Annotated in this window: 50 protein-coding genes and 1 pseudogene; 24 read left to right on the top strand and 27 right to left on the bottom strand. The window is 71.4% G+C overall.

The window, feature by feature from the left end; translation table 11 throughout:
• Positions 1 to 138 precede the first annotated feature (138 nt).
• Entirely contained in the window at positions 139 to 1,221 is a 1,083-nt protein-coding gene (locus ABZU52_RS18800) for a UDP-N-acetylmuramate dehydrogenase (protein ID WP_354972282.1), read from the bottom strand.
• A gap of 69 nt (positions 1,222 to 1,290) precedes the next feature.
• Between ABZU52_RS18800 and ABZU52_RS18795 the strand changes: the two genes are divergently transcribed.
• From ABZU52_RS18795 to ABZU52_RS18760, 8 genes are all read left to right on the top strand, one after another.
• Positions 1,291 to 2,049 (top strand): maleylpyruvate isomerase family mycothiol-dependent enzyme, encoded by a 759-nt coding sequence (locus tag ABZU52_RS18795; RefSeq protein ID WP_354972281.1) that lies wholly within the window; start codon positions 1,291 to 1,293, stop codon positions 2,047 to 2,049.
• Positions 2,050 to 2,249: 200 nt separating this feature from the next.
• Complete coding sequence (locus ABZU52_RS18790) at positions 2,250 to 3,548, top strand: extracellular solute-binding protein (RefSeq protein WP_354972280.1); 1,299 nt, start codon at positions 2,250 to 2,252, stop codon at positions 3,546 to 3,548.
• 70 nt (positions 3,549 to 3,618) lie between these two features.
• Positions 3,619 to 4,617 (top strand): sugar ABC transporter permease, encoded by a 999-nt coding sequence (locus ABZU52_RS18785; RefSeq protein WP_354972279.1) that lies wholly within the window; start codon positions 3,619 to 3,621, stop codon positions 4,615 to 4,617.
• On the top strand, positions 4,614 to 5,447 hold the full coding sequence (locus tag ABZU52_RS18780) for a carbohydrate ABC transporter permease (protein WP_354972278.1): 834 nt from the start codon (positions 4,614 to 4,616) through the stop codon (positions 5,445 to 5,447). Before ABZU52_RS18785 ends, ABZU52_RS18780 begins: the two co-directional genes overlap by 4 nt.
• The gene (locus tag ABZU52_RS18775) at positions 5,444 to 6,823 is read left to right on the top strand and encodes a GH1 family beta-glucosidase (protein WP_354972277.1); all 1,380 of its coding nucleotides are present in this window, start codon (positions 5,444 to 5,446) and stop codon (positions 6,821 to 6,823) included. Before ABZU52_RS18780 ends, ABZU52_RS18775 begins: the two co-directional genes overlap by 4 nt.
• Before the next feature lie 19 nt (positions 6,824 to 6,842).
• The gene (locus ABZU52_RS18770; RefSeq protein ID WP_354972276.1) at positions 6,843 to 7,850 is read left to right on the top strand and encodes a LacI family DNA-binding transcriptional regulator; all 1,008 of its coding nucleotides are present in this window, start codon (positions 6,843 to 6,845) and stop codon (positions 7,848 to 7,850) included.
• A 267-nt stretch (positions 7,851 to 8,117) separates the two neighbouring features.
• The gene (locus ABZU52_RS18765) at positions 8,118 to 8,531 is read left to right on the top strand and encodes a RidA family protein (protein ID WP_354972275.1); all 414 of its coding nucleotides are present in this window, start codon (positions 8,118 to 8,120) and stop codon (positions 8,529 to 8,531) included.
• Between the two features lies 1 nt (position 8,532).
• Positions 8,533 to 9,429: a GNAT family N-acetyltransferase gene (locus ABZU52_RS18760; RefSeq protein WP_354972274.1), complete on the top strand. Its 897-nt coding sequence runs from the start codon at positions 8,533 to 8,535 to the stop codon at positions 9,427 to 9,429.
• Between the two features lie 122 nt (positions 9,430 to 9,551).
• Here the strand turns inward: ABZU52_RS18760 and ABZU52_RS18755 are convergent, their stop codons facing one another.
• Positions 9,552 to 10,067 (bottom strand): O-acetyl-ADP-ribose deacetylase, encoded by a 516-nt coding sequence (locus tag ABZU52_RS18755; RefSeq protein ID WP_354972273.1) that lies wholly within the window; start codon positions 10,065 to 10,067, stop codon positions 9,552 to 9,554.
• A gap of 2 nt (positions 10,068 to 10,069) precedes the next feature.
• Positions 10,070 to 10,900, bottom strand: a complete 831-nt coding sequence (locus ABZU52_RS18750) for an EI24 domain-containing protein (RefSeq protein ID WP_354972272.1) — start codon at positions 10,898 to 10,900, stop codon at positions 10,070 to 10,072.
• A 200-nt stretch (positions 10,901 to 11,100) separates the two neighbouring features.
• On the opposite strand from ABZU52_RS18750, the pseudogene ABZU52_RS18745 reads away from it, so the two are divergent.
• Both ABZU52_RS18745 and ABZU52_RS18740 read left to right on the top strand, forming a co-directional pair.
• Positions 11,101 to 11,220 (top strand): annotated as a pseudogene (locus ABZU52_RS18745) (ABC transporter ATP-binding protein); the annotation flags it as partial.
• 89 nt (positions 11,221 to 11,309) lie between these two features.
• Positions 11,310 to 12,278 carry a YafY family protein gene (locus ABZU52_RS18740; RefSeq protein ID WP_354972271.1) on the top strand — a complete coding sequence of 323 codons (969 nt, stop codon included), beginning with the start codon at positions 11,310 to 11,312 and terminating at the stop codon, positions 12,276 to 12,278.
• Here the strand turns inward: ABZU52_RS18740 and ABZU52_RS18735 are convergent.
• The 6 genes from ABZU52_RS18735 to ABZU52_RS18710 form a co-directional block, all read right to left on the bottom strand.
• Positions 12,269 to 13,183: an SDR family oxidoreductase gene (locus tag ABZU52_RS18735; RefSeq protein WP_354972270.1), complete on the bottom strand. Its 915-nt coding sequence runs from the start codon at positions 13,181 to 13,183 to the stop codon at positions 12,269 to 12,271. The genes ABZU52_RS18740 and ABZU52_RS18735 overlap by 10 nt on opposite strands.
• A gap of 54 nt (positions 13,184 to 13,237) precedes the next feature.
• The gene (locus ABZU52_RS18730) at positions 13,238 to 13,975 is read right to left on the bottom strand and encodes an alanyl-tRNA editing protein (protein ID WP_354972269.1); all 738 of its coding nucleotides are present in this window, start codon (positions 13,973 to 13,975) and stop codon (positions 13,238 to 13,240) included.
• Between the two features lie 11 nt (positions 13,976 to 13,986).
• The gene (locus ABZU52_RS18725; RefSeq protein ID WP_354972268.1) at positions 13,987 to 14,874 is read right to left on the bottom strand and encodes an alpha/beta hydrolase; all 888 of its coding nucleotides are present in this window, start codon (positions 14,872 to 14,874) and stop codon (positions 13,987 to 13,989) included.
• Positions 14,871 to 15,185: a DUF2516 family protein gene (locus ABZU52_RS18720; protein ID WP_030327754.1), complete on the bottom strand. Its 315-nt coding sequence runs from the start codon at positions 15,183 to 15,185 to the stop codon at positions 14,871 to 14,873. The genes ABZU52_RS18725 and ABZU52_RS18720 overlap by 4 nt, the downstream gene beginning before the upstream one ends.
• Positions 15,186 to 15,256: 71 nt before the next feature.
• Complete coding sequence (locus ABZU52_RS18715) at positions 15,257 to 15,892, bottom strand: hypothetical protein (protein WP_354972267.1); 636 nt, start codon at positions 15,890 to 15,892, stop codon at positions 15,257 to 15,259.
• Positions 15,889 to 16,464: a helix-turn-helix transcriptional regulator gene (locus ABZU52_RS18710; RefSeq protein WP_354972266.1), complete on the bottom strand. Its 576-nt coding sequence runs from the start codon at positions 16,462 to 16,464 to the stop codon at positions 15,889 to 15,891. The genes ABZU52_RS18715 and ABZU52_RS18710 overlap by 4 nt, the downstream gene beginning before the upstream one ends.
• Positions 16,465 to 16,576: 112 nt before the next feature.
• On the opposite strand from ABZU52_RS18710, the gene ABZU52_RS18705 reads away from it, so the two are divergent.
• Positions 16,577 to 17,374, top strand: coding sequence for an alpha/beta hydrolase (locus ABZU52_RS18705; protein ID WP_354972265.1), 798 nt, complete (start codon positions 16,577 to 16,579; stop codon positions 17,372 to 17,374).
• A gap of 7 nt (positions 17,375 to 17,381) precedes the next feature.
• Here ABZU52_RS18705 and ABZU52_RS18700 read toward each other — a convergent pair whose 3' ends face one another.
• From ABZU52_RS18700 to ABZU52_RS18685, 4 genes are all read right to left on the bottom strand, one after another.
• The gene (locus tag ABZU52_RS18700) at positions 17,382 to 18,341 is read right to left on the bottom strand and encodes an asparaginase (RefSeq protein ID WP_354972264.1); all 960 of its coding nucleotides are present in this window, start codon (positions 18,339 to 18,341) and stop codon (positions 17,382 to 17,384) included.
• A 94-nt stretch (positions 18,342 to 18,435) separates the two neighbouring features.
• Positions 18,436 to 19,263, bottom strand: a complete 828-nt coding sequence (locus ABZU52_RS18695) for a 3-keto-5-aminohexanoate cleavage protein (protein WP_354972263.1) — start codon at positions 19,261 to 19,263, stop codon at positions 18,436 to 18,438.
• A 23-nt stretch (positions 19,264 to 19,286) separates the two neighbouring features.
• Positions 19,287 to 20,399, bottom strand: coding sequence for a folate-binding protein (locus ABZU52_RS18690; protein WP_354972262.1), 1,113 nt, complete (start codon positions 20,397 to 20,399; stop codon positions 19,287 to 19,289).
• Positions 20,396 to 20,824, bottom strand: a complete 429-nt coding sequence (locus ABZU52_RS18685; protein ID WP_354972261.1) for a Fur family transcriptional regulator — start codon at positions 20,822 to 20,824, stop codon at positions 20,396 to 20,398. Before ABZU52_RS18685 ends, ABZU52_RS18690 begins: the two co-directional genes overlap by 4 nt.
• 68 nt (positions 20,825 to 20,892) lie before the next feature.
• On the opposite strand from ABZU52_RS18685, the gene ABZU52_RS18680 reads away from it, so the two are divergent.
• A complete protein-coding gene (locus tag ABZU52_RS18680; RefSeq protein ID WP_354972260.1) occupies positions 20,893 to 21,771 on the top strand; it encodes an aminotransferase class IV in 879 nt (292 codons plus the stop codon).
• Between the two features lie 21 nt (positions 21,772 to 21,792).
• Here the strand turns inward: ABZU52_RS18680 and ABZU52_RS18675 are convergent, their stop codons facing one another.
• Positions 21,793 to 22,380 carry an FABP family protein gene (locus ABZU52_RS18675; protein WP_238660123.1) on the bottom strand — a complete coding sequence of 196 codons (588 nt, stop codon included), beginning with the start codon at positions 22,378 to 22,380 and terminating at the stop codon, positions 21,793 to 21,795.
• A 114-nt stretch (positions 22,381 to 22,494) separates the two neighbouring features.
• The gene (gene mtfM / locus ABZU52_RS18670; RefSeq protein ID WP_030327764.1) at positions 22,495 to 22,599 is read right to left on the bottom strand and encodes a small membrane protein MtfM; all 105 of its coding nucleotides are present in this window, start codon (positions 22,597 to 22,599) and stop codon (positions 22,495 to 22,497) included.
• 12 nt (positions 22,600 to 22,611) lie between these two features.
• Between mtfM and ABZU52_RS18665 the strand changes: the two genes are divergently transcribed.
• From ABZU52_RS18665 to ABZU52_RS18655, 3 genes are all read left to right on the top strand, one after another.
• Positions 22,612 to 22,986 (top strand): DsrE family protein, encoded by a 375-nt coding sequence (locus tag ABZU52_RS18665; RefSeq protein WP_112584197.1) that lies wholly within the window; start codon positions 22,612 to 22,614, stop codon positions 22,984 to 22,986.
• Positions 22,987 to 23,065: 79 nt separating this feature from the next.
• Positions 23,066 to 23,446 carry an SCP2 sterol-binding domain-containing protein gene (locus tag ABZU52_RS18660; protein ID WP_354972259.1) on the top strand — a complete coding sequence of 127 codons (381 nt, stop codon included), beginning with the start codon at positions 23,066 to 23,068 and terminating at the stop codon, positions 23,444 to 23,446.
• Positions 23,443 to 25,497: a glycogen debranching N-terminal domain-containing protein gene (locus ABZU52_RS18655; protein WP_354972258.1), complete on the top strand. Its 2,055-nt coding sequence runs from the start codon at positions 23,443 to 23,445 to the stop codon at positions 25,495 to 25,497. Before ABZU52_RS18660 ends, ABZU52_RS18655 begins: the two co-directional genes overlap by 4 nt.
• Before the next feature lie 20 nt (positions 25,498 to 25,517).
• On the opposite strand, the gene ABZU52_RS18650 is transcribed toward ABZU52_RS18655, so the two are convergent.
• The 7 genes from ABZU52_RS18650 to ABZU52_RS18620 form a co-directional block, all read right to left on the bottom strand.
• Positions 25,518 to 26,378 (bottom strand): hypothetical protein, encoded by an 861-nt coding sequence (locus ABZU52_RS18650; RefSeq protein WP_354972257.1) that lies wholly within the window; start codon positions 26,376 to 26,378, stop codon positions 25,518 to 25,520.
• Positions 26,379 to 26,448: 70 nt separating this feature from the next.
• Positions 26,449 to 26,907 (bottom strand): winged helix-turn-helix domain-containing protein, encoded by a 459-nt coding sequence (locus ABZU52_RS18645; RefSeq protein ID WP_354972284.1) that lies wholly within the window; start codon positions 26,905 to 26,907, stop codon positions 26,449 to 26,451.
• Between the two features lie 188 nt (positions 26,908 to 27,095).
• A complete protein-coding gene (locus ABZU52_RS18640) occupies positions 27,096 to 27,416 on the bottom strand; it encodes a DUF1416 domain-containing protein (RefSeq protein ID WP_030327770.1) in 321 nt (106 codons plus the stop codon).
• Positions 27,417 to 27,418: 2 nt separating this feature from the next.
• Positions 27,419 to 28,267 (bottom strand): sulfurtransferase, encoded by an 849-nt coding sequence (locus ABZU52_RS18635; protein ID WP_354972256.1) that lies wholly within the window; start codon positions 28,265 to 28,267, stop codon positions 27,419 to 27,421.
• Between the two features lie 206 nt (positions 28,268 to 28,473).
• Positions 28,474 to 28,551, bottom strand: a complete 78-nt coding sequence (locus ABZU52_RS18630; RefSeq protein WP_310503780.1) for an Ms5788A family Cys-rich leader peptide — start codon at positions 28,549 to 28,551, stop codon at positions 28,474 to 28,476.
• Positions 28,552 to 28,655: 104 nt separating this feature from the next.
• A complete protein-coding gene (locus ABZU52_RS18625) occupies positions 28,656 to 29,444 on the bottom strand; it encodes a DUF2993 domain-containing protein (protein ID WP_354972255.1) in 789 nt (262 codons plus the stop codon).
• A 104-nt stretch (positions 29,445 to 29,548) separates the two neighbouring features.
• On the bottom strand, positions 29,549 to 30,607 hold the full coding sequence (locus ABZU52_RS18620; protein ID WP_354972254.1) for a hypothetical protein: 1,059 nt from the start codon (positions 30,605 to 30,607) through the stop codon (positions 29,549 to 29,551).
• A gap of 241 nt (positions 30,608 to 30,848) precedes the next feature.
• Between ABZU52_RS18620 and ABZU52_RS18615 the strand changes: the two genes are divergently transcribed.
• The 7 genes from ABZU52_RS18615 (at position 30,849) to pstB (ending at position 37,996) form a co-directional block, all read left to right on the top strand.
• Positions 30,849 to 31,568, top strand: coding sequence for a response regulator transcription factor (locus tag ABZU52_RS18615; RefSeq protein WP_184188346.1), 720 nt, complete (start codon positions 30,849 to 30,851; stop codon positions 31,566 to 31,568).
• Between the two features lie 155 nt (positions 31,569 to 31,723).
• Entirely contained in the window at positions 31,724 to 32,608 is an 885-nt protein-coding gene (locus ABZU52_RS18610) for a polysaccharide deacetylase family protein (RefSeq protein ID WP_354972253.1), read from the top strand.
• Positions 32,609 to 32,666: 58 nt separating this feature from the next.
• Positions 32,667 to 33,593: a mycothiol synthase gene (gene mshD / locus ABZU52_RS18605; protein WP_354972252.1), complete on the top strand. Its 927-nt coding sequence runs from the start codon at positions 32,667 to 32,669 to the stop codon at positions 33,591 to 33,593.
• Positions 33,594 to 33,884: 291 nt separating this feature from the next.
• Complete coding sequence (pstS, locus tag ABZU52_RS18600; RefSeq protein WP_354972251.1) at positions 33,885 to 34,991, top strand: phosphate ABC transporter substrate-binding protein PstS; 1,107 nt, start codon at positions 33,885 to 33,887, stop codon at positions 34,989 to 34,991.
• Between the two features lie 34 nt (positions 34,992 to 35,025).
• Entirely contained in the window at positions 35,026 to 36,117 is a 1,092-nt protein-coding gene (pstC, locus tag ABZU52_RS18595; RefSeq protein WP_196919983.1) for a phosphate ABC transporter permease subunit PstC, read from the top strand.
• The gene (pstA, locus tag ABZU52_RS18590) at positions 36,114 to 37,202 is read left to right on the top strand and encodes a phosphate ABC transporter permease PstA (RefSeq protein WP_354972250.1); all 1,089 of its coding nucleotides are present in this window, start codon (positions 36,114 to 36,116) and stop codon (positions 37,200 to 37,202) included. Before pstC ends, pstA begins: the two co-directional genes overlap by 4 nt.
• A 17-nt stretch (positions 37,203 to 37,219) precedes the next feature.
• Positions 37,220 to 37,996, top strand: a complete 777-nt coding sequence (pstB, locus tag ABZU52_RS18585) for a phosphate ABC transporter ATP-binding protein PstB (RefSeq protein WP_099848932.1) — start codon at positions 37,220 to 37,222, stop codon at positions 37,994 to 37,996.
• A gap of 319 nt (positions 37,997 to 38,315) precedes the next feature.
• Here the strand turns inward: pstB and ABZU52_RS18580 are convergent, their stop codons facing one another.
• Positions 38,316 to 39,149 (bottom strand): NUDIX hydrolase, encoded by an 834-nt coding sequence (locus tag ABZU52_RS18580; protein WP_354972249.1) that lies wholly within the window; start codon positions 39,147 to 39,149, stop codon positions 38,316 to 38,318.
• Between the two features lie 282 nt (positions 39,150 to 39,431).
• On the opposite strand from ABZU52_RS18580, the gene ABZU52_RS18575 reads away from it, so the two are divergent.
• Positions 39,432 to 40,400: a Gfo/Idh/MocA family oxidoreductase gene (locus ABZU52_RS18575; RefSeq protein ID WP_354972248.1), complete on the top strand. Its 969-nt coding sequence runs from the start codon at positions 39,432 to 39,434 to the stop codon at positions 40,398 to 40,400.
• Between the two features lie 49 nt (positions 40,401 to 40,449).
• On the opposite strand, the gene ABZU52_RS18570 is transcribed toward ABZU52_RS18575, so the two are convergent.
• The 4 genes from ABZU52_RS18570 to ABZU52_RS18555 all read right to left on the bottom strand — a co-directional run bounded on the left by ABZU52_RS18570 (position 40,450) and on the right by ABZU52_RS18555 (position 43,749).
• Complete coding sequence (locus ABZU52_RS18570) at positions 40,450 to 41,457, bottom strand: inorganic phosphate transporter (protein WP_354972247.1); 1,008 nt, start codon at positions 41,455 to 41,457, stop codon at positions 40,450 to 40,452.
• Positions 41,458 to 41,461: 4 nt separating this feature from the next.
• On the bottom strand, positions 41,462 to 42,088 hold the full coding sequence (locus ABZU52_RS18565; RefSeq protein ID WP_053655020.1) for a DUF47 family protein: 627 nt from the start codon (positions 42,086 to 42,088) through the stop codon (positions 41,462 to 41,464).
• A 127-nt stretch (positions 42,089 to 42,215) separates the two neighbouring features.
• Entirely contained in the window at positions 42,216 to 43,157 is a 942-nt protein-coding gene (locus tag ABZU52_RS18560) for a PPK2 family polyphosphate kinase (protein ID WP_354972246.1), read from the bottom strand.
• An 85-nt stretch (positions 43,158 to 43,242) separates the two neighbouring features.
• The gene (locus ABZU52_RS18555; RefSeq protein WP_354972245.1) at positions 43,243 to 43,749 is read right to left on the bottom strand and encodes a DUF402 domain-containing protein; all 507 of its coding nucleotides are present in this window, start codon (positions 43,747 to 43,749) and stop codon (positions 43,243 to 43,245) included.
• A gap of 102 nt (positions 43,750 to 43,851) precedes the next feature.
• On the opposite strand from ABZU52_RS18555, the gene ABZU52_RS18550 reads away from it, so the two are divergent.
• A partial coding sequence (locus ABZU52_RS18550; RefSeq protein WP_354972283.1) for an ATP-dependent DNA helicase occupies positions 43,852 to 45,285 on the top strand: 1,434 nt, incomplete at its 3' end.

Raw genomic sequence — 45,285 nt, 5'->3', positions numbered from 1 at the left:
TATGCGGAGCTCACGCCCACCACAACTCCATGATCGCCGGGGAGGGGCGGCGGGGCGGGCGGGGGGCGGGGGTGGTCGGGCGGGGTAGGGCGGGCGGGGTAGGGCGGGCGGGGGCGGGGCGGGCGGGGGCGGGGCGGGTTAGAGGGTGCTGTTGATGAGGACTGGTTCGGGGTGCAGGGTCACGCCGAAGCGGGCGTGGACCTGGTCGCGGATGGTGCGGGCCAGGGCGAGCAGGTCGCTGGTGTGGGCGGTGCCACTGCGGTTGGTCAGGGCCAGGGTGTGCTTGCTGGAGATGGCCACGCCACCCGGGCCGGGGTGGCCCTTGCCGAAGCCGGCCTTGTCGATCAGCCAGGCGGCGCTCACCTTGACCAGGCCGTCCGCGCCGGGCCAGGCGGGCGGGTCGCCCAGCTCGGCGGAGCGTTCCAGGAGTTGTTCGTACGTCGCCCGGTCGAGCACCGGGTTGGTGAAGAAGGAGCCGACCGAGCGAGTGTCCGGGTCGGCGGCGTCGAGCACCATCCCCTTGCCCGCCCGCAGCCGCAGCACCGCCGCTCGGGCGTCCGCCAGCGGCACCTGGTCGCCCACCTCGACGCCGAGGGCTCTGGCCAGTTCCGCGTAGCGCACCGGCCCGGAGAGCACAGACCTGGTGAGCCGGAAGTCGACCGAGAGCACGATCCAGCGGTCCACGTACTTGAAGATGCTGCCCCGGTAGGCGAAGCCGCAGTCGGCGGCGGGGATGACCTGGCGGGTGCCCTCGACCCGGTCGTACACCTCGACGCCGGTGATCGTCTCGGCGACCTCCTGGCCGTACGCGCCGACGTTCTGGATCGGGGTGGCACCGGTCGAGCCGGGGATGCCGGAGAGGCACTCCAGCCCGGCCCAGCCGTTGGTGACCGTGGCAGCGACCAGGTCGTCCCACGGTTCGCCGGCGTCGACCCGTACGGTGACCGAGGCGGCGTCCTCGGCGATGACCCGCACACCACGGGAGCGCACCAGGACGACGGTGCCGGGGAAGCCGGCATCGCCGATCACCACGTTGCTGCCGCCGGCCAGGATCAGGACCGGCTCCGCTGCGGCCTGGACCGCCCGGACGATCTCGTCGGCGCTGCCGGCGGCCACGATCCGCTCGGCCGGTCCACCCGTTCGCAGCGTGGTGTAGCAGGCGAGTGGACCGGAGATGGCACGATCGGCGTCGGTTGTCGGCTGGGCGGAGGCGTCTGGCACGCCCTTCACCTTAGGCTGACAACTAGCCGTGGCACCCACTGGTCGCCCGGCACCCCCGGGAGGATGGCGATGAGCAGACTGCAGGGCAGCAAGGATTTCTGGATCGGGGCGCTCCGGACGGAGGGTCCGGCTTTCGCGGCGGCGGTGGCCGAGGCGCCGCCGGAGACACCGGTGCTGTCCTGTCCGGGCTGGACGGTCAACGACCTCACCCTGCACCTGGCCGGCATCTACCACTGGGTTTCGTCGTTCGCCGGTTCCGGCCAGACCAGTCAACCGCCTCGGCGGGAGAAGGTCGAGGCCGACCCGGGCGTGAACGCGCTCCAGCTGTGGCAGCAGGGGTACGACCGGCTGATGACCGTCTTCGACGGGCTCGACCCGGAGGCACCGGCGTGGAACTGGGCCCCTCAACCGAAGAAGGCCGGCTTCTGGCCGCGTCGGATGGCGCACGAGACGGCTGTGCACCGCTGGGATGCCCAGCTCGCCATCGGGGCTGGTGACCCGGTGGAGGCGAAGCTCGCGGCCGACGGGGTGAGTGAGGTGCTGGACACCTGGCTGCCCGCCGGGCGGCGGCAGGTGCCGGGTGACTGGCGCGGGGTGGTGCAGCTCAGCGCGACCGATGCGGCCCAGGACTGGTATCTGCGGCTGCGCGGCGAGGGGGTGGCGCTGCTCGACACCGCGACCATCTTCGACCACGACGATCACCACGCCCGAGCCCAGGTCAGCGGCACCGCGAGCGACCTGCTGTTGGCGCTCTGGGGGCGGGTGAGCTTCGAGACGTTGGACGTCGCTGGCGACCGCGCCCTGTTGGACGGTCTGCGCACCGGCTGACGCGCCCAGCCCGAACGAGGGCGTCACCCCGTCCGGGGTGACGCCCTCGTCTGCGTCCATCGACGAGCGGCGACCGGGGCGGGGCCGGAATCCCGAGAGAGCGCTCTCTTGACAGCGGGTTGACGACCCACCACCCTGTCGTGAGAGCGCTCTCTGGACTAACCGCCATCACCCGCCCGCCTTGAGAGAGGTCGAAACCCATGGCTGTCTTCCCGCGCCGCCGCCTCGCCGCGGTGGCCCTCGCCACCGCCCTGCTCGTCACCGCTGGCTGCGGCGGCGGCGACGAGCCGGGCGACGGACCGGTCACCCTCACCGTCGACGTCTTCGGCCAGTTCGGCTACGAGCAGCTCTACCAGGAGTACATGGCCGCACACCCCGACGTGAAGATCGTCGAACGGGGCACCGGCACCAACCTCGACGAGTACTCACCGAAGCTCACGCAGTGGCTCGCCGCCGGCCGGGGCGCCGGCGACGTGGTGGCCATCGAGGAGGGCCTGCTGGTCGAGTACAAGGCCAACCCCGGCAACTTCGTCAACCTGCTGGACCACGGCGCCGCCGACCTCAAGGGCAACTTCCTCGAGTGGAAGTGGAACGCCGGCCTGACCGCCGACGGCAAGCAGCTCATCGGCCTCGGCACCGACGTCGGCGGCATCGCGATGTGCTACCGCAAGGACCTCTTTGAAAAGGCCGGCCTGCCCACCGAGCGGGACGAGGTGTCGAAGCTCTGGCCCACCTGGCAGGACTACATCGCGACCGGCGAGAAGTTCACCGCGGCCAAGACCGGGGCGTCCTTCCTCGACGCGGCCACCAACACCTTCAACACCATCCTGCTCCAGACCGCCGGCAACACCTCCGGCTACAGCTACTACGACACCAGCGAGAAGCTGGTCGTCGACAGCAACCCGGCCGTACGGCAGGCCTGGGACACCACGATGGACATCATCGACTCGGGCCTCTCCGGCAAGTACGGCTCGTGGTCCGAGGAGTGGGTGTCCGCCTTCAAGCAGTCGAAGTTCGCCACCATCGCCTGCCCGGCCTGGATGACCGGCGTCATCGAGCAGAACGCCGGCCCGACCGCCCAGGGCAAGTGGGACATCGCCCGGGTGCCCGGCAACGGCGGCAACTGGGGCGGGTCGCACCTCGCCGTGCCGAAGCAGAGCAAGCATCAGGCCGAGGCGATCGAGCTGGCCAAGTTCCTGACCAGCGCCAAGGGTCAGATCGGCGCGTTCAAGGCGAAGGGCCCGCTGCCCTCCTCGCCGCAGGCCCTCGACGACCCGGCGATCGCCCAGTCGACGAACGCGTACTTCTCCGGTGCGCCCGTCGGGTCGATCTTCGGCAGCGGCGCGAAGAGCCTGAAGCCGGTCTACATGGGCCCGAAGAACCAGGCCGTGCGTACCGAGGTGGAGAACGCCGTACGGACCGTGGAGCTGGGCCAGCGTAACCCTGCCCAGGGCTGGACGGATGCGGTGAACAACGCCAAGAAGGCCGCCGCCAAGTAGCCCGAGCGAGCGCGCGGGCGGGCCTCGGCAGCCGGGGTCCCGCCCGCGCGACGGAAAGGAGTTCTCGGGCATGACCGTCCAGCTCGACGCCCGTCCGCCGGTCACACCGGCAACCGGCAACCACCGCCAGTCCTCGGGTCGGCTCAGCCGGTTCGACACCCGCTTCTCGCCGTACCTCTACATCGCCCCGTTCTTCCTGATCTTCGGCGTCTTCGGGGCGTACCCGCTGGCGTACACCTTCTGGGTGTCGCTGCACGACTGGGACCTGCTCGGCACCGACCACCCGTTCGTCGGCGCGGAGAACTACACCCGGCTGCTCGCCGATGTCGACTTCTGGCACGCGCTGGTCAACACGCTGGGCATCTTCGTCATCTCCACGGTGCCGCAGTTGCTCGCCGCGCTCTGGCTGGCCAACCTCCTGAACCGGGGGCTGCGGGCCCGCACCGGCTGGCGGATGGCCGTGCTCGTCCCGAACGTCACCTCCACGGCCGCCGTGGCGATCGTCTTCGGGGTGCTCTTCGGCCGCGAGTTCGGCATGATCAACTGGCTGCTCGACCTGGTCGGGATGGACGCCATCGAGTGGAAGTCCAACCGCATCGCCTCCTGGGTGGCGATCTCCGCCATGGTCGACTGGCGGTGGACCGGCTACAACGCGCTGATCCTGCTGGCCGCGATGCAGGCCATCCCCCGCGACCTGTACGAGGCGGCGGCGATCGACGGCGCCAGCCGGGCCCGGCAGTTCTGGTCGGTCACCGTGCCGCTGCTCAAACCGACGATCATCTTCTGCACCATCATCGCCACGATCGGCGGCCTGCAACTCTTCACCGAACCCCGGATGTTCAACTCCGGCACCAACCCGATCCGCGGTGGGCCGCTGCGCGAGTCGCAGACCCTGACCATGTACATGTTCGAGAACGCATTCGCCCCGCACTACAACTTCGGGTACGGCTCGGCCGTGGCCTGGCTGCTCTTCGCGCTCATCGCGATCGTGGCGGCGGTCAACGTGCTGGTCCTGCGCCGACTCGGTGGCGGAGCGCGCCCCAGCGCCCGGAAGGGATCCACCCGATGAGCCGGCTCTGGCGGGCCACCCCGCTCACCTACCTGGCCCTGGTGTTCGCCGCCGCCCTGTCGATCTTCCCGATCTGGTGGATGTTCGTCGTCGCCAGTCGCAGCAACGACGCGATGGGCCAACTGCCACCCCCGGTCACCCCCGGCGGCAATCTGGGCGCGAACATCGCTCGACTGTTCGACAACACCGACGCGTACTTCCTGACCGGCCTGATCAACTCGGCGATCGTGGCGATCACGGTGACCGTCTCCGTGGTGTTCTTCTCCAGCCTGGCCGGGTTCGCCTTCGCCAAGCTGAGGTTCCGGGGCCGCAACGCCCTGCTGCTGGTGATCATCGCGACCATGATGGTCCCGACCCAGCTCGGCGTGATCCCGCTCTACCTGCTCATGACCAAACTGCAGTGGAACGACCGGCTGCCCGCCGTCATCGTCCCGGTGCTGGTCACCGGGTTCGGGGTGTTCATGATGCGGCAGTACGCCGGCCAGGCCATCAGCGACGAACTGATCGAGGCCGCCCGGATGGACGGCTGCGGCACCGCCAGGATCTGGTGGCACGTCGTGCTGCCCGCGCTGCGTCCGGCCGCCGCCGTGCTCGGTCTGCTCACCTTCATGACCACCTGGAACGACTTCCTCTGGCCGTACGCTGTGCTGAACGACCCGGCGAATCCAACCGTGCAGCTGTCCCTACGAGCACTCTCGGACGGGTATTACCAGGACATGTCGCAGGTGTTCACCGGCACCGCCATCGCGACGCTGCCCCTGCTACTGGTCTTCGTGCTGTTCGGCCGGCAGATCATCGGCGGAATCATGGAAGGTGCGGTCAAGGCGTGAATGAAATCCGTTTTCCCGAGCATTTCCTCTGGGGGGCGGCCACCGCCGCGTACCAGATCGAGGGCGCGGCCCGCGACGACGGTCGCGGTCCGTCCATCTGGGACACCTTCAGCCGTACGCCGGGCAAGGTGTACCAGGGCCACACCGGCGACGTCGCCTGCGACCACTACCACCGGTACGCCGACGACGTGGCGCTGATGGCCGAGCTGGGCCTGCGGGCGTACCGGTTCTCGGTCGCCTGGCCACGAATCCAGCCCGACGGCACCGGCCCCGCCAACCCCCGTGGGCTGGACTTCTACGACCGGCTCACGGACACCCTGCTGGCTCGGGGCATCGACCCGATCGTCACCCTCTACCACTGGGACCTGCCGCAGGCCCTCGGTGACCGGGGCGGCTGGACCAACCGGGACACCGCCGAACACTTCGCCACCTACGCCACCGCGGTCCACGCCCGCCTCGGCGACCGGATCGACGTGTGGACCACGCTCAACGAGCCGTGGTGCTCGGCCTACCTCGGTTACGCCAACGGCGTGCACGCTCCGGGCGAGCAGGATCCGGCGGCGGCCTTCACCGCCGTACACCATCTGCTGTTGGGGCACGGCCTGGCGGCGCGGGCGTTGCGGGCGGCCGGCGCGCGCAGCGTGGGCATCACGGTCAACCCGGCCGACGTTCGCCCGGCCGACCCGGAAAGCGCTGCCGACGCCGCCGCGGTCCGCCTGGTCGACGGCCTGCACAACCGGATCTTCCTCGACCCGCTGCTGGCCGGCGGCTACCCGGACGACGTCCGCGAGCACGTGGCCCGGATCGTCGAGCCGACATTCATCCGCGACGGCGACGAGAAGCTGATCGCCGCCCCGATCGACCTGCTCGGCATCAACTACTACGCCCCGAGTTACGTGGCCGGTCGGCCCGACGGTGCCGGCAACGGCGCTTACCCGGGCACCGAAGGCGCTGTGCACTTCCTGCCGCCGGCCGGGCCGCTCACCGACATGGGGTGGATGATCGAGCCGGCCGGGCTGACCCGGCTGCTGGAGCGGATCGCCGCCGACTACCCCGGGGTACCTCTGCTGATCACCGAGAACGGGGCCGCGTTCCCCGACAAATCGGGCGCCGACTCGCCCGGCGGGCCGACGCAGGTGATCGACTCCGATCGCATCGCCTACCTCGACGGGCACCTCCGTGCGGCGCATGAGGCGATCTCCCGGGGCGTGGACCTGCGCGGTTATCTCGTATGGTCATTCCTGGACAACTTCGAGTGGGCGGAGGGTTACCGCAAGCGGTTCGGGATCGTGCACGTCGACTACCTGACCCAGCGGCGTACACCGAAGGCCAGCGCCCGGTGGTACCAGGAGGTGATCTCCCGGAACGGGCTGTGACGAGCGGGGGGAAGGCGCGATGACGACAGCGCAGCGGCCGACGCTCGAAGCGGTGGCAGCACGGGCCGGGGTGTCCCGCGCCACCGTGTCCCGGGTGGTCAACGGCTCCACCACCGTCGCCGAACCGATCCGCGAGGCGGTCACCCGGGCGGTCGCCGAGTTGGGGTACGTCCCCAACCTCGCCGCCCGCAGCCTGGTCACCCAGCGCACCGACTCGATCGCCCTGGTCATGCCGGAGGCGGCCACCCGGGTCTTCTCCGACGACCAGGTCTTCCCCGGCATCATCCGGGGCGTCAGCCAGGAGCTGGAGGCGGCCGACAAGCAACTGGTGCTGATGCTCGCCGGCTCGCCTGCCGGGCACCAGCGGGTCGAGCGGTACACCACCGGTCGGCACGTCGACGGCGTGCTCTTCGCGTCGCTGCACGGTGCCGACCCGCTGCCCGGCACGCTGGCCCGACTCGGCATCCCGGTGGTGGTCAGCGGCCGGCCACTCGGCGACGTGCCAGTCCCGTACGTCGACGTCGACCACGTGGCCGGGGTGACCGCAGCCGTCCGGCACATGATCGACAGCGGTCGTCGACGGATCGCGACCATCGCCGGGCCACAGGACATGGTCGCCGGAATCGAACGGCTCAGCGGCTACCGCAACACCGTCGCCGACGCGGGGCTGCCCGAGCTGATCGCCATCGGTGACTTCACCCGGGAATCCGGGTCGGCGGCGATGCGCCACCTGCTCACCGAACATCCCGACCTCGACGGCGTCTTCGCCGCCTCCGACCTGATGGCGCACGCCGCCCTGCGGACGCTGCGCGAGGCCGGTCGGCGGGTGCCGGAGGACGTGGCGGTGATCGGCTTCGACGACATCGAGACCGCCGCCTACACCGAGCCACCGCTGACCACCGTCCGCCAGCCGATCGTGGAACTCGGCCGCCGGATGACCCGACAACTGCTCCGGCTGGCCGCCGGGGAAACCATCGAACAGGCGGTCATGCTCCCCACCGAACTGATCCGCCGCGCCTCCGCCTGACCCCGGGGGGTGCGCCGACCCGCCGTCAAGATCCGCGCAACTTCAGGGTTGTTGCTGCCTCCCGGCGTCGTGAGGCAGCAATAACCCTGAAGTTGCTGCCTGAACACGAGACCACGAGAGATCTTGGAGAAAGTCGGCCCCTTCAGGGGCACTTCCTTCCAAGATCTCTTTGTGCGCTGCCGTAGGCAGCGTGTGGGGTGGATGGCGTGGTGGCGGTGGGTGGTTATTGCGTCGCTTTGGGGGGCGGCGTCGTTTAGCCTCGCCGGCATGCCGGATCCTGTTGCGCTGCTGCACGTGCCCGCGCTCTCCGACGTCGCCGAGTACGCGTACGCGGCCACCGTCGAGCCGCCCGCCCGACTGGTGTTCACCGCCGGAGCGTGTCCGCTGAACGCCGAGGGCTGCGTCGTCGCGCCGGGTGACCACGCCGCGCAGGCCCGGCAGGTGATGATGAACCTGGAGACCGCCCTCGACGCGGCCGGCGCCCGGCTGACCGACGTCGTCAAGACCACCGTCTACGTGGCGTCGGCGCAACAGGCCGACCTCGTGACCGTCTGGGAGGTCGTCCGGGACTTCTTCGGCGACCACGACCCGCCCAGCACCCTGCTCGGCGTGGCGGTTCTCGGCTACTCCGACCAACTCGTCGAGGTCGAGGCCGTCGCCGCCGTACGGGTGGGGGTCTGACATGCGGATCCGCGTAGCGCAGCCGGACGACGCCCCGGGCGTGGTGGCGCTGCGGGCGATCGTCTACCCGTACCTGGTGCGCGGGATTGAGTCGACCCGGAAGATGCTCGCCGAACCGCCGCCACACGGTGGCTGGGCCGCCTTCGTGGCCGAGGTCGACGGCCGGGTGGTCGGCTGGACGTCCGCTGAACCCAATGCCTCGACATCGGTACCGGACTTCGGCAACGTCAATCTGCTGCACGTACACCCGGATCATCGGAGGCGCGGCGTCGGCACGGCGCTGCTGACCGCCGCCACCGACCACCTCCGCCCGCTGGGAGTACGCCGTGTGCGCGCCATGGCGCAATCCGACTCGCTGCCATTCGCCGACCGGCACGGATTCTCGCCGAGCCGCGAGGTGCGCTACTCGGCACTGGACCTGAATCCGCCGCCCGCGCTGCCGGAACCACCCCCGGCCGTGCTGCTGCGCCCGATCGCGGAGCTGGACCCTCGCCTGCTCTACGAGGCGGACGTGGCCTCGGCCATCGACGAACCCGGCGACGTACCCGTTGACGCGGTCACCTTCGAGAGCTGGCAGTACGACGTCTGGGACGAACTTGGCCTGGACAAGACGGCCAGCACCGCAGCCCTTGTCGACGGCGAGGTGGCCGCGTTCAGTCTCGTGAAGCGGGACGGGGACCGGATGTGGTCGAACTACACCTGCTCCGTTCCGGCGTACCGGGGGCGCGGGCTGGCTCGGCTCGCCAAGACGGCGGCCCTGAACCGGGCCGCTGCCACCGGGGTACGGACCGCGTACACCTCGAACGACGAGGCGAACGCGCCCATGCTCGCGATCAACGCCCGGCTGGGCTACCGACCGGTGGCATCGCAGTGGACCTGCCTGGCCGACCTGACCTGATCAGCAGTCGACGGCCTGCCTTGATCAAGTGATGAAAAGTAGCTCCACGAGACCCCCTGGAACCTACTTTTCATCACTTGATCGAGGCGAGAGGATCTAGGCAGGAGGGATGACGGGGCCGGTCAGCCGGCCTCGAACACCTGGCGGGCGGTGGCGTGCGTGTCGGCGCCGAAGAGCACCAGGCGGGCCTCGGTGACGGTGGCCGGGGTGGCCGAGCGCAGCACCACCAGTGCTTGCCGGACCGCGTCGTCGACCGGCCAGCCGTAGATGCCGGCGGAGATCAGCGGGAACGCCACAGTGGCCGCGCCCAGTTCGTCGGCCACCCGCAGGCTGTTGGCGTAGCAGTCGCGCAGCAGCGCCGAGCGGTCCTCGGTGCGTGACCAGACCGGTCCGACGGTGTGGATCACCCAGCGGGCCGGTAGCTCTCCGGCCGTGGTCGCCACCGCCTGGCCGGTGGGCAGGCCCTTGCCGTAGCGGGACGCCCGCAGCGCCCGGCACTCCGCCAGGATGGCGGGGCCGCCGCGCCGGTGGATGGCCCCGTCGACTCCACCGCCGCCGAGCAGGGACGAGTTCGCGGCGTTCACGATGGCGTCCACCCGCTGGGCAGTAATGTCCCCCTCGATCAGGGTGATCTCCACGGCTAGCTCCTTTCGACGGGCCGGCCGGCGGGCGGCGCGGACAGTGGGCCGTCGATCGTCTGGCCCAACGAGCGGCGGGCCAGCAGGGTCGCACCGGCGACCGCCGCCGGCATGATCAGCACGGCGCCGAGCGGAATCAGGAAGCAGAGGAAGACAGCCACTCCGAAGCCGAGCGCGGTGGGGCGGTCGGCCTTCAGGATCGTCCGGCGTTGCGGCAGCCGCATCCCGCGTCGGTAGAACGGCGCACCGACCAGCTCCACGGCGAGGAACCAGCCGCCCACGGCCGCCCCGATCACCGGGACGACGGTCTGGCCGACCACCGGGATGAAACCGGCCAGGAAGAGCGGGATGCCGACCAACGCGGTGAGCGCCACCAGGCGTACCGAGTCGGCGAGGCTGCGGCGCAGCGACGACCAGAACGGCACGTCCACCGCGCCCGGCGTGCCGCCGTACCGCTGCTCCACCTGCTCGGAGATCTTCTCGTAGAAGGGGTCGCCGATGACCAGGGTCACCGCGGTGAAGGTGAGCACCCCGAGCAGCCCACCGAGCCCCAAAAAGGCCAGCCCGGCGATCACCCGGACCAGGCTGCGGGCGGCCTTCGACCAGTCGTCGGCGAACGGGGTGACCAGCGCGGCGAGGTCGTCCACGAAGTACACCAGCGTGCCGAGCGCGGCCAGGAAGAGGGCGCCGGAGATCAGCGCCGGCACGATGCCGAGCAGCATCAGCCCCGGGCTGCGGACGTAGAGGCCCAACCCGCGCAGGAGCAGCCCCGCCCCGGCGAGGAAGCGTCCGACGACCCCGGTCACCGGGCTGGCGATTCTGCTGGCATCCACGATCGAGCAGCCTATCCAGCCGTGATCGGATCCGCCGGGCGGAGCGCTGCCAGCAGAGCGCCGCGTACACATCAACCGGTTGGTGGACGTCCGCGATCCACCGGGGACGCCCGGGTTCGTCGCCGACCAGTCGATTCGCCGCCGGGTCACCCCGACGAGCCTTGAGGGGTACGAAGTCAGCGGCGGCGAAAGGCGGCACGATGCCGGTCATCGAGGTGACCCACCTGAAGAAGCGGTACGGCGATCTGGTGGCGGTGCACGACGTGTCGCTCGCCGTGGAGGCCGGGGAGATCTTCGGCGTCCTCGGTCCGAACGGCGCGAAGCTCGGGGTCAACGACCGGGCCACCGCGTACGACAGAGGGTTGCTGACCCCCGGCGGGCGCTGAGCGGGGCCGGGCAGGATGAGCGGGTGCGCGCGTCCCGACTGATCTCGTTGTTGTTGCTGTTGCAGTCGCGCGGGTCGATGACCGCGGGCGAGCTGGCCCGGGAGCTGGAGGTCTCCGAGCGGACCGTCTACCGGGACGTGCTGGCGCTCTCCGCCGCCGGGGTGCCGGTCTACGCCGACCGGGGTCGGGCCGGTGGTTACCGCCTGCTCGGCGGCTACCGCACCCGGCTGACCGGGCTGACCCGGGACGAGGCGGAGGCGCTGTTCCTCTCCGGCCTGCCCGGCCCGGCCGGCGAGATGGGGCTCGCCGACGCGGTCGCGTCCGCCGAGCTGAAGGTGCTCGCCGCGCTGCCACCCGCCCTGCGCGACGCGCCGGCCCGTGCCGGGCAGCGGTTCCATCTGGACGTGCCGGGCTGGTTCCGGGAGAACGCGGCACCGCTCTGGTTGCCCGAGCTGGCCCGCGCGGTCTGGGCGGACCGGGTGGCGGAGCTGCGCTACCGACGCGGCGACCGGGAGGTGACCCGTCGGGTCCAGCCGTACGGCCTGGTGCTCAAGAGCGGGGTCTGGTACCTGGTCGGTCGGGTCGGCGACGATGTGCGCACCTACCGGGTGGACCGGGTCGTCGGGGTCGAGGTGGGCGACGAGCACTTCGACCGTGACGAGGGCTTCGACCTGGCCGGGCACTGGCGCGAGCAGGCCGGGTCGTTCCTGCGGACCATGCTGCGGGCCGAGGTCGCCGTCCGGCTGAGCCCCGCCGGCCTGCGCCAGCTCCGGCACCTGGTCGATGCCCCCTTCGTGTACGACGAACTGGTCGCCGCCGCCGGTGAACCCGACGGGCAGGGGTGGGTAGAGGCGCGGCTGCCCGTCGAGTCGGTCCAGGTGGCGTACCACCAACTGCTGGGACTCGGCCCCGAGGTGGAGGTCCTCGATCCACCCGAGCTGCGGCAGTTGTTCGCGGAGAGCGCCGACCGGCTCGCCGCGCTCTACCGGTAGCCGGTCACGTCCGCCGGTTTGCCCGCGTCGACCACCTCGGTGATGTAGCGGAAGCCCTCGGGTTGGCTGCCGTCGAGGTCGGTGAAGCCGTACACCTTGGACAGCGTGCCGGCGTCGACGGACCTGCCGCTCCAGCGGTTCTTATCCTCGTCGGCGGCGAGCGCGGCCACCGCGCGGCCGACGAAGGCCGGGGTCTCCGAGATGAGGAAGTTCGGGTCGGTGGCAGCACCGTCGCGCCAGTTCTCCTCGGTCACGCCGAAGTGCTCAAGCATCGCCTCGGAGCGGATCCAGCCGGGGGTGAGCGCCACCGCCGTGCAGCCGTGCGGCTTCAGCTCGTGGGCCTGACTGAAGGCGAGCCGGTTGACCGAGACCTTCGCCAGGTCGTAGAAGACCGACAGCCGGTAGTTCTCGTCGTTGTACGCCTTGGTGCCGTCGCCCATCTCCACCACCAGTCCGCCGGGCTTGCGGATCAGCAGCGGCAGGGCGAAGTGACTGGTGATGATGTGCGTGTCGACGGCCAGTCGCAGCGTACGGAAGCCGGCGTCCAGCGGCTGCTCCCAGACCGGCTTGTTCCAGGTGACCAGCGGGTCGCCGCCCCAGATGTCGTTCACCAGCACGTCGAGTTGACCCTGCTCGGCGTCGATCCGGGCGACCAGGTCGCGGACCTGCTCGGGCACCAGGTGGTCGACCTGAACGGCGATGCCGGTGCCGCCGGCCGCGCTGACCAGTTCGGCGGTCTCCTCGATGGTCTCCGGTCGGTCCATCTCGGAGCGGCCGGCCCGGGTGCTGCGACCGGTGGCGTAGACGGTGGCACCGGCCGCGCCGAGCTGAACGGCGATCTGCCGCCCGGCACCACGGGTGGCACCGGCGACGAGCGCGATCTTTCCTGCGAGCGGTTGTGTCATGCCTGCGACGTTGTCAGGAATACCTGACAACCGGCGTCCGAATTCGTGACCCGGCTAATCCACCAGTCGGACCCGGACCCGGCGGTTGGCCCGGCCCTTGCTCTCCACCTTGACCACCTGCACCTTGCCGATCTGGGCGGTGGAGGCGACGTGGGTGCCGCCGTCGGCCTGCACGTCCAGCCCGACGATGTCGACGATCCGGACCTCCTGCTCGTCCGGCGGGATGAGGTTGGACTGGGTACGGATGATGTCCGGCAGGGCCAGCGCCTCGGTGCGCGGCAGCACCCGGGTGGCGACCGAGCGGTCGGCGGCCACCTCGGCGTTGACCAGCTCCTCGATGCGGGCCTTGAAGTCCGGGGGCACCTCGGGGAGGTTGAAGTCCATCCGGGCCTCGCCCGGCTCCATCGAGTTTCCGGTGACCAGCGCGCCGAAGTCGCGGAACACCACCCCGCAGAGCACGTGCAGGCCGGAGTGGGTACGCATCAGCCGGGTGCGGCGCTCGTCCTCCACCGCGCCGACCACCTCGGTGCCGACCGGCGGCAGTGGGTCACCCTCGGCGGGGATCAGGTACGGGTCGTCGCCCTTGCGGGTGCCGACGATCCGGGTCTGCACGCCCTGCCAGAGCAGCACCCCGTGGTCCGGTGGTTGACCGCCGCCACCGGGGTAGAACGCCGAACGGTCCAGCACGATGCCCTGCTCCGGGTCGGCGTGCAGGACGGTGCACGTCCATTCGCGCAGTGTCGGGTCGGCAAGGTCCAGCCGGTGCGTCCGGCCATGCTGTGTGACGCCCATGACAGGGCAGGTTACTCGTTCAGGAAGCCGGAGATGCGGTCGCGCAGGTCGGCGCGTTCCGACCAGAGCACGCCGGGCCGGTCGTACACGTGCAGGGTGGCCTGGGGCAGCGTGACGGCGAGCCGTTCGGCGACCTCGACCGGGTGCAGGTCGTCGCCCGCGCAACCGATCACCAGCGCCGGAGCGGTGACCGCCGCCAGGTCACCGATCTGGCGCAGCGGCGTCTGGTCGGGGAGCGTGGCGAGACCGTCGGCCAGACCGTCGCGGAGCAGTTGGTCGAGCCGTTGCCGCAGGTAGGCCCAGCCGGCCGGGGTGTTGCGCACCGCCGGGGGCACCTCCAGCGTGACGATGTCGGCGACCGCCGACGCGTCTCCGCTCTCCACCGCCTCCAGCAGATCGGTGATGCGTTCCCGGGCGATCGGCCCGCGTGGCTCGTCGAGGACCGCCGGCAGGAAGAAGACCAGCTTCTCGAAGCGCTCCGGGCTCTCCGCGAGGAGTCGGCAGATGGCACCCGCGCCGAGGCTCGCACCGAACGCCCGGCTGGCGCCCGCGAGATCGGCGATCGCTCGCAGATCCCGGGCCAGGTCCAGGTAGTCCCACGGCCCGTCCGGGGCTTCGGAACGGCCGTGCCCGCGGAACTGGAAGAACACCTTGCGGCCGTTCACCCCACTACCGAACGGGCGGGTGGTGGCGATGCCGTTACCCAGCCCGTGCGCGAACACGGTGACCGGATCACCGGTGCCGGTGACCAGCCGCTCCAGCCGTACGCCGTGCGGGGTGGCGACCAGCTCGGTCTCCGGCTCCGGCAGCGCCGGCCGGCCGGTACGCGGCCCACCCGGCCCGGGCCCCCAGGTGCGGGGCCCGCTGTCGGGTGGCGGCGGCCAGCGAAAACCTCTCACCAGAACCCTTTGCCGTCGCTCAGGTCGCGCAGACCGACCCGGACGTCGAGCAGGTAGATGAGCGCGGCGGCGATGCCGATCAGTCCGAAGAGGCTGATCGGACCGAAGCCGAGCAGGGTGAGCACGAGGCAGACCGCCAGGATGGCGATCCAGCCGCCCTTGGGCAGCGTCCCGATGGCGGGGAAGGCGTCGGAGCGCTGCGTGACGGCGTGCACCAGCGCGACACCCTGGATGATCAGCGCGAAGACGAGCAGAATCAGCTCGATCACGTAGCGGACTTCGAACGCGAAGATCGGCGCGGCGTTGGCCATGTCGGCAAGTTTATGTCCACGACCCCGGCTACGTCCGACAAGGACGCCGCCGGGGTCGTCGACCTGATGAGCTACTCGGCGGCCGGACGGGTCCGCTTGGTGGCCCGGGGGAGCTTCACCGAGGGGGTCTCGGCCTGCTTGGCGGCCTTCGGCGCGCGGGCGACCTTCTTGACCGCGGCCGGCTTGGCCTCGACGATCTCGGCCACGTCGGCCGGGGTCGGCGCGTCGGCGGGGGCCGCGGCCGGGGCGGTGGTGGCAGCCGCGGTGGTGGCCGGCGTCACGGCCTCGGTGGCCTCGATGTCGGCGTTGACCGTCTCGGCGGCCTCCAGCACGCCGGCACCGACGACCCGCTCGCCCCGGGCGACCAGCGCGCCGTACGCGGCGAACGCACGCTCCTGGGCGGCCTGGGCGCCCGCGACCACCAGGGCGGCGTTGCGGGTCGCGGCGGCGCGCAGCTTGTCGATGTCGGCCGCCTCGCGCAGCTTCGTCAGGTCGGCGGTCTCGTTGGCGGTACGCAGCGTCTCGGTGGCCTTCTGCTTCAGCTCGAAGCCGGTCAGCACGGCCCGACCGCCCAGGTCGGCGACGACCCGGGTGCTGAGCACGCCGACCACTGCCGGCAGCTTGCGCAGCTGCTCGATGGCCAGCTCACCGGCGCCGGCTGCGGCGTAGATCGGGGCGGGGATGCGGTTGGTCTTCGGCTCGCTCATGACGTCTCCTCCTCGGCCGCCTCGGCGGCCTTCTTCTTCTGGGGGGTGCTGCCCGGGGCGGGGGCGGTGCCCGCCTCGGTGACGGCGACCGACTCGAGCACGGCCTCGGTCGGTGTGCCGCCCTCGGTGGTGGGGCCGGTGGCGGCCACATTGGCCAGATCGGCGGCCTGGCTGGCGGGCTGGTCGGCGGCCTGGTCGGGCTGAGCCGCCTCGGCCTCGGCCTCGGCCAGCCGGGTGTTCTCCCGGCGGAACGTCTCGTAGATCTGACTGAGCGACTGCTTCTGCGCCATCGTCAGGTCGGCGTCCACGGCGATGGCGGCGAGCACCCCGTGGCCTTCCTTGTCGTCGAGCAGACCGGCGCGCAGGTACATCGCCGGCGTGGAGACCCGCAGCGCGCTGGCCAGTTGCTGGAGCACCTCGGCGCTGGGTTTACGCAGGCCGCGCTCGATCTGGCTGAGGTACGGGTTGCTGACCCCCGCCTGCTCGGCGAGCTGCCGTAGCGAGATCTTGGCGTTGCGCCGCAGATCGCGGATGAACCCGCCGACGTCGGGAAGGTCCTTGGGTGTGGCCATGGCAGCGACGCTAGTCGTCCGCGCTAGCTCTTGCAAGCAAAACGCTAACCATAGTTAGCAACGTCTCAGCATCCCGTTTGCGTGCCGCTCGGCCGATCCGTACGGTCCGTTCGTGCACAAGATCACAGTCAATGGAGCAAGCATCGCGTACGACGAGGCCGGCACCGGTTCGCCCGTCGTCCTGCTGCACGCCGGAATCGCCGACCGGCGGATGTGGCGGGGGCAGGTGTCCGCGCTCGCCGCCCGGCACCGGGTGATCGTCCCGGACCTGCGCGGCTACGGGGACTCGGAGCTCCCCCCGGCCCCGTTCACGCACCACGACGACGTGGCCGGGCTGCTGGACGCGCTCAACCTGCCCCGGGCCGCCCTGGTCGGCTGCTCCTTCGGCGGGGCGGTCGCCATCGACACCGCGCTGGCCCACCCCGACCGGGTGAGCGCGCTCGCGCTGTTCGACACGGCGGTCTCCGGCAACGAGTGGTCCGACGAGGCGAACGACCTGTGGGACGACCTGGTCGGAGAGGTCGACCCGGACGACTTCGTCGCCGGCGCAGCCGGTGAGGTGCGGTTCTGGGTGGTCGGCCCGGGACGCCAGCCGGAGGACGTGGACCCCGAGCTGGTCGCGTTCGCGCAGGAGATGGACCAGCGTGCCCTCGCCGCCGAGCTGGCGCTCGGCGCGGTCGAGGTGGGAGAGCTGACGCCACCGGCGATCGGTCGCCTCGGCGAGCTGAAGATCCCCGTCCTGGTCACCGCCGGTGCCGCGGACGTGCCGGACATCAGTCGGCTCGCCGACCGGATCGCCGCCGAGGTCCCCAACGCGGTACGACTGCCCGACGTGCCGGACGCCGCGCACCTGCTGCCGTTGGAGCGTCCGGAGCAGGTCAACGCCGCGCTGCTCGACTTCCTGAGCTAGCGCACGTTCACCAGAGCGGACGGACCGCCCCGACCGGCACCCCGCCGCCGAAGAGCGGCACCTCTTCGTACTCGGTCAGCACCGGGGCGTCCACGCCGAGCCGGCGCAGCGCGGAGACCAGCACCGGCATCCGGGCCCGGTCGGCGCCGTCGTCGATCTTCAATGCGACGGCGCCGACGCCCGGCATCGCCACCGCTATCACGCCCTCGGCGCCGACCTTGGCCAGCAGCCCCGGGACACCGCGCATCAACCGGGTGTCGTCGGCCTGGGTGCCGCCCACGATCTCCGGGTACGCCCGCATCGCGTCGGCCACCGTGCGCGGCACCGAGCCGGGCTCGGCGTCGACCAGCCGGAGGTACGCCCCGGCCAGACCGGTCAACGACACCGCGAGCACCGGGGCACCGCAGCCGTCGACACCCACCGCCGCCGCCTGCTCGCCGGTGAACTCCTCAATGGCGGCCCGCAACCGCTGTTGCAGCGGGTGCTCCGGCCGCCAGTAGCCGTCCAGCGGCCACCCGGCCGCCTCGCAGGTCAGCAGCATCCCGCTGTGCTTGCCGGAGCAGTTCATCTGCACCCGGCTCGGGCCGCCACCGGCGCGCAGCACCGCCTCCCGGGCCGCGGCGCCCACCGGCAGGTCGGGCGGGCAGTGCAGCGCCGACGCGTCCAGCCCGGCGCGCTCCAGCAGCGCACCGACCCGGGCCAGGTGGAATTCCTCGCCGGCGTGACTCGCCGAGACCAGCGCCACGTCGGCCGGGTCGGTCAGGACCAGGCCGGCCCGGAGCATCCCGATCGCCTGCATCGGCTTGCTGGCCGAGCGGGGGAAGATCGGCGAGGTCACGTCACCGGCGGACGCCACCGCGACACCGGCGGCGTCGAGCACCACCACCGAGCCCCGGTGCGCACCCTCCACGAACCCGGACCGGACCACCTCGGCGAGCGGCGCGCCGCCCTCGTACGTCTTCGTCACGCGCTGGACGGTACCGACGGTCCGGGGGTGCCCGGCGGCGGGGTGACCAGGAGGTCCACCGCCCGGGTGACAGGGGCGCGGGACAGACCCGGCCTTACAGCCCGAGCAGCTCGCGGGCCTCGGTGGTGGTCAGCGGCGGGCGCTGGGCGAGCTGGGCGAAACCCACCGCGCGGGCGACCAACTGCATGTTGGACTCCACCGGGCGGCCCTTCGCGTACGTCACCGTGTCCTCCATGCCGACCCGCAGGTGCCCGCCCGTCGACAGCGAGGCCAACAGCACCGGAAGAGTGCTCCGGCCGACGCCGGTGGCCGAGAAGGTGGTGCCCTCGGGCAGGTCCCGCAGCATCCGGTGGGCCGCGACCAGGGTTTCGGTGGTGCCCGGCATGCCGCCCGGCACACCCATCACGAAGTCGACGTGCACGTGCCCGCCGGCCGGCAGCCCGTACTTGCCGAGCAACCGCTGCAACGCCGAGAGGTGGCCCAGGTCGAAGATCTCGTACTCCGGCACGATCCCGCGTTCCTGCATCCGGGTGTGCAGGTCGACGATGAACTCCCAGCGGTTGAGGAAGACGTCGTCGCCGAAGTTGACAGTGCCCATGGTGCAGGAGGCCATGTCCGGACGGGCGTCGAGCACGGCGAGCCGGGCGGCCTCCGGGTCGGTCACCGCGCCGCCGGAGGAGAGCTGCACGATCAGGTCGGTGCTCTCCCGCAGCGCCGCCACCGTGTCGGCCAGACGCACCGGGTCGAGCGTCGGCCGGGCCTCGTCATCGCGGATGTGGACGTGGATCACGGCGGCGCCGAGCGCCTCGCACTCCTTCGCGGTGAGCAGCAACTCGTCGAGGGTCACCGGCAGCGCCGGCACCTCCGCCTTGGCCGACTCAGCGCCGGTCGGGGCCACCGTGATCAACGTCCCTGTCGTCATGCCGGCGATCCTAGACGGCCCGCTCAGGACGGGTCGATCGCCGCCGCGGTCTCGCCGATCAGCAACGCGGCGTCGTCCGGGACGTTCCGCTTCAGCACCGCGAGGGCGACCTGGCCCAGCTCGTGGTGCAGCACGGCGGTCCCGACGAAGCCGACCGCGCGGCCGTCGAGGGTCACCGGCGTACCGGCCACCGGCGGCTGGTCGGTGGTCACCCCGTCCAGGTGCAGCAGTACGAGGCGACGCGGCGGCCGGCCCAGGTTGTGCACCCGCGCCACCGTCTCCTGCCCCCGGTAGCAGCCCTTGTCCAGGTGCACCGCCGGGGCGATCAGGTCGACCTCGGCCGGAATGGTCCGGTGGTCGGTGTCCACCCCGACCCGGGGCTGCCGGGCGGCCACCCGGATCGCCTCGTACGCCCAGAGCCCCGCGACCGGCACGCCGGCGCCGCGCAGCTCCGCCACCACCTGATCCATCGCCGACCGGGGCACCAGCAGGTCCACCCCGAGCGGACCACGTCGGGCCCAGCCGCCGATCGGCAGCGGTTTCACGTCGTACCGAGCGCTCGCCCGCTGTGGCACGGCACCGTGCGGGAACTTCGGACCGGGCACCGCGACCACGTCCGGTGCCGCCAGCTCGGTCACGCCGAGCGTGCCGAGCGCCTCCATGGCCGCCGGCCCGACCAGCGACAACAGCGCCCGTTCGGCCGTCGCGTCGCGCGGTTCGACCTTGCTGAAGAACCGCATCTTCTCCAGGTAGGTCAGCAGGCCCTCGGTCGCCCCCGGCTCGGTGTCCAGCCAGGTGGTCTCGCCGTCCTCGGCGACCATGGCGTGCTGCTCGACGTGGCCGTGCGGCGACAGCACCAGCAACTCGGTGCCCTCACCGGCGGAAAGCGTGGTCAGGTGCTGCGAGGTGACAGTGTGCAGCCAGCCGGCGCGGTCCTCCCCGGGCACCGCGATGACCCCTCGATGCGACCGGTCGACCAGGCCGACAGCGGTGTCGAGGGTGCGCTGCTCACGCAGCGGGTCGCCGTAGTGCGCGGCCACCCCCCGCACGCCGACCGCGACGTGCACAGGATCCGGCTGGTCACGGCTGGCCTCGTCGATGCTCTCGACGGCCACCGCACCCGCGATGTCGATCATTTTTCGTCCCCGTTCTCGCAGCGTGCGCAGACGCCGAAGAGTGATACGTGCCCGATGTCCACCCGGAAACCCCGCTGCGCGGCCAGCTGATCGGCGAGGGGGCGGAGCAGCTCCGGATCGATCTCGTCGATCGCGCCGCACTCCCGGCAGACCAGGTGGACGTGTTGGTGCTCTCCGGCGGCGTGGTAGGTCGGCGAGCCGTGTGAGAGATGCGTGTGGGTCACCAGGCCGAGCCGCTCCAGCAGCTCCAGCGTGCGGTAGATGGTGGTGATGTTGACCCCGGCGGCGACCTCCCGGACCGCGGTGTGCACCTGCTCCGGTGTGGCGTGGCCCAGATCGAGCACCGCCTGGAGGACGAGCTGCCGTTGGGGCGTCAGTCGTAGCCCACGGGCCCGCAGCATTTCCGCGAGGGAGGATTCGGACACCGTCCGATCATAGTTCGGCAATCGTGGCCATTCCTGCGCGCGACCGACCGCCGCTAGGCTCGACGGTCATGGTGACGTCGTCCGCCGGCACGGTCCCGGCCTCTGCGAGCCCGCGGATCGCCGTGCTCGGGCGCGGCCTGATCCCGGCCGACGAGCCGGTGCTCCGCGGCGACGACCTGGGTGTCCTGCGCGGCGACGGGCTCTTCGAGTCCATGCATCTGCGGGAGGGCCGACCGTGGCTGCTCGACGAGCACCTGGCTCGGCTGGCCACGGCGGCGGCGGCCGTCGACCTGGACCTGCCCCCCACCGACGCGCTGGTCGACCTGCTCGACACGGTGCGTTCGGGCTGGCCGGCGCAGGTGGAGGGCGCGCTGCGGCTGGTCTGCACCCGGGGCCCGGAGACCGGCACGGCGCCGACCGTCTACGCCACGCTGACCGAGGTGCCAGCGTCCTCCCGGGCCGCCCGGCAGGACGGAATCACGGTGGCCACCCTGCCGCTGGGGGTCCCCGCCGACGCGCGTACCGGACTGGACTGGCTGCCGGCGGGCATCAAGTCCACGTCGTACGCGGTCAACAGCGCAGCCCGCCGTTGGGCCCGCCGCACCGGCGTGGACGACGTGCTCTGGATCTCCTCCGACGGGTACGCCCTGGAGGGACCGATCGCCAACGTGGTGTGGCTCACCGGGAACATGCTCTGCACGGTGCCCGCAGCCACCACCGGCATCCTGCCCGGCACGACCGCGGCCTGGCTGCTCGCCCACGCTAACGAGCTGGGACTGGACGCCACCGAACGGATGGTCACGCCAGTCGAGCTGCACGCCGCCGACGGAGTCTGGTTCAGCTCGTCCGTGCGCGGGCTCGCCGAGATCCGGATGCTGGACGGGGTGCGCCGGGACCACTGCCCGCGCACCCCCGCCCTACACGCACTGCTGGGCTTCCCCGTCTAGCCCGCCGCCGAACCCGACTGGTCAGCCGCCGACCCGGACGAGTCGGGCGGAGAGGTGCGGGCTGAGCCCGTGCCCCATCGCGGCCATCTCCTGGGCGTAGAGCAGCGCGCCCTCGACGATGCCGAAGAGCCGGTGCCCGCCGGTGACCTCCTTGGCGGTCGGCGTCCGGATCACCGCATCGGTGGCGAACTCGACCTGGGTGCCGGTGCGCTTGCCCAGGTGCAGCTCCATCACCCCGGTCGGGGTGGTCAGCAGCGCCTCAAGCTCGTCGGTCGCCCGACCATCCACCAGCACCGGCCGCCACCAGCCGACCTCGCGACCTGCCGGGCGGACCGGCTTGCTCTGCTCGTCGAGGATCCAGGCCCGCGACTCGTAGTGCAGGAACGGCCGCCCGTCGTGGCTGATCCGGATCTCCTGCGCGTAGTCGAAGTCCTCGATGGTGGGGAAACCGCCCTTGCCCCGACCGCGCCACAGCCCGATGTACGGCAGCAGGGCGTCCAGCGCCGGGTGCAGCTTCGGCCCGACCCGCAGGTCGTGGCTCTCCTCGAACGGGTACTCCTCGACCGGCGGCGCGTTCAGCCACGGCGGCTGCAGCGGATTCTCGCTCACTGGGCCACCTTCGTTCGCGACTGCGGGGCTCGCAACCCCGGCTCACTCCTCGCGCTCACTGGGCCACCTTCGTTCGCGACTGCGGGGCTCGCAACCCCGGCTCACTCCTCGCGCTCACCAGCGTCCTCTCGAAATGCGTACGGCAAGGTAGACCAGGCCACCGGCGAGCCCGCCCAGGCCAGCGACCAGCAGGCTGACAAACCCGATCTCGGTAACCATCCCGGCCATCCTATGCTGGGCCACATGGCCCGCACTCTCGTCGTCAAGGCCACCGCGGGGGCGGACGCCCCGGAGCGGTGCGCGCAGGCATTCACCGTCGCCGCGACGGCGGTCGCGGCCGGGGTGGACGTCTCGCTCTGGCTGACCGGTGAGTCGACCTGGTTCGCACTGCCCGGTCGCGCCCAGCAGTTCGACCTGCCGCACTCCGCACCCCTGGCCGAGTTGTTGCACGTGATCCTGACCAGCGGCCGGGTGACCGCCTGCACGCAGTGCGCGGCCCGCCGGGAGATCGGCCCGGACGACGTACTCCCCGGGGTCCGGATCGCCGGTGCCGCCGTCTTCGTCGAGGAGGCGTTGGCCGAGGGCGCGCAGGCGCTCGTCTACTGACCGCACCGAGGCGGTGGGGCGGTAGGAGCGGAGTGCCGATACCGGCCCGACATCTCGGACGGCTGCCTACGATTCGGATGTGACCGAGGCGGCGGAGAGGTTCTTCGAGGCACTGCCGTCGCGCGCCCCCGAGATCCTGGGCGGCCTGGCCGACGGCACCATCCAGATCGACCTCGGCGACGACCACCGGACCGAACATTGGCTGGTCCGGATGCGGCCCGGGTCGGTGCAGGTCATCCGTGGGCGTGGCCCGGCCGACGCCATCTGGTACAGCAGCGCCGCCCTCTTCGACCGACTGATCACCGGCGAGGCTCAGGGGGTCGCGGCGGTGCTGCGCAACGAGAGCACGTTCAGCGGGAACGTAATGCTCTTCCTCGCCTTCCGCAGATTCTTTCCGAGCCCGCCCGGCACCAGCGACCCCCGCGAAACGGCCCGTCGAGCAGCCGGGCGACTCAGGTGAAGGACCTCGTCAGCATTCTGGACGGCAACACCTTCCTGGTCAGTGACCGACGTGGGGACATCGAGCCGTCCTACGACTTCCCCACCGGGCTGTTCTCCTTCGACACCCGCTTCCTGTCCACGTGGGTGCTCACCCTGGACGGCGAACGGCTGCACGCCCTCTCCCTCGACGACGCCGAGTCGTACCGCACCAAGTTCTTCCTCGCCCCCGGGGAGCCCACGCACTATCTGGACGCCAAGGCGTCGGTGATCCGCAGCCGGGCGATCGTGGGTAGCTTCGAGGAGGAGCTGACCGTGCTGAACCACCTCGGCACGGAGGTTGAGTACACCCTCCGGATCGAGATCGGGGCCGACTTCGCCGACCTGTTCGAGATCAAGAATTCTCTGCAGAAACGGGGCCGGATCACCGTCACGGTCGCCGAGAAGGAGCTTCGGCTGACCTACCGGCGGGAGGCGTTCCACCGGGAGACGGTGGTTCGCACCACCGCGCCGGCGCAGGTCGACGAAACCGGGATGAGCTTCCGGATCCGGATGGCCCGCAACGGCAGGTGGGCCACCCGGCTGCACGTGTCCAGCGTCGTCTACGGGGCCCGGAGCGAGGACATCCGGGCCACCCTCCCGTACGGTGGCAGTCGCAACGCGGACGCCATCCGGGCCGAGCAGCAGGAGCTGATCGACCGGGCACCGAAGCTCGGCTGCGACTGCGAGCCGCTGGCCGGGGCGTACCGGCGCAGCCTCAACGACCTGGCCGCACTGCGCTACGAGTCGATCGCCCTGGGCGTACGGCTGATCGCGGCGGGACTGCCCTGGTTCATGACCCTGTTCGGCCGGGACAGCATCATCACCTCGTTGCAGGTGCTGCCCTTCCTGCCGGAGCTGGTCCCGCCGACCATCCTGATGCTGGCCGGACTCCAGGGGCAGCGGGTGGACGACTTCCGGGACGAGGAACCCGGCAAGATCCTGCACGAGCTGCGGTACGGGGAGACCGCCGGCTTCGAGGAGCAGCCACACTCGCCGTACTACGGGTCGGCCGACTCGACGCCGCTGTTCATCATCCTGATCGACGAGTACGAGCGGTGGACCGGTGACGCCGCACTCGTCCGCAGGCTGGAGTGGCAGGTCCGCGCGGGGCTGGAGTGGATCGACACCTACGGTGACCTGCTCGGCACCGGCTACCTCTGGTACCAGACCCGCAACCCGCAGACCGGACTGCAGAACCAGTGCTGGAAGGACTCCTGGGACGCCATCTCGTACGCCGACGGTCAGCTGCCCGGCTTCCCCCGAACCACCTGCGAGTTGCAGGGCTACGCGTACGACGCGAAGATCCGGGCCGCCCGGCTGGCCCGGAAGTTCTGGAACGACCCGGAGTTCGCCGACGAACTGGAGCGGCAGGCCGCCGATCTCAAACGGCGGTTCGACAGCGACTTCTGGATCCCCGAGCGCGAGCACTACGCGCTCGCGCTGGACGCCGACGGCCGGCAGGTGGACGCGCTGACCTCGAACATCGGGCACCTGCTGTGGAGCGGCATCGTGGACGAGTCGCGCGCCGGCAAGGTGGTCCAGCACCTGCTCGGCCCACGGCTGTTCTCCGGCTGGGGGGTACGGACGCTCGCCAGCGACGAGGGCCGGTACAACCCGATCGGCTACCACGTGGGCACGGTCTGGCCGTTCGACAACTCGATCATCGCCTGGGGGTTGTGGCGGTACGGCTTCCGGGAGGAGGCCGGGTCGATCTGCGACACGATGCTGGCGGCGTCCCGGTACTTCCAGGGGCGGCTGCCGGAGGCGTTCGCCGGCTACGCCCGGGACCTCACCGGCTACCCGGTGGAGTACCCGACCGCGTGCAGCCCGCAGGCCTGGTCGACCGGTACCCCGCTGCTGCTGCTCCGGGTGATGCTGGGGTTGGAGCCGCAGGGCGAGCACCTGATCATCGATCCGGCTGTGCCACCGGGCATGGGCCGGGTCGAGCTGCTGGACATCCCCGGTCGGTGGGGCAAGATCGACGCGTTGGGCCGTAGCCGTGACCCGGAGGATCAACCGGCCAACGGCTGACCCGAGCGGGCTGCCATGACTCAGCCCGGGCAGCCGACGGTGGCGGCCAGTCGGGTGGCGTCCGGGCTGATCTCGGCCAGCACCGCGACGACGCCGCTGCGGTACGCGTACACCGGGGGTTGGTCCAGCAGTGGGGCGTTGCCGGCCAGCGGGGCGAGTGCGGCCGTCGAGGCGGCCGGGCCGGGACCGCTCGCGGACCACGCGGTGCGGGCGAGCCCGCCACCCGGGCAGGGCGCGGTGATCAGCTCCGGCGCGGCGTCCGGCCGGTCGAGTGCCCGCAGCGCCGCGCTCAGCGCCTCGGTCTCCGGGCCGTCGGCGGTGGCCGGGGCCGGCGTGTAGCCGGCGCCGACCGGTCGGCAACCGGTGTCGACGACCAGTCGCAACCGGCCGTCGACGGTCGGCCGTCCCTCGACGGCCACGAATTCTCCGGCGTCGGCGCGCAGCTCGGGGCCGTCCAGCCCAGGCCCGACCCCAGCTCGCCAGCTCGCCGGCAACCGGTCGGCGATGCCGGCCAGCGCGGCCTGCTGGTCGCCGGTGGCGGCGAGCACCCCGACCTCGCGGCGCAGCCTCGCCCCGTCGGCGAACGGGGTCACCCGGCAGCCGGACGCGATCCGCGCCGGGCCCAGTTCCAGCAGACCTGCCGCACCGACCGCCCGAGCCAACTCGCCGACCGCCCGGTCGACCACCGGGCCGGCCTGATCGAGGGAACGCTGTTCGCGCACGGTGGGCGGGTCGTCCCGCACCGACATCCAGGTCAGCCCGGCCAGCAACACGGCCCAGGCCACGGTCGCGGCAAGCAGCCAACGCCGCCGCGATCGGGCCGGTGCCGGCGCGGCGGGGCCGGCCGAAGAGGCCCAACCCGTCTGCACAGCACCGCTCACCCGGCCATGGTGTCACGTGCCCGCCGTCGGGCCGGCGGCGGAGGCGGGCGGCAGGGCGGGGCGACGCGGGTCAGTGGTCGTTCCGCCGGGGCGGCGGGTCGAGTCGATAGCCGAGCCCCCGCACGGTGTGCACCTGCGGCCCGCCCGGCAGGCTCCGCAACCTGCGGCGAAGCCGTCCGATCGTGGACCGCAGCGCGGCAATGTCCGCGCCACCCAGCGCGGAGGCGCAGAGCTGTTCGTAGCTCCACACCACCGGCGGCGGGCCGATCAACAGGGCCAGCAACTCCTGCTCGGTGGGGGTCAACGGGAGCGGATCACCGCGCCAGGTGACCCGGTGCCCGGCCCGATCGACGACCAGCTCACCCCACTCGACCAGGCCATCTGCCTCGCTGAGTGGCTGAACTGTGGGGCTGACCGGCGCCGGGCCTGTCGGCGCCGACAGCAGCTCCCGCAGCTCGGTCAGGTCGGCGCAGCTGAGCACCGGGGCGAGCCCGTCGAGTTGGCCCAGCACCCGCTCCCGCATCGACAGGTCCGTGCCCACGTAGAGGACGATGGGGACCCCTTCGCCGGACACGCCACTTTCATCCCTGAATTCCACCCGTAGATAGTGACGCATGCCGATGGATTTCGGCACCCGTCCGGGCCGGTGCGGTGCGGAAACGACCGGGGCCAGCCACCCCAGGAGGGTGACCGGCCCCGGTCGATCAGAGCAGTGGGTCAGGCGACGGTGACGGCAACCTCGTTGACACCCCGGCCGGCAGTGACAGCGGTGTCGCCGTTGCCGTGCCGGGACAGCGCCCGCAGCGTCCAGGAACCCGGCGCGGCGAAGAACCGGAACTGCCCAGCGGCCGAGGTGACCACCTCGGCGGTGAACTCACCGGTCGAGTCGAGCAGCCGAACGTACGCGCCCGGCACCGGCTCCGCCTCGGCAGACCGGACGACGCCGGTGATGACGGTCTCCTTCTCCAGGTCCAGGCTGGCCGGCAGCGGCGCGGCCTGGTCCGGTGCGGCGCAGCCCGCAGCGGTGGGAAGCGTCATGATCAGGCCTCCCCGGGTTCGTCGCCGAGGGCGACCGGCACACCGATCAGCGAGCCGTACTCGGTCCAGGAGCCGTCGTAGTTCTTCACGTTGCGGTGACCCAGCAGCTCCTGCAGCACGAACCAGGAGTGCGACGAGCGCTCACCGATCCGGCAGTACGCGATGGTCTCCCTGCCGTCGTCGAGCCCCGCGTCGCCGTAGATCTTGCGCAGCTCGTCGTCGGACCGGAAGGTGCCGTCCTCGTTGGCCGCCTTGGACCACGGCACGCTGATCGCGGTAGGGATGTGGCCGGCCCGCTGCGCCTGCTCCTGGGGCAGGTGGGCGGGGGCGAGCAGGCGACCGGCGAACTCGTCGGGGCTGCGCACGTCGACCAGGTTCTTGGTGCCGATCGCGGCGACGACCTCGTCGCGGAAGGCCCGGATGGAGGTGTCCTGCTCCTGCGCGACGTACTGGGTCGCCGGGCGGGACACCCGGTCGGTGACGAGCGGGCGGGCGTCCAGCTCCCACTTCTTGCGGCCGCCGTCGAGCAGCTTCACGTCACGGTGGCCGTAGAGCTTGAAGTACCAGTAGGCGTACGCGGCGAACCAGTTGTTGTTGCCGCCGTACAGGATGACGGTGTCGTCGTTGCTGATGCCGCGCTCGGAGAGCAGCGCCTCGAACTGGGACTTGTTGACGAAGTCCCGGCGGACCTGGTCCTGGAGGTCGGTCCTCCAGTCAATCTTGATGGCGCCGGCGATGTGGCCGGTGTCGTAGGCCGAGGTGTCCTCGTCGACCTCGACGAAGACGACGCCCGGGGCGTCGAGGTTCTTCTCGGCCCACTCGGCCGTAACGAGTGCGGTGTCGCGACTCATCGAATCACTCCCTGGTGAGGATGGATGGTGAGCCAACGCGCGCGTATCGATGGATGCATCTGTCGCACCACGCGCGGGACCCAGCGGAAGGACGGGATCACGGGTTCGTGCGACGGCGCCGCTGCCGGGCGTTCGGTGGGATGACCGGAGGGTGCGAGAACCCTGTGCCGGTGGCCGCCGTCAGGCGGCCGGAGACAGCCCCGCCGTCAGATGACGGGGCGACACAGGCAGGTGGCCACGCGGCACAGGTCGACCGCGCGCCGTTTGGTGAGGTGGGTCCCCATGGCCAGGGAGCTTACCAGCCAGTGACCGTACTGCCACTCAGCCGACCAGCATCCGGGAATCGCCGGGGCCGCCGAGGATTCGGTGTCCCACCGCGCCTCCGGCGTCAGCCGGCGGAGTTGATCGGCACGTTCTTCGCGTCGGCGGTGACCGCCAGTCCTTCCGGCAGTGGGCGGACCTCCCGGACCGCGAGCTGGAACGGCAGGTCAGGCAGGGGTACGTCGATGGAGATGCTCTTGGCGTAGTTGCTCAGGAAAGCGCGGGCCAGCGGCAGGTTCGGCAGACCCGCGGCGTCCAGGTCGTTGAACCGCAGGGCGACCGCGCCGTTGTCGGCGACGGTCACGTCGGCGGTGCCGCTGATGGTGAGCTTCTGACCGAGGATGTCGGCCGGGGCGGTGACGGTGAGCTTGCCGTTCTGCTCGCCGAGGGTGAGCCCAGGGCGGTTCAACAGCGCGGCCAGGCTCTCGTAGCTGATCGTGCCGGCGCCGTTGACGGTGTCCGCCACGACGTCACCCTGGCCGGTGCGCAGGGTGTCCAGCGAGGCCCGGACGTTGCGGGCGGTCACATCGAGCACCGGCAGCCGGACGGCGTCACCCTCGACCGAGCCCTGCACGTCCCGCAGGTTGATGGTGATCCGCTGGTAACGGCCGTCCAGCACCTGGGTGAGGAACGGAGTTCCGCCCACCTTTACCTCAGGGGCGGAGGATTGCGCGCCCTGCTTGGCGATCTCCTGACGCACGCGGTCGGCGATCATCCGCTCGGCGACCCCGACCGCCACCCGGTCGGCGACCACCAGCAACCCGGCCAGCAGCAGGAGCAGAACGAACAGCCCGATCAGCAGCTTGCGGCCGCGCCGCCGGGGTCGCGCCTCATCGACCGGATAGTCCTGCGCCACGCCGCCTCCTGTCTCCGCCCGTCGCGCCGCGACGGGTCGTCCGTACCGGTGCCGCAGGGCGGCGCACCCGTAGGTACCCGACCGGCCGCGCGCTCAACCGTGACTCAGAGGAAGAGCATGCACATCGCGTACGCGGCGGGCGCCGCCAGGGCGAAGCCACCGAGCGGACCCTGCATGTGCCGGGCCACCCACATCGTGGGCGGCTCGCCGGCCATCAGCCGACCCGCCTCCGCGTACCCCACGGCGAGGTCGGAGAGGACGGCGGTGACCGCCGCGACCAGCCCGGTCACGGCGGCCCGCGTCGGCGTGAAGGGCGTCACCAGGTAGCTGCCGAGCAGGGCGCTGGTCAGCGTACCGACCATCGCGCCGGCCACCACGCCAGCCGCACCTCGGGGCACCTGCGGGGCCAGCCGGGGCCAGGGCAGCACGGCGTCGGTGAGCCGGGCGACGGTGAGCGCGACACCGCTCGCGGTCAGGCAGACGGTGATCGCCTGGGTGCCGGCCGGGATCCGGCTGAGCACGATCAGGGTGCCGATGGCCACCACCCCGACGACGATGAGCAGCGTGGCGCCGAGCGAGTCGGTGACCCGAACCCGGTCGACCCGACGAACCAGCTGGCCGAGCACCGCGGCGACGAACCCTCCGACGGCCAGGTAGCCCAGCGGCGCCAGGCCGGCGACGTCGGTCTGCACCGCGGCGATGTCGGCGAGCGCCGCGACCGCGGCGCTGATCCCGGCGACCACCAGCAGCGCGGGCGGGCGCATGGCCATCGTCCAGGCCAGCACGAACAGCAGTTGGACGCCGAAGATGATGAAGGCGAACGGCAACCGGTGACCGGGACCCGACGTCTGCGCGCCGAGCACCAGGCCGACACCGAGCAGCGCGGCGAAGCCGGCGATGGTCAGCGCCAGCTGGCGGTGCACCGCGACCGGGGGGATGACCTCCTCTTCCGGCTCATCGATCTCGTCTTCGGATCGGCGGGCCGGCTCACCGGCGCGACGGGCCCGGCGAGGCCCACCCCGTTCGCGGCGATCGCCATCGGTGGTGGCCGGGCCGGTACGCGGTGCGGGCGGTTGGCCGCGCGTCGCTGCGGCGGCCGGACCCGGTCGGGGCCCAGCGGGCCACGATTCGTGGCCGGCCTCGGGCGAGGTGGAGGGAAACACGACCCGATCGTGCCAGACCGACGGCCCGACGCGGTGGTCACGGGTTTCAGGGACGTTAAAATCCGTGCCACGATCAGGGGCAAGATGGGCAAACGGGAAATGGCCTGATGGCGTGGCCGGGGCGATCGGTTAGGCTCAACGCGTTACCCGCCCGTCAGCGACGCCGGGACCACGCAATTTCTCAGCGCACTCCTTGATGAGTGCGACTGGTCGCGTGCGGCCTCGCGCCGCCGGGACGGAGGTGATCGTGGAGATCCTGCTGCTGGTGACCGCGCGCGCAGGGGAACCGTCGGCTGTGCTGCCGGCACTCGACCTGCTGCCGCACTCGGTCCGCACCGCGCCGCGCGACGTCCGCACCCTGGTCGCGGGCCCCAGCCCGGACGCGGTGATGGTGGACGCCCGATCGGAGTTGAGCGAGGCCCGGGCGACCTGCCGGATGTTGCACGCCACCGGGCTCGGCGTGCCGCTGGTCGCGGTGGTGACCGAGGCCGGTCTGATCGCACTCAACGCCGACTGGGGCGTCGACGACGTCATTCTCGCCTCGGCCGGCCCCGCCGAGGTCGAGGCACGACTGCGGCTGGCGGTGGGCCGACTCAGCAACGCGACCGCCGGCGCGGGTGGCTCGATCCGGGCCGGCGAGCTGACCATCGACCCGGACACGTACGCGGCCAAGCTCAAGGGCCGCCCGCTCGACCTCACCTACAAGGAGTTCGAGCTGCTGAAGTTCCTGGCCCAGCACCCGGGCCGGGTGTTCACCCGGGACCAGCTCCTGCGCGAGGTCTGGGGCTACGACTACTTCGGCGGCACCCGCACTGTCGATGTGCACGTCCGGCGGCTGCGCGCCAAGCTCGGCTCGGAGTACGAGTCGATGATCGGCACGGTCCGCCAGGTCGGCTACAAGTTCGTCGTTCCACCGTCGCGGTCGCTTGCCGAGGCGGAGCACGCGCCCCTGCCGGTCTGATCCGGCGGCCCACCCCGGGCGATTTCGCATATGCCCTTTTCGCGCAGCTTGGCGGTTTTATCCTGACTGCCGGGCTTGTCGGAGAAAGGGGCAACGGTGCGCGCACTGAACACGGGGGCGACGGGCCGGCGTGACCGGCAAGCCGGGTGGAAGTCGTGACGCGGGGCAGCTCCACCGCGCGGGCCGCGGGGATCGTGACGCTGGTGGTGGTGGGGCTGCTCGGCTCCGCGTACGTGCTGGGCCGCAGCCTCGTCCCCGACCAGACGCCTCGACACACCACCGGTGTCACCACGAACGCCGACGGGCCGCACTACGCCGACCAACCCAGCATCGGTGAGCCGAGCGGATCCCCGAGCGCCAACGCCAGCGCCAGCCCGACCCGGAGCGGGCCAGCCGAGACCGGCCAGGACGGAATCGGACGAGACGCCGGAGGCGACAACCTGTTCGGCGCGCACACCACCACCGGCAGCCCGCGGCTCGCGCTGACCTTCGACGACGGGCCGGACCCGCGCTACACCCCGCAGGTGCTCGCCCTGCTGCGCGAATACGACGTGCACGCCACGTTCTGTGTGGTCGGCGAGAACGCGCAGAACCACCCCGAACTGGTCCAGTCGATCGTCGACGACGGGCACACCCTGTGCAACCACTCCTGGCAGCACGACGTCGGCCTGGGCACCCGATCGGCCGACGCGATCCGCTCCGATCTCCTGCGCACCAACGCGGCGATCCGGGCGGCGGTGCCCAACGCCCCGATCGTCTGGTACCGCCAGCCGGGCGGGGCCTGGACGTACCCGGTGGTGTCGGTGGCACGGCAGCTCGGCATGACCCCGCTGCACTGGTCGGTGGACCCGTCGGACTGGGACCTCCCCGGGGCCAGCAAGATCACCGCGACCGTGCTGACCCAGGCCCAACCGGGCTCGGTGGTGCTGCTGCACGACGCCGGTGGGAACCGACAGGGCACGGTGGACGCGCTGCGCCGGATCCTGCCCGACCTGACCTCGCGGTTCGAGCTGGAGGCACTCCCCACCGACCCGACGTGAGTCGCGGCTTTACCCCGACGGTCCAGGCGTCACGACACGCAACGGATACGGTGGCGGGATGAGCAGCGCGGAGCCGACCAGCGACCAGGTGACCCGGAGGGACCGACTGGCGTCGGCGGAGATCGCCGACGTACTGGCCCTCGCCAGCGCCGCGGGTGACACGGACGGCGCGGACCCGCTCGACGAACACGTCCTGCTCCGGCTGCGTGACCCCGACGCCCCCGCCGTGCACCTCATCGCCCGCGCCGACGACGGCACCCTCACCGGGTACGCGCATCTGGACACCACCGACCCCGTGGCCGGGATCGGGGTCGAGCTGGTGGTGCACCCCGCGTACCGGCGACGGGGCACCGGGCGGGCGCTCGCCCGGGGCGTACTCGCCTCGGCGACCGGGCCGCTGCGGGCGTGGGCGCACGGCGACCACCCCTCGGCCGCCGCGCTCGCCGTCGACCTCGGCTTCACCCGCGCCCGGGTGCTCTGGCAGTTGCGCCGGCCGTTGGCCGCACCGCTGGGTGAGCCGCGCCTGCCCGACGGGGTGGCGCTACGCGCGTTCCGACCCGGGGCGGACGACACGGCCTGGCTGGCCCTCAACGCGCGGGCCTTCGCCGAGCACCCCGAGCAGGGCCGGTGGACGTCCGACGATCTGCGGGTCCGCCTCGCCGAGCCGTGGTTCGACCCGGCGGGCTTCCTGCTCGCCGAGAAGACCGCGAGCGGCCGACTGCTCGGTTTCCACTGGACCAAGGTGCACGAGCGGCCGGGGTCGGCCCGAATCGGCGAGGTGTACGTCCTGGGGGTGGACCCGACCGCGCACGGCGGCGGGCTCGGCCGGGCCCTGACCACCGCTGGGCTGGCCCACCTGCGGGACAAGCGCGGCCTGGACCGGGTGATGCTCTACGTGGACGACTCGAACACCGGGGCCGTCGCGCTCTACGAACGGCTGGGCTTCGCCCGCTGGTCCGCGCACATCAACTACCACCTGGGCTGACCGTCGGCGGTCGCGCCGAGCGAGTCACCGGTGGGTAACGGCCGGGCGTCGGCGGCATAACGGGGAACCGGAAATATACCCATACTTCCGACAGGTGTACCGCGGTTCACTTAACGGACAACTCACCCTCAGCAAGCGGTCACCTCAGCGGCCGCACGTGTTCACCTTGCGTTCACTTGCGACCGGCGAACCGGCTACCTGGCACTTCTAACTTTCGTGTCAGCCGGTCACTGCCGGTCCTCGGGCCCCGGGATCGGGGTGCCAAGTCAGACGCGAAGGGAAACCCCTCAGGTGAAGCTCCAGCGGTACGGCGCGATTGCCGGCCTCGCCCTTGCTGCGACGCTCGGTCTCAGCGCATGCGGCTCGGACAACAACGAGCCCACCCCCGGCGCCAACGCTTCGGGCTCGGCCGCCGCGGTCGACTGCGCTACCGGCACGCTGAACGCCCAGGGCTCGTCGGCGCAGAAGAACGCCATGGCCGAGTGGATCAAGGCGTACCAGCAGAAGTGCCAGGGTGTCACGATCAACTACGAGCCCAGCGGCTCGGGCGCCGGCATCCAGGCGTTCATCGCCGGGACCGCCGACTTCGCCGGCTCCGACTCCGCGCTCAAGCCGGAGGAGCAGCCCCAGGCCGACGCCAAGTGCGTCGGCGGCAAGGCCATCCACCTGCCGATGGTGATCGGCCCGGTGGCCGTCGCCTACAACGTCAGCGGCGTGGACAACCTCCAGCTCAAGCCGGCCACCCTGGCGAAGATCTTCGCCGGCAAGGTCACCAAGTGGGACGACGCCACGATCAAGGCCGACAACCCGGGTGCCACGCTCCCGGCGACCACGATCCAGACCGTCCACCGCTCGGACGAGTCGGGCACCACCGACAACTTCACCAACTTCCTCTCCAAGACCGCTGAGGCCGACTGGACCCTCGGCAAGGCCAAGGCGTGGAAGGCCCCGGGCGGCACCGGCGCCAAGGGCTCGGACGGCGTGGCCAGCCGGGTCAAGGGCGCCGAGGGCTCGATCGGCTACATGGAGTGGTCGTTCGCCGAGAACGCCGGCCTGAAGATCTCCAAGATCGGTAACGGTGCGGGTGAGTTCGCCGCGCTGACCGCCGACGCGGCCGGCAAGACCATCGCCGGTGCCAAGGTCGAGGGCCAGGGCGACGACCTCAAGCTGTCGATCGACTACAACACCAAGGAGGCCGGGGCCTACCCGATCGTCCTGGCGACGTACGAGATCGTCTGCAGCAAGGGCCTCGCCGCCGACAAGCTCCCGCTGGTCAAGGGTCTGCTGGGCTACGCCGCCAGCACCGAGGGCCAGGCTGCCATGACCGAGCTGGGCTACGCCCCGCTGCCGGAGAGCGTCCGCACCAAGGTCGAGGCCGCAGTCAAGAACATCTCCTGACCGACACCACTCCGCAATCGAATCGAGCGAGCAGATGGGTGACACCCCCCACCGCTCGGCCGACGCCGGCACCGGCGGGACGCGCGTGACCCAGAGTCACGAGTGGCCCGCCGGTGCCTCGGCGCGTGTGGCCGAGGCACCAGTCAGCACCCGTTCCCCGGGCGGCACCGGGCTGGGCGGCGGCGGCGCGCTGCCGCGCAGCCGTAGGTTCGGCGCCGAGCGGGCCTTCCGCGGTCTCACCCTGGCCGCCGGCACCGCCGTTCTGGTCATCATCGCCGCCATCGCGATCTTCCTGGTCGTCAAGGCGGTGCCGGCCCTACGCGCCAACACCGAGAACTTCTGGTCCTACGAGGGCTGGTCGCCCAACGAGACGGAGCCGAAGTTCGGCATCGGTGCGCTCGCCTTCGGCACCGTGCTCAGCTCGGCGCTGGCACTGCTCATGGCGGTGCCGGTGGCGCTGGGCATCGCCCTCTACCTCTCGCACTACGCGCCGCGCCGGCTGGGCACCGCGCTCGGCTTCCTGGTCGACCTGCTCGCCGCAGTGCCGAGCGTGGTCTTCGGCCTCTGGGGACGGGACGTCTTCAGCAGCCCCGTCCGGGACTTCTCCGTCTGGCTGAACCAGCACTTCGGCTGGATCCCGCTCTTCGGCGGCGACGGCCCCTTCGGGGCGTCCGTCATGCTCGGCGCCCTGGTGCTCGCGATCATGGTGTTGCCGATCATCACCTCGCTCTCCCGCGAGGTGTTCCTCCAGACGCCGACCGCGAACGAGGAAGCCGCCCTCGCCCTGGGCGCCACCCGCTGGGAGATGCTCCGCACCGCGGTGCTCCCCTACGGCCGCCCCGGCATCATCGCCGCGATGATGCTCGGCCTCGGCCGGGCGCTCGGCGAGACCATCGCCCTGGCGCTGACCCTCGGCATCACCTTCGGCATCTCGTTCAACCTGATCCAGAACGGCGGCAACACCATCGCCGCCAACATCGCCAACGCGTTCGGCGAGGCGAACGAGACCGGCCGGGGTGCGCTGATCGCCTCCGGCCTGGTGCTGTTCGCCATCACGCTGATCGTCAACATCACGGCGCGGGCGATCATCTACCGCCGCCGGGAGTTCACGGAGTCGGCCGCATGACCACAACCGTCACCTCCCACCGCACCCGGCCGCCGGCCCAGCCCGACTCGCTGCGGGCCAAGCGGCTGCCCTGGTACGCCGCCCCGGCCATCGCCGTGGCGGCCCTGGCGCTCTCCGCCGTGGCCGTCTACGGCACCGGCATCGGCGGCCCGGTCCTCGTGGTCGTCCTCGGCGCGATCCTCTACCTGGTCGGGCTCTTCGCCGCCGCCAACACGGTCGAGGGGCGCCGATCAGCCCGCAACCGCACCTGGAGCGCCCTGATCCACTCCGCGTTCGTGCTCGCGGTGCTGCCGCTCGTCTCGGTCGTCTGGACGCTGGTCAGCAAGGGCACCGAGCGGCTGGACGGCAACTTCTTCCAGACCTCGATGAACAACATCGGGGCCCGGGACGCCAACGGTGGCGCGTACCACGCGATCGTCGGCACGCTGGAGCAGGTCGGTATCGCCACCCTGATCACCGTCCCGCTCGGCGTTCTCTGCGCGATCTACATCGTCGAGTACGGGCGGGGCAGGTTCGCCTTCGCGATCCGGTTCTTCGTGGACGTGATGACCGGCATTCCATCGATCGTCTCCGGCCTCTTCGTGCTGGCGTTCTGGGTGCTGATCGTGTCGCCGTGGTTCAACGACGGTCGGCCCAGCTTCTCCGGCTTCGCCGCCGCGCTCGCGCTGAGCGTGCTCATGCTGCCCACCATCGTCCGGTCCACCGAGGAGATGCTCCGCCTCGTACCGGCGCCACTGCGCGAGGGCGCGTACGCGCTCGGCGTACCCAAGTGGAAGACGATCCTGCGGGTGGTGCTGCCGACGGCGCTGCCCGGCATCGTCACCGGCGTCATGCTCGCCATCGCCCGCGCGGCCGGCGAGACGGCGCCGGTGCTGCTGGTCGCCGGCGGTGGCGCCGCGATCAACACCAACCCCTTCGAGAACAACCAGTCGTCGCTGTCCCTCTTCGTCTACCAGCAGGCCGGTGACGCGTCGAAGTACGCCCCGGCACGAGCGTGGACCGCGGCACTCACCCTGGTCGCCCTCGTGCTCATCCTGACGATCGCGGCGAAGCTGCTGGCCCGTCGCAACCGGCTCAGCCGATGAACCCCGGAGGTACCACCATGGCCAAGCGCGTCTCCGCCTCGAACGTCACCGCGTACTACGGCGGCTTCAAGGCGATCGAAAACATCAACCTGACGGTCGAGCCGAAGACGGTCACCGCTCTCATCGGGCCGTCCGGTTGCGGCAAGTCGACGTTCCTGCGGTCGATCAACCGGATGCACGAGGTGCTGCCGGGGGCCCGGGTCGAGGGCAGTCTGACCATCGACGACCAGGACATCTACGACCGGGACGTGGACGTCACTGCGGTCCGGCGCACCATCGGCATGGTCTTCCAACGGCCGAACCCGTTCCCCACCATGAGCATCTTCGAGAACGTGGTGGCCGGGCTGAAGCTCAACGGGGTCCGCAAGAAGTCGATCCTGGAGGACGCGGCCGAGAAGGCCCTGCGCTCGGCGAACCTGTGGGACGAGGTCAAGGACCGGCTGGGCAAGCCCGGCGCGGGCCTGTCCGGCGGTCAGCAGCAGCGGCTCTGCATCGCGCGGACCATCGCGGTCGAGCCGCAGGTCGTCCTGATGGACGAGCCCTGCTCGGCCCTGGACCCGATCTCCACGCTGGCGATCGAGGACCTGATGTTCCAGCTCAAGGACAAGTTCACGATCATCATCGTGACGCACAACATGCAGCAGGCCGCGCGTGTCTCGGACCGGACCGCCTTCTTCTCGATCGAGAAGACCGGCGACCCGGGCCGCCTGATCGAGTACGACAACACCCAGAAGATCTTCAGCAACCCGAGCGTGAAGAAGACCGAGGACTACATCACCGGCCGCTTCGGCTGAGCCGCTGATCCCGGTCCGCGGGGGCGTCGGTCGACCCGACCGACGCCCTTCCGCGTGCCCGAGACGCTTTCGACGCGCTTCCCAACGCGCCCCAGCCGGACGGGCCCCGAAGCGGGCCAGACCACGCCCAAGATCTGCGCAACTACCCGGATCCTGCTGCCTCCCGCGAGTCCGAGGCAGCAGGATCCCTGAACTTGCGCGGATCTTGACGGCACGCGCTGGGCGGGGGCGCGGCGCACGCTGGGGGCGCGGCCGCACGCGGGGGCGCGGCGCAGCGGGGGCGCGGCGCACGCGGGGCGCGGCGCGCACGGGCTCACAGTCAGGCCAGGACGAAGCGGGGTTCGCCGCCCGCGGGCAGGTCCAGGCGGGGGGTGACCGGGGTGGCGGCGTCCCGGTCGGCCGCCGCCCTCGCCACCCCGGCCAGGTCGCCGGCCGCCGCCACCTGGGCCAGCGTGACGATGGTCGGTGGCAGCATGGTCAGCTCGCCGGCCTGCGCGCGGGCCAACGCGTCCGCCGGCCGGATCCACAGGGTGTGGTCGGCCTCGCCGGAGACGTCGCGGGTCCGCTGTCCCGCCGGCAACAGGGCGACGAAGAAGTACGTGTCGAAGCGGCGCGGCTCGAACTCGGGCGTGATCCACCGACTCCACGGCAGCAGCAGGTCCGACCGCAGCGTGAGCTGTCGGTTGGCGAGCAACTCGGCGAAGCCCAGCCGGCGTCCCTCCAGATCCTGCCGGGCGGCCTCCCAGTCGTCCCCGCTGACGTCGCCCACCACAGTCGTGGGGTCCGGGCCGGCGAGCAGCACGCCGGCCTCCTCGAAGACCTCCCGGGCGGCGGCACAGACCACGGCCCGGGCGGCTTCCGGGGTCACCCCGAGCCGGCCCGCCCACTCGGTCGGAGCCGGGCCCGCCCAGTCCAGGTGTGCCGCGGAGTCGGAGCGATCCACCCCACCGCCGGGGAAGGCGTACATCCCGCCGAAGGTCATGGCGGCGACCCGGCGGATGACGTACACCTCGAAGTCGACGTCGGTCGGACGCAGCAGCAGCACGGTGGCGGCGACCCGCGGCACCGCCGGGGTGCCACCCTCGGCCTGGAACCGGCGGGCGTGCTCGACCAGGGCGGCCGGGGCGGCGAAGCCGTCACTGTCGATCGTCATGCCGCGAGCCTAGTTCCCCGGGCCGGACCACCACCGGGCCAGACCACCGGGCCAGACCACCGACCACGGCCTTTGCTCTGCTGCCGTTTACGCACCACCCTTACGCGGCGCCCTTACGCGGCACCCTTGCACACCACCCTTACGCACCACCCTTACGCGGCACCCCCGGGCCCGGCCGAGTGCTGGCGCATCGGCGGCAGCAGAGCAAAGGCGAGGCAACAGGTGGTCGGTAGGCGAGGGGTGGGGCGGGCGACCCGGCAACCGCAGGGTTAGCGTTTCGGCATGACTCGTTGGGGCATCCTGGCCACCGGCCACATCGCCAGCCGTTTCGCCGAAGACCTCCGGCTGGTTCCGGACGCCGAGTTGGTCGCGGTCGGCTCCCGCGCCGCGGAGAGCGCGCAGCGCTTCGCCGACACGTACGGCGCGAAGCGCGCCTACGGCTCCTGGGTGGAGTTGGCCGCCGACCCGGAGGTGGACGCGATCTACGTGGCGACCCCGCATTCCGCGCACTACGAGGCGGCGATGACCTGCCTCACCGCCGGGCGGGCGGTGCTGTTGGAGAAGCCGTTCACCCTCGACCTGGCGACCAGCACCGAGCTGGTGGAGACGGCCCGCGCCGCCGGGGTCTTCCTGATGGAGGCCATGTGGATGCGGTTGAACCCGATGATCCTGCGGGTGGTCGAGCTGATCGCGGACGGGGCGATCGGCACTGTTACCGGCGTCCGGGCCGACTTCGGGGTGGCCGGGCCGTTCCCGCCGGAGCACCGGATGCGCAACCCGGCACTGGGTGGGGGTGCCCTGCTCGACCTGGGGATCTACCCGATCAGCCTGGCTCACCTGCTGCTCGGGGTGCCGCAGCACGTCCGGTCCTGGGCGCGGCTCGGCCCGGAGGGTACGGACGAGAACACCGGCATCCTGTTCGGCTACGACAGCGGCGCGCTGGCGACGCTGAGCTGCGGCATGGTCGGGGCGAGTGAGCTGTCCGCCTCCATCACCGGCAGCACCGGCCGGATCGACCTGCCGGAGCCGTTCTTCCGGCCGGGTTCGCTGACCCTGCATCGGGCCGGCGCAAAGCCGGAGACGATCACCGCGGCGGAGGCCGGCAACGGCTACCAGTACGAGGCGATCGAGGTGCAGCGCTGCCTGGCCGCCGGCCTGACCGAGAGCCCGGTGGTGCCGCATGCCACCACCCTTGAGGTGATGACCCTGCTGGACACGGTCCGCGAGCAGATCGGCGTGCGTTACGTCTGAACAGGGAAGGGCCCCTTGCCACGGGGTGGCAAGGGGCCCTTTCAGAAACTCAGCCGAAGAGCGGGCGGACCAGCAGGTACGTCAGGCACGCGATGAGTGCGGCGGCCGGGAACGTGATGATCCAGGCGAGCACGATGTTGCCGGCCACGTTCCAGCGGACCGCGGAGAGTCGCTTGGTCGCGCCCACACCCATGATCGCCGAGGTGATGGTGTGGGTGGTGGAGATCGGCGCCTTCAGCACCAGGGCGTTGAAGTAGAGCACCGCGCTGGCGACGGTCTCGGCGGCGAAGCCCTCCGGCGGCCCCAGGTCGATGATCTTGCGACCGAGGGTGCGGATGATCCGCCAACCACCGGCGTACGTGCCGAGGGCCAGCATCGTCGCCGAGGTCCAGAACACCCAGCCGGGGATGTGCGTCTTGCTCTCCTGGAAACCGCCTGTGTAGAGCGCCAGCACCACGATGCCCATGGTCTTGGCGGCGTCCTGCATGCCGTGACCGACCGACATGGCGGCCGCCGAGGCGGTCTGCGCCCAGCGGAAGCCCCGGTTGAGCTTGCCCGGCTGCCCCTTCCGGAACAGCCAGAGGATGGCAAGCATCAGCAGGTAACCGAGGGTGAGACCGACGATCGGCGACAGCACCATCGGCAGCAGCACCTTCTCGCCGATGTTGACCCATTGCACGATGCCGCCGCTGGACAGCAGGGTCGCGCCGACCAGGCCGCCGAAGAGCGCGTGCGAGGACGACGAGGGCAGACCGAAGTACCAGGTGATCAGGTTCCAGGCGATCGCCCCGAGCACCCCGGCGAAGACCACACCGAGGCTGCTCACCCCGGTGGGGAGGGTGACCAGGCCGTCGCCGACGGTCTTGGCCACGCCGGCGCCGAAGTGGGCGCCGACGAAGTTGCCGACCGCGGCGAGCCCGAGGGCGATCCGGGGTGTCAGCGCCCGGGTGGAGACACTTGTCGCGATCGCGTTCGCGGCGTCGTGGAAGCCGTTGGTGTAGTCGAACGCCAGGGCTACCGCGATCACCGCCAGTACGGCGATGAGTTCAGGAGACACCGGCTCAGGACTCCTTGACCGCGATGGTCTCGACGGTGTTGGCCACGTGCTCGAAGGCGTCGCAGGCGGCCTCCAGCTCGTCGGCAACCTCCTTCATCTTCAGCACGGTCAACGCGTCGTACTCACCGGAGAAGAGCCGGACGAGCAGCTGCCGGTTGATCCGGTCGCCCTCGTTCTCCAGCCGGTTGCACTCGATCCAGTAGTCCTCGAGGTCCTTCATCGACTTCAGCCGGGGCATCGCGTCGGCGGTCAGCTTCGCCTGCTGGTCGAGCACGTTGACCATCTCGTGCAGCTCACGGGGCAGCGCCGGAAGCTCGGTCAGCCCGTACAGGTAGAGCAGGTCGCCGACTGCTTCCAGGTGGTCCATCACGTCGTCCAGCAGCGAGCCGAGCCGGTAGATGTCCTCCCGGTCGAACGGGGTGATGAAGGTCGAGTTGATCTTCTTGTACAGGTCGTGGGTGATCTGGTCGCTGTCGTGCTCGACCTCGGTCAGCCGCTCGCTGACCGACTGCACGTCCACGCCGGGCAGGGCCAGCTCGTTGAGCAGCGCGGTGCCCCGGACCAGGTTCTGCGCGGCCCTGGTGAAGAGCTCGTAGAAGGCGCCCTCGGTGGGGCGGAAGGAAAACTTCACAGCACAGACCTCGTCGCATCGGTGGAAGGGTGGCGGCGCCCGAGAGCGCCCACTCGGTGAATGCTAGGAAACGCCCGAACCAGGAATTCGCCGGCCCACCCCTGGCCAGGCACCATTCACCGCTCGTTCACCTGCCGTTCATCTCGGCTGCCCCACCCGCACCCGCTCCCCCAGCCAGCAGGCGCTTCCGCTCCCGCGCCACGTCGAAATCGGCAGCCGGATACCCGAGTTCGAGCGTGTCGAACGTCTCACGTAGCAGATGGGCCACCGCCCAGTCCCGGTACCACTTGCGGTCCGCCGGCACCACGAACCAGGGCGCGGCGTCCGTGCCGCACCGGCTCAGGGCCTCGGCGTACGCGGCCTGGTAGTCGTCCCAGTGCCCCCGCGAGTCGATGTCGGAGGGGTTGTACTTCCAGTGCTTGCGCGGGTCGGTGAGCCGGTCCAGCAGGCGCTCGCCCTGCTCGGCGTACGAGATGTGCAGCATCACCTTGATCAGGGTCACACCGCCCTCGGTCAGCTCCCGCTCGAACGCGTTGATCTCGTCGTAGCGGGCCCGCCAGATCGTCTCCGGCACCAGCGAGCCGACCCGGGCGATCAACACGTCCTCGTAGTGCGACCGGTTGAACATCCCCACGTACCCCGGCGGCGGCAGCTCCCGGCGAATCCGCCAGAGGAAGTCGTGCCGCAGCTCCTGGCGAGTCGGCGGCCCGAACGAGCGGATGTGCAGGCCCAGCGGGTTCATCGCGCCAGCCACCCGCTTGATCGTGCCGTCCTTGCCGCCGCAGTCCATGGCCTGGAGCACCAGCAGCACCCGGCGCGCCGGCCGCTCCGACCCGGTCTTGGCCATCGCGAAGAGCATCTCCTGCCGCCGGCCCAGCTCCTCGCCGACCAGCTCCAGCTGCTCCCGCGCCCAGGTCTTACGGTGCGCGCCGCGGCCCGCCGGCCCCGGCAGGCCGGGCATGGACCGCGGGTCGATCGCGCCGAGATCCACCGGCGCGGTGACCAGCAGCAGCTCCCGTACCGAGCCGCCGTCCGGCGCCACGATCTGCCCTTGCTGGGGTGCGCTCATGCACGGATCATCGCCCACCCACCGCCTCTCCGCCCGCCGAGAGGGATCCGCCTCATCACCGCGTTCGCGGTGGACCAGGGCCGGATCAGACCACCAGGGCCAACCATTTGCGGTACGCGGTGGCGAACGGCTCCGTGCCGTCGCCCAGTGCCCCGAACAGTCGTTGGGCTGCGGCCTCGGCCTCGGCCACCACGTCGTCCGGGTAACCGAACCGGGCCCGGTGCTCGGCGAACTCGTCCTCGTCGAGCAACTCCACCAGCCCGGTGGCCCGGCGCCGGACGACGTCCAGATCGAGGTCGATCAGGTGAACGGTGTCGTCGGACTCCCAGCGGGCCGGCGTGGTGATGTCGCAGTAGACCTCGCTGGTCCGGGGCGGGGGGTTGAACATGGCCGTCCACCAGGCACGATGTGGCACCAGCAGCACGAACGGGATCTTCTCCACCGAGGGCCGGCCGTGGTAGACCGATTCGGTGCCCTCAGGCACGCCGAGCCAGATGCCGAGATCATCCTCGGTGAGCCGGCGGGCCGGGTAGTCGCGGTGGGCGCTGCCGTCGTACTTGCGGTAGATCACACGGACCACGTCGCTCGGCATGATTCGCACCCTAACCGATACAGCCCAACGCGTCGTAGCGCGGCCGTAACCGGACGGGGTCGGTTGGACACCCTGCTCAGCCGGCAGCACGCCACGCGGCGGATGGGCGCGGCCGGTGTCGGCGGCGCCGGGTACCGTCGCACGGTGACTCCGCCCCGCACCGCCACCGGTTCCGCCACCCCGTCGGCCCGTGCCAAGGGCCGGCGGCGGGGTGCTCGGCCCAGTGGCAGGGAGCTGCTGGCAGCGGCGGTGGGCGCGGTGCCCGGCGGCGCGGAACGCCCCGGTCAGTTGCAGATGACCACGGCGATCGAGGAGTGCGTGGCCGGCGGCGAGCATCTGCTCGTGCAGGCGGGCACCGGCACCGGCAAGTCGCTGGCCTACCTCGCACCGGCGCTCACTGTGGACGGTCCGGTGGTGGTCTCCACCGCCACCCTGGCGTTGCAGTCCCAACTGGTCGACCATGACCTGCCCCGGCTCGCCGACGCGGTCGAGCCGGTGCTGGGCCGTCGGCCCACCTTCGCCGTGCTCAAGGGCCGCCACCACTACCTCTGCCTGGCCCGACTGGACAACTCCACCGAGGAGGAGCCGGAGGACACCCTCTTCGACGCCCCGGCGACGCGCCCCGGCGGCGGGACGAAGTGGCTCGGTGAGGCGGGCCGGTTGGGCAAGCAGATCGAGCGGCTGCGTGACTGGGCCGAGAAGACCGCCACCGGCGACCGCGACGAACTGGACCCGGGCGTCGACGACCAGGCCTGGCGGCTGGTGTCGATGCCGGCCCGCGAGTGCGTCGGCGCGACCCGTTGCCCGTTCGGGCAGGAGTGCTTCGCCGAGGCGTCGAGGGCCCGCGCCCGGGAGGCCGACATCGTGGTGACCAACCACAGTCTGCTCGCTGTCGACATGCTCGCCGACCGGCACATCGTGCCGCCGCACAAGCTGCTCATTGTGGACGAGGCGCACGAGCTGGCCGACCGGGTCTCCTCCGCGGCCCAGGCGGAGCTGGTGCCGGAGCTGATCGACCGGACCACCCGGAGAGCCCGTACGCTGCTGCGCCCGGAGACCGCCGAGGCGCTCACCGCCGCCGGTGACGCCCTCGCGGTCGGGCTGGCCGAGGCGCCGGCCGGGCGGATCACCGCCGGGTTGCCGACGCCCCTGCGGGAGGCGTGCACGCTGCTCGACGCGGCGACCCGCACCGCCCTGGACGCGATCGGCGACGTCAAGGCCGATGACCCCGACCCGGTCCGCAAGCAGCAGGCCAAGGCCGCCCTGGACGAGCTCTCCAGCACCGCGCAGCGGCTGCTGGAGGAGGCCGACCACGACGTGGCCTGGGTGGAGAAGAACGACAGCGGCAGCCGCCGGGCGCTGGTGGTCGCGCCGCTGTCGGTGGCCGGCACCCTCGCCACCCAGCTGTACGACGAACGCACCGTCGTCGCCACCTCGGCGACCCTGGCGCTGGGCGGCCGGTTCGACACGGTCGCCCGCGCCCTCGGGCTGGACGCGCCGCCGCCTGCCCCGCCGACCCCCGCCGCCGCCGCGCTG

Origin of the sequence: Micromonospora sp. NPDC005220 (genome assembly GCF_040607895.1) — a bacterium.
GTDB lineage: Bacteria > Actinomycetota > Actinomycetes > Mycobacteriales > Micromonosporaceae > Micromonospora.
This window is presented reverse-complemented; position numbering and strand designations above follow the sequence as displayed.

What these genes read in the sequence shown, in the direction of transcription:
- ABZU52_RS18795 (WP_354972281.1), top strand. Translation starts at nt 1,291, where the DNA reads ATGAGCAGACTGCAGGGCAGCAAGGATTTCTGGATCGGGGCGCTCCGG.
- ABZU52_RS18790 (WP_354972280.1), top strand. Translation starts at nt 2,250, where the DNA reads ATGGCTGTCTTCCCGCGCCGCCGCCTCGCCGCGGTGGCCCTCGCCACC.
- ABZU52_RS18785 (WP_354972279.1), top strand. Translation starts at nt 3,619, where the DNA reads ATGACCGTCCAGCTCGACGCCCGTCCGCCGGTCACACCGGCAACCGGC.
- ABZU52_RS18780 (WP_354972278.1), top strand. Translation starts at nt 4,614, where the DNA reads ATGAGCCGGCTCTGGCGGGCCACCCCGCTCACCTACCTGGCCCTGGTG.
- ABZU52_RS18770 (WP_354972276.1), top strand. Translation starts at nt 6,843, where the DNA reads ATGACGACAGCGCAGCGGCCGACGCTCGAAGCGGTGGCAGCACGGGCC.
- ABZU52_RS18765 (WP_354972275.1), top strand. Translation starts at nt 8,118, where the DNA reads ATGCCGGATCCTGTTGCGCTGCTGCACGTGCCCGCGCTCTCCGACGTC.
- ABZU52_RS18760 (WP_354972274.1), top strand. Translation starts at nt 8,533, where the DNA reads ATGCGGATCCGCGTAGCGCAGCCGGACGACGCCCCGGGCGTGGTGGCG.
- ABZU52_RS18735 (WP_354972270.1), bottom strand. Translation starts at nt 13,183, where the DNA reads ATGACACAACCGCTCGCAGGAAAGATCGCGCTCGTCGCCGGTGCCACC.
- ABZU52_RS18730 (WP_354972269.1), bottom strand. Translation starts at nt 13,975, where the DNA reads ATGGGCGTCACACAGCATGGCCGGACGCACCGGCTGGACCTTGCCGAC.
- ABZU52_RS18720 (WP_030327754.1), bottom strand. Translation starts at nt 15,185, where the DNA reads ATGGCCAACGCCGCGCCGATCTTCGCGTTCGAAGTCCGCTACGTGATC.
- ABZU52_RS18715 (WP_354972267.1), bottom strand. Translation starts at nt 15,892, where the DNA reads ATGAGCGAGCCGAAGACCAACCGCATCCCCGCCCCGATCTACGCCGCA.
- ABZU52_RS18710 (WP_354972266.1), bottom strand. Translation starts at nt 16,464, where the DNA reads ATGGCCACACCCAAGGACCTTCCCGACGTCGGCGGGTTCATCCGCGAT.
- ABZU52_RS18695 (WP_354972263.1), bottom strand. Translation starts at nt 19,263, where the DNA reads ATGACGACAGGGACGTTGATCACGGTGGCCCCGACCGGCGCTGAGTCG.
- ABZU52_RS18690 (WP_354972262.1), bottom strand. Translation starts at nt 20,399, where the DNA reads ATGATCGACATCGCGGGTGCGGTGGCCGTCGAGAGCATCGACGAGGCC.
- ABZU52_RS18680 (WP_354972260.1), top strand. Translation starts at nt 20,893, where the DNA reads ATGGTGACGTCGTCCGCCGGCACGGTCCCGGCCTCTGCGAGCCCGCGG.
- mtfM (WP_030327764.1), bottom strand. Translation starts at nt 22,599, where the DNA reads ATGGTTACCGAGATCGGGTTTGTCAGCCTGCTGGTCGCTGGCCTGGGC.
- ABZU52_RS18665 (WP_112584197.1), top strand. Translation starts at nt 22,612, where the DNA reads ATGCTGGGCCACATGGCCCGCACTCTCGTCGTCAAGGCCACCGCGGGG.
- ABZU52_RS18640 (WP_030327770.1), bottom strand. Translation starts at nt 27,416, where the DNA reads ATGACGCTTCCCACCGCTGCGGGCTGCGCCGCACCGGACCAGGCCGCG.
- ABZU52_RS18635 (WP_354972256.1), bottom strand. Translation starts at nt 28,267, where the DNA reads ATGAGTCGCGACACCGCACTCGTTACGGCCGAGTGGGCCGAGAAGAAC.
- ABZU52_RS18630 (WP_310503780.1), bottom strand. Translation starts at nt 28,551, where the DNA reads ATGGGGACCCACCTCACCAAACGGCGCGCGGTCGACCTGTGCCGCGTG.
- mshD (WP_354972252.1), top strand. Translation starts at nt 32,667, where the DNA reads ATGAGCAGCGCGGAGCCGACCAGCGACCAGGTGACCCGGAGGGACCGA.
- pstC (WP_196919983.1), top strand. Translation starts at nt 35,026, where the DNA reads ATGGGTGACACCCCCCACCGCTCGGCCGACGCCGGCACCGGCGGGACG.
- pstA (WP_354972250.1), top strand. Translation starts at nt 36,114, where the DNA reads ATGACCACAACCGTCACCTCCCACCGCACCCGGCCGCCGGCCCAGCCC.
- pstB (WP_099848932.1), top strand. Translation starts at nt 37,220, where the DNA reads ATGGCCAAGCGCGTCTCCGCCTCGAACGTCACCGCGTACTACGGCGGC.
- ABZU52_RS18580 (WP_354972249.1), bottom strand. Translation starts at nt 39,149, where the DNA reads ATGACGATCGACAGTGACGGCTTCGCCGCCCCGGCCGCCCTGGTCGAG.
- ABZU52_RS18575 (WP_354972248.1), top strand. Translation starts at nt 39,432, where the DNA reads ATGACTCGTTGGGGCATCCTGGCCACCGGCCACATCGCCAGCCGTTTC.
- ABZU52_RS18560 (WP_354972246.1), bottom strand. Translation starts at nt 43,157, where the DNA reads ATGAGCGCACCCCAGCAAGGGCAGATCGTGGCGCCGGACGGCGGCTCG.
- ABZU52_RS18555 (WP_354972245.1), bottom strand. Translation starts at nt 43,749, where the DNA reads ATGCCGAGCGACGTGGTCCGTGTGATCTACCGCAAGTACGACGGCAGC.